General features: G+C 67.2%; 46 protein-coding genes, 2 tRNA genes and 1 pseudogene (1 of these 49 running past the window's edge). 13 read left to right on the forward strand and 36 right to left on the reverse strand.

Going from position 1 to position 57671, the window contains the following annotated elements:
- Window positions 1-14 precede the first annotated feature (14 nt).
- The 3 genes from D2E22_RS09165 to D2E22_RS09175 all read right to left on the reverse strand — a co-directional run bounded on the left by D2E22_RS09165 (window position 15) and on the right by D2E22_RS09175 (window position 2159).
- Complete coding sequence (locus D2E22_RS09165) at window positions 15-563, reverse strand: low molecular weight protein-tyrosine-phosphatase (RefSeq protein ID WP_126032807.1); 549 nt, start codon at window positions 561-563, stop codon at window positions 15-17.
- A 25-nt stretch (window positions 564-588) separates the two neighbouring features.
- Window positions 589-1278 carry a dihydrofolate reductase gene (locus tag D2E22_RS09170; RefSeq protein WP_126032808.1) on the reverse strand — a complete coding sequence of 230 codons (690 nt, stop codon included), beginning with the start codon at window positions 1276-1278 and terminating at the stop codon, window positions 589-591.
- An 80-nt stretch (window positions 1279-1358) separates the two neighbouring features.
- A complete protein-coding gene (locus D2E22_RS09175; RefSeq protein WP_206431421.1) occupies window positions 1359-2159 on the reverse strand; it encodes a thymidylate synthase in 801 nt (266 codons plus the stop codon).
- A 237-nt stretch (window positions 2160-2396) separates the two neighbouring features.
- On the opposite strand from D2E22_RS09175, the gene D2E22_RS09180 reads away from it, so the two are divergent.
- Entirely contained in the window at window positions 2397-2810 is a 414-nt protein-coding gene (locus tag D2E22_RS09180) for an OsmC family protein (RefSeq protein WP_126032810.1), read from the forward strand.
- A gap of 105 nt (window positions 2811-2915) precedes the next feature.
- Here the strand turns inward: D2E22_RS09180 and D2E22_RS09185 are convergent, their stop codons facing one another.
- The 3 genes from D2E22_RS09185 to D2E22_RS09195 form a co-directional block, all read right to left on the reverse strand.
- The gene (locus tag D2E22_RS09185; protein ID WP_164518496.1) at window positions 2916-3962 is read right to left on the reverse strand and encodes a universal stress protein; all 1047 of its coding nucleotides are present in this window, start codon (window positions 3960-3962) and stop codon (window positions 2916-2918) included.
- 305 nt (window positions 3963-4267) lie between these two features.
- Window positions 4268-5071, reverse strand: a complete 804-nt coding sequence (locus D2E22_RS09190) for a C40 family peptidase (RefSeq protein WP_126032811.1) — start codon at window positions 5069-5071, stop codon at window positions 4268-4270.
- Between the two features lie 198 nt (window positions 5072-5269).
- Window positions 5270-6211, reverse strand: a complete 942-nt coding sequence (locus D2E22_RS09195) for a CHAP domain-containing protein (protein ID WP_126032812.1) — start codon at window positions 6209-6211, stop codon at window positions 5270-5272.
- A gap of 498 nt (window positions 6212-6709) precedes the next feature.
- Between D2E22_RS09195 and serC the strand changes: the two genes are divergently transcribed.
- Complete coding sequence (gene serC / locus D2E22_RS09200; RefSeq protein ID WP_126032813.1) at window positions 6710-7849, forward strand: phosphoserine transaminase; 1140 nt, start codon at window positions 6710-6712, stop codon at window positions 7847-7849.
- A 71-nt stretch (window positions 7850-7920) separates the two neighbouring features.
- Here the strand turns inward: serC and manA are convergent, their stop codons facing one another.
- A complete protein-coding gene (manA, locus tag D2E22_RS09205) occupies window positions 7921-9279 on the reverse strand; it encodes a mannose-6-phosphate isomerase, class I (protein WP_126032814.1) in 1359 nt (452 codons plus the stop codon).
- A 131-nt stretch (window positions 9280-9410) separates the two neighbouring features.
- Between manA and D2E22_RS09210 the strand changes: the two genes are divergently transcribed.
- Window positions 9411-9671, forward strand: coding sequence for a hypothetical protein (locus D2E22_RS09210; RefSeq protein ID WP_126032815.1), 261 nt, complete (start codon window positions 9411-9413; stop codon window positions 9669-9671).
- A gap of 37 nt (window positions 9672-9708) precedes the next feature.
- On the opposite strand, the gene D2E22_RS09215 is transcribed toward D2E22_RS09210, so the two are convergent.
- Window positions 9709-11001: a sensor histidine kinase gene (locus D2E22_RS09215; protein WP_164518497.1), complete on the reverse strand. Its 1293-nt coding sequence runs from the start codon at window positions 10999-11001 to the stop codon at window positions 9709-9711.
- Window positions 11002-11139: 138 nt separating this feature from the next.
- On the opposite strand from D2E22_RS09215, the gene phoU reads away from it, so the two are divergent.
- Window positions 11140-11820 (forward strand): phosphate signaling complex protein PhoU, encoded by a 681-nt coding sequence (gene phoU, locus D2E22_RS09220; protein ID WP_126032816.1) that lies wholly within the window; start codon window positions 11140-11142, stop codon window positions 11818-11820.
- Window positions 11821-11920: 100 nt separating this feature from the next.
- On the opposite strand, the gene D2E22_RS09225 is transcribed toward phoU, so the two are convergent.
- From D2E22_RS09225 to lysS, 14 genes are all read right to left on the reverse strand, one after another.
- Entirely contained in the window at window positions 11921-12916 is a 996-nt protein-coding gene (locus tag D2E22_RS09225) for a zinc-binding dehydrogenase (protein ID WP_126032817.1), read from the reverse strand.
- Window positions 12913-15066 carry an oleate hydratase gene (locus D2E22_RS09230; protein ID WP_126032818.1) on the reverse strand — a complete coding sequence of 718 codons (2154 nt, stop codon included), beginning with the start codon at window positions 15064-15066 and terminating at the stop codon, window positions 12913-12915. The genes D2E22_RS09225 and D2E22_RS09230 overlap by 4 nt, the downstream gene beginning before the upstream one ends.
- A 596-nt stretch (window positions 15067-15662) precedes the next feature.
- Complete coding sequence (locus tag D2E22_RS09235; RefSeq protein WP_126032819.1) at window positions 15663-16403, reverse strand: phosphoglyceromutase; 741 nt, start codon at window positions 16401-16403, stop codon at window positions 15663-15665.
- A 124-nt stretch (window positions 16404-16527) separates the two neighbouring features.
- Complete coding sequence (locus D2E22_RS09240; RefSeq protein ID WP_126032820.1) at window positions 16528-17313, reverse strand: SDR family oxidoreductase; 786 nt, start codon at window positions 17311-17313, stop codon at window positions 16528-16530.
- 37 nt (window positions 17314-17350) lie between these two features.
- Window positions 17351-19237, reverse strand: a complete 1887-nt coding sequence (locus D2E22_RS09245; protein ID WP_126032821.1) for an ATP-binding cassette domain-containing protein — start codon at window positions 19235-19237, stop codon at window positions 17351-17353.
- Between the two features lie 7 nt (window positions 19238-19244).
- Complete coding sequence (locus tag D2E22_RS09250) at window positions 19245-21059, reverse strand: ABC transporter permease (RefSeq protein WP_126032822.1); 1815 nt, start codon at window positions 21057-21059, stop codon at window positions 19245-19247.
- 32 nt (window positions 21060-21091) lie between these two features.
- Window positions 21092-22273: an ABC transporter substrate-binding protein gene (locus D2E22_RS09255; protein ID WP_126032823.1), complete on the reverse strand. Its 1182-nt coding sequence runs from the start codon at window positions 22271-22273 to the stop codon at window positions 21092-21094.
- Window positions 22274-22343: 70 nt separating this feature from the next.
- Window positions 22344-23387, reverse strand: coding sequence for a uroporphyrinogen decarboxylase family protein (locus tag D2E22_RS09260; protein ID WP_126032824.1), 1044 nt, complete (start codon window positions 23385-23387; stop codon window positions 22344-22346).
- 364 nt (window positions 23388-23751) lie between these two features.
- Window positions 23752-25077 (reverse strand): O-acetylhomoserine aminocarboxypropyltransferase/cysteine synthase family protein, encoded by a 1326-nt coding sequence (locus D2E22_RS09265; RefSeq protein WP_126032825.1) that lies wholly within the window; start codon window positions 25075-25077, stop codon window positions 23752-23754.
- Window positions 25078-25097: 20 nt separating this feature from the next.
- The gene (locus D2E22_RS09270) at window positions 25098-26300 is read right to left on the reverse strand and encodes a trans-sulfuration enzyme family protein (protein WP_126032826.1); all 1203 of its coding nucleotides are present in this window, start codon (window positions 26298-26300) and stop codon (window positions 25098-25100) included.
- Window positions 26301-26553: 253 nt separating this feature from the next.
- Window positions 26554-27588, reverse strand: coding sequence for a 1,4-dihydroxy-2-naphthoate octaprenyltransferase (menA, locus tag D2E22_RS09275; protein WP_241218373.1), 1035 nt, complete (start codon window positions 27586-27588; stop codon window positions 26554-26556).
- A 196-nt stretch (window positions 27589-27784) separates the two neighbouring features.
- Window positions 27785-28696: a hypothetical protein gene (locus D2E22_RS09280; protein WP_126032827.1), complete on the reverse strand. Its 912-nt coding sequence runs from the start codon at window positions 28694-28696 to the stop codon at window positions 27785-27787.
- A gap of 150 nt (window positions 28697-28846) precedes the next feature.
- The gene (locus D2E22_RS10900) at window positions 28847-29746 is read right to left on the reverse strand and encodes a hypothetical protein (RefSeq protein ID WP_126032828.1); all 900 of its coding nucleotides are present in this window, start codon (window positions 29744-29746) and stop codon (window positions 28847-28849) included.
- Window positions 29747-30014: 268 nt separating this feature from the next.
- A complete protein-coding gene (gene lysS, locus D2E22_RS09290; RefSeq protein WP_126032850.1) occupies window positions 30015-31616 on the reverse strand; it encodes a lysine--tRNA ligase in 1602 nt (533 codons plus the stop codon).
- Window positions 31617-31987: 371 nt separating this feature from the next.
- On the opposite strand from lysS, the gene D2E22_RS09295 reads away from it, so the two are divergent.
- Window positions 31988-32061 (forward strand) — tRNA-Pro (locus D2E22_RS09295).
- 267 nt (window positions 32062-32328) lie between these two features.
- Here D2E22_RS09295 and D2E22_RS09300 read toward each other — a convergent pair.
- The 4 genes from D2E22_RS09300 to D2E22_RS09315 form a co-directional block, all read right to left on the reverse strand.
- The gene (locus D2E22_RS09300; protein ID WP_126032829.1) at window positions 32329-33228 is read right to left on the reverse strand and encodes an ABC transporter permease; all 900 of its coding nucleotides are present in this window, start codon (window positions 33226-33228) and stop codon (window positions 32329-32331) included.
- A 4-nt stretch (window positions 33229-33232) separates the two neighbouring features.
- Window positions 33233-33973 carry an ABC transporter ATP-binding protein gene (locus D2E22_RS09305; RefSeq protein WP_241218382.1) on the reverse strand — a complete coding sequence of 247 codons (741 nt, stop codon included), beginning with the start codon at window positions 33971-33973 and terminating at the stop codon, window positions 33233-33235.
- A 365-nt stretch (window positions 33974-34338) separates the two neighbouring features.
- Window positions 34339-35106 carry a hypothetical protein gene (locus D2E22_RS09310; protein ID WP_126032831.1) on the reverse strand — a complete coding sequence of 256 codons (768 nt, stop codon included), beginning with the start codon at window positions 35104-35106 and terminating at the stop codon, window positions 34339-34341.
- Complete coding sequence (locus D2E22_RS09315; protein WP_164518498.1) at window positions 35103-36980, reverse strand: PspC domain-containing protein; 1878 nt, start codon at window positions 36978-36980, stop codon at window positions 35103-35105. The genes D2E22_RS09310 and D2E22_RS09315 overlap by 4 nt, the downstream gene beginning before the upstream one ends.
- Before the next feature lie 114 nt (window positions 36981-37094).
- On the opposite strand from D2E22_RS09315, the gene D2E22_RS09320 reads away from it, so the two are divergent.
- The 5 genes from D2E22_RS09320 to D2E22_RS09340 all read left to right on the forward strand — a co-directional run bounded on the left by D2E22_RS09320 (window position 37095) and on the right by D2E22_RS09340 (window position 43865).
- On the forward strand, window positions 37095-38498 hold the full coding sequence (locus tag D2E22_RS09320) for an ATP-binding protein (protein WP_241218377.1): 1404 nt from the start codon (window positions 37095-37097) through the stop codon (window positions 38496-38498).
- A complete protein-coding gene (locus tag D2E22_RS09325) occupies window positions 38495-39187 on the forward strand; it encodes a LuxR C-terminal-related transcriptional regulator (protein WP_126032834.1) in 693 nt (230 codons plus the stop codon). Before D2E22_RS09320 ends, D2E22_RS09325 begins: the two co-directional genes overlap by 4 nt.
- A 136-nt stretch (window positions 39188-39323) precedes the next feature.
- Complete coding sequence (locus D2E22_RS09330; protein ID WP_126032851.1) at window positions 39324-41447, forward strand: DUF4037 domain-containing protein; 2124 nt, start codon at window positions 39324-39326, stop codon at window positions 41445-41447.
- Window positions 41448-41497: 50 nt separating this feature from the next.
- On the forward strand, window positions 41498-42187 hold the full coding sequence (locus tag D2E22_RS09335; RefSeq protein ID WP_126032835.1) for a DUF4125 family protein: 690 nt from the start codon (window positions 41498-41500) through the stop codon (window positions 42185-42187).
- A 61-nt stretch (window positions 42188-42248) separates the two neighbouring features.
- Window positions 42249-43865 (forward strand): alpha/beta hydrolase family protein, encoded by a 1617-nt coding sequence (locus D2E22_RS09340; RefSeq protein WP_241218381.1) that lies wholly within the window; start codon window positions 42249-42251, stop codon window positions 43863-43865.
- A 92-nt stretch (window positions 43866-43957) separates the two neighbouring features.
- Here the strand turns inward: D2E22_RS09340 and D2E22_RS09345 are convergent.
- Window positions 43958-44042, reverse strand: a tRNA-Ser gene (locus D2E22_RS09345).
- A gap of 86 nt (window positions 44043-44128) precedes the next feature.
- Window positions 44129-45412 carry a serine--tRNA ligase gene (gene serS / locus D2E22_RS09350; RefSeq protein WP_126032836.1) on the reverse strand — a complete coding sequence of 428 codons (1284 nt, stop codon included), beginning with the start codon at window positions 45410-45412 and terminating at the stop codon, window positions 44129-44131.
- 181 nt (window positions 45413-45593) lie between these two features.
- Between serS and D2E22_RS09355 the strand changes: the two genes are divergently transcribed.
- Together D2E22_RS09355 and pgm are read left to right on the forward strand one after the other, a co-directional pair.
- Window positions 45594-46736: a diacylglycerol/lipid kinase family protein gene (locus D2E22_RS09355; protein WP_126032837.1), complete on the forward strand. Its 1143-nt coding sequence runs from the start codon at window positions 45594-45596 to the stop codon at window positions 46734-46736.
- Window positions 46737-47001: 265 nt separating this feature from the next.
- Entirely contained in the window at window positions 47002-48678 is a 1677-nt protein-coding gene (gene pgm, locus D2E22_RS09360) for a phosphoglucomutase (alpha-D-glucose-1,6-bisphosphate-dependent) (protein ID WP_126032838.1), read from the forward strand.
- Window positions 48679-48798: 120 nt separating this feature from the next.
- Here pgm and rpiA read toward each other — a convergent pair whose 3' ends face one another.
- The 4 genes from rpiA to D2E22_RS09380 all read right to left on the reverse strand — a co-directional run bounded on the left by rpiA (window position 48799) and on the right by D2E22_RS09380 (window position 51613).
- Window positions 48799-49500 carry a ribose-5-phosphate isomerase RpiA gene (gene rpiA, locus D2E22_RS09365; protein WP_126032839.1) on the reverse strand — a complete coding sequence of 234 codons (702 nt, stop codon included), beginning with the start codon at window positions 49498-49500 and terminating at the stop codon, window positions 48799-48801.
- A 77-nt stretch (window positions 49501-49577) separates the two neighbouring features.
- Window positions 49578-50693 (reverse strand): ribonuclease H family protein, encoded by a 1116-nt coding sequence (locus tag D2E22_RS09370; protein ID WP_126032840.1) that lies wholly within the window; start codon window positions 50691-50693, stop codon window positions 49578-49580.
- A 118-nt stretch (window positions 50694-50811) separates the two neighbouring features.
- On the reverse strand, window positions 50812-50901 hold the full coding sequence (locus tag D2E22_RS09375) for a 30S ribosomal protein bS22 (RefSeq protein ID WP_004268639.1): 90 nt from the start codon (window positions 50899-50901) through the stop codon (window positions 50812-50814).
- An 88-nt stretch (window positions 50902-50989) separates the two neighbouring features.
- A complete protein-coding gene (locus tag D2E22_RS09380; RefSeq protein WP_164518499.1) occupies window positions 50990-51613 on the reverse strand; it encodes a hypothetical protein in 624 nt (207 codons plus the stop codon).
- Window positions 51614-52134: 521 nt separating this feature from the next.
- Between D2E22_RS09380 and radA the strand changes: the two genes are divergently transcribed.
- Window positions 52135-53547 (forward strand): DNA repair protein RadA, encoded by a 1413-nt coding sequence (gene radA / locus D2E22_RS09385; protein WP_126032841.1) that lies wholly within the window; start codon window positions 52135-52137, stop codon window positions 53545-53547.
- A 3-nt stretch (window positions 53548-53550) separates the two neighbouring features.
- Here the strand turns inward: radA and D2E22_RS09390 are convergent, their stop codons facing one another.
- The 4 genes and pseudogenes from D2E22_RS09390 to infB form a co-directional block, all read right to left on the reverse strand.
- Window positions 53551-54798 carry a riboflavin kinase gene (locus tag D2E22_RS09390; protein WP_126032842.1) on the reverse strand — a complete coding sequence of 416 codons (1248 nt, stop codon included), beginning with the start codon at window positions 54796-54798 and terminating at the stop codon, window positions 53551-53553.
- A gap of 52 nt (window positions 54799-54850) precedes the next feature.
- On the reverse strand, window positions 54851-55846 hold the full coding sequence (gene truB / locus D2E22_RS09395; protein ID WP_241218383.1) for a tRNA pseudouridine(55) synthase TruB: 996 nt from the start codon (window positions 55844-55846) through the stop codon (window positions 54851-54853).
- A gap of 246 nt (window positions 55847-56092) precedes the next feature.
- A pseudogene (gene rbfA, locus D2E22_RS09400) lies at window positions 56093-56522 on the reverse strand (30S ribosome-binding factor RbfA); the annotation flags it as partial.
- Between the two features lie 143 nt (window positions 56523-56665).
- Window positions 56666-57671, reverse strand: partial view of a translation initiation factor IF-2 gene (gene infB, locus D2E22_RS09405; protein ID WP_126032844.1) — the final stretch only. The gene runs 1769 nt beyond the window's last position; the window shows 1006 of its 2775 coding nt (coding positions 1770-2775); its start codon lies beyond the right edge, outside the window; the stop codon is at window positions 56666-56668.

Genomic DNA, 57671 nt, shown 5'->3' on the forward strand with positions numbered 1-57671 from the left:
CGACGGCCTCCCGCTCAGCGCTGCTCGTTGTCGACCTGCTGCTCGACGTAGTCGGCGATATGCGGGGCGACCTCCTCGATCTGGTCGATCGCCGTCTCGAATTCGCGCATGCCGCCATACCACGGATCGACGAGGTCGATCTCACCTTCATGCCCCGGCTGCGGATCGGGCAACGACGGGTCGAAGCTGCGGTACATATGCACCTCGCTGCGCTTGCTCAGCGGCAGCATATGCATCAGCGCGTTCATATGGGAGGCGGTCATCGGCAGGAACAGGTCGGTGTCGTCGATCTCCTGCCGCGTGATGCGATGCGCGAAATGCCGCGCGGGAATCTCATAGCCACGTTCCTTGAGCACCTTGACGGCGCGGCGGTCGATCGGGTTGCCGTACTCCTCATCGCTGACGCCGCTCGACTCGACGCGGACACGGTCGGCGAGCCCGCGCTTGGCGAACTCATGCCGAAGGATGATCTCCCCCATCGGCGAACGGCAGATATTGCCGGTGCACACGGTCATGACGGTGTATGGCTTCGTCTCTGTCCTCTTCACGTTCCTGTCCCTCATATGGGCCGTCATACGGCCACGGTTGTTATTCGGTCGGCGTCCCCTCGGCGCGCCGGTTCTCGAGCGTCACGTAACGGTATCCCCGAATGTCGCCGTCGGCGTGTTCCGGACGCATCCACTCGCTGCGTTCGACGACCTCCCAATCGTCGGAGTGCAGCACCTTGTCCAGATCGGGGGCGTAGGTGTCCGCGTCCACGTCGGCGTCGATCTGCGTCAGATAGATCTTCGAGGCGATCGGCAGCATCTGTTCGAAGAGCTGCGCGCCGCCGATGACCCAGATCTCGCTGCGGTCGAGGCCGTCGTCGGGGATCGCCTCCTGGCGGGCCAGGTCGAGCGCCTCCTCAACGTCGCACACGACGGTCGCACCCGGCGCCCGGAATCCGCGGTCATGCGTGAGCACGATGTTGTCGCGGTTCGGCAGCGGACGGAACTTCGGGTTGAGCGCCTCCCAGGTCCTGCGTCCCATGATGACGGGATGTGAGACGGTGAGCGCCTTGAAACGGCGAAGATCCTCGGGAAGGTGCCACGGCATCGTCCCCTCGAATCCGATGGCGCCCGAACGACCGTCCTTGTCGTTCGCCTGCGCCCAGATCAGGTTGATCGAGAAGGTCTTGGCGTAGTCGTCACCCCAGTCGTCCTCGAGCTCAGCCTCAGCAAGCCCGGCAAAACCGGGCACGGGTTCGTGATAGCCACTGCGGCTACTGTCATGCTCCATTTCGTCTCCTTGAACGTAAGTAACCGGGTCACCAGTCTATGCAATCCCGGCGACGCCCGGCCCCACGGCGGCGGCGCGGCTCAGACGGCGATCGGCGCCTTGATCGTCGGATGGTACCGGTAGTCGACGATTGTGAAGTCGTCGTAACCGTAGTCGAACAGCGAATCGGCCTTGCGGATCTCAAGACGCGGGTACGGATACGGTTCGCGCGACAGCTGCTCGAGCACCTGATCCACATGGTTGTCGTAGATGTGGCAGTCGCCGCCGGTCCAGACGAACTCGCCCGGCTCGAGTCCCGCCTGCTGCGCCATCATCATCGTCAGCAGCGAATAGCTCGCGATGTTGAACGGCACGCCGAGGAACATGTCGCACGAACGCTGGTACAGCTGGCAGCTGAGACGGCCGTCGGCGACGTAGAACTGGAACAGCGCATGGCACGGAGGCAGCGCCATATGCTCAACCTCGGCCGGGTTCCAAGCGCTGACGACCATGCGCCGCGAGTCCGGATCGTTGCGGATCAGATCGAGCACGTTCGAGATCTGGTCGATCGTGCGGTTCGGATCCTCGGGCGTCGGCGCCGGCCAGCTGCGCCACTGCACGCCGTAGACCGGTCCGAGGTCGCCGTTCTCGTCGGCCCACTCGTCCCAGATGTGCACGTTGTGTTCCTGCAGCCAGCGCACGTTGCCCGACCCCTTGAGGAACCACAGCAGCTCGTAGGCGATGCCCTTGAAGAACACGCGCTTCGTCGTCAGCAGCGGGAAGCCCTTCGCCAGGTCGAAGCGCATCTGCTGGCCGAACAACGAGATCGTGCCGGTGCCGGTGCGGTCGTTCTTGAGGTTGCCCTCCATCAGGATCTTGCGCAGCAGATCCTCGTACGGCATCGGGATGTCGGTGTGCGGACGCGACGGCACGTCCTGCTCGCGGATTCGCTGAAGGTCTTGCTGAGTCAATGGCATGATTGTTCATCGTAATCGCTGGAGATGACTAGTCGCATATACCATCGTTGCGAGACCAAAACGGGATGCGGAATGCGTCGGCGTGGCGACACGGCGGGGCATGGACGCGCATAGAATATGCCTTGACAGGACCAGCGGCGACCGCCGCGGAAAAGAGGACATATGAGCAAGCGACTGTGGGTCGAGAAGAACAAGGACGGCTCGTGGGACGCGTTCAGTGACGACGGCGCCCACATCAAGTTCGGCAAGGACCGCGGCCAGTTCACGCCGGGCGACCTGATGAAGATCGCGCTCGCCGGCTGCGCGGCGCTCTCGAGCAACTTCGCGATCGAAAGCGCGCTCGGCGAGGGGCACGGCGCGAAGATCGTCGTCGACGGCGCCTACGACGCCGACAACGACTCCTACATCAACTTCAACGAGCAGGTCGTCATCGACGCGACCGACGCCTCGCTGAGCGACGAGGACGTCGAGAAGCTCAAGAAGCGCGTCAAGGCGCACATCGAAAAGGGCTGCACCGTCATGCACACCTACGAGCAGGAGACGCCGGTGCGCATGGACATCGAAGTGCGCCGCTGAGCGCGCTCCCGCCATCCACCGCAGCGCCCATGCGGCGCATGAAGGGCGGCCGTCCGCACCTCGCCGGTGCGGACGGCCGCCCTTCGTCCGTGGCTGGAGAATCCGTCAGTCGTCCTGCTTGTCGCCTTGGTAGTCGGCGGCATTCGGATCGATCTTGATCTCGATCTCGCGCTCGACGTCCTCGTCGGCGCGGTCGACCGGCACCTCGGTGACGAGCTCGTCGAGCGTGATGGTGACGGTGGGCTCGCCTTCCTTCTCGGTGCGCTGCTCCTCGGCCTCGACGAACTTGCGCGGCACGACGAGCACCGGGGACACCGAATGCTGCAGCAGGCCCTGGCTCGTCGAGTTGAACAGCAGGCCGGTGAAGCCGCCGCGGCCGCACGAGCCGACGACGACGACGTCGTGGTCGCGGCTCGCCTTCGTCAGCGTCTCGACGGCGTTGCCGGCGACGATGTTCTCACGGACGTTGAGCTCCGGATACTTTGCGAGGATCGGCTTGAGCCGCGCGCCGAGCTCGTCCTCGAACCTGCCCCGCACCTCGTCGTCGTCCAGATTCGTGTTCGACGGCACGACGGTGATCACATCGAGCTGCGCGCCCCACGCATGCGCGAACTGCGCGGCGAGCTCAAGCGCGCGGATGCCCCACTTCGTGTCGTCGGAGCCGACCGCGACCTTCGTGATGACGTTGTTGAGGTGCATCAGGTTGCCCTTGTCGTCGGTGTACGGCACGACGACGATCGGGCAGTACGCGTAGGCCGGCAGGCTCGAGCTCGTCGTGCCGAGCAGGCGTTCGGCGAGGCCGCCCTTGCCGCGGTTGCCGATGACGATGAGGTTGTAGTTGCGCGACAGCTCGACGAAGACCGACGACGGGTCGCCGGTCACGATGAGCGTCTGCGCGTCGACGCCCTGTTCGTCAGCGATCGCCTTCGCCTTCGACAGAATTTCCTGCGCGTCATTGTGCGCGGCGTTGTCATCCCCCATCGCCGTGTACGTCGCGTCGAAGGAGACGGCGGCGTAGCTCGGCAGCGAATACGCGCACACGATCTGCAGGCTCAACCCGACGTGTTTCGCGTAGTTGGCGGCCCACCACGTCGCCTTGTAGCTTGCATGCGATCCATCGACGCCCACCAGAATCGTATTGTCGTTCACCATCAGAGACCTCCTTGCCCAGCACAACCTTCTCTTCGGTTGGTTTCCACGTTCAAGAATACCGTGGTTTTCCTTCGGCTCCTACCTTATCAGCGGAAAAGCCGCCCCACGTTACGCCGACAGCGCCTCTGAGCCGCTTCCTCTGCGTCCCGCTCCGTCACACAATCCGATCGACGAACCGGCCCGTTTCCGGTACGAACCGTCGACCAAGAGGACGCACCCGCCCGCGAATACCCCTCCGCTCACAAAAAGCGAGGGTGCGCGGTCGAACCGCGCACCCTCGAGAAAAGCGAAATGTGGGATTGGGATCACAGCACGCGACGGATGGAGTATCCGCCCGAGAAGACGGCGAGGCTCGTGATCTGCGTGCCCTGCGTCGGATTGAGCGCATTGACGACCATGCCGTTGCCGACATAGATTGCGGCGTGCATGCCGTTGGCGATGATGTCGCCCGGCTGAGCCTGTGCGAGGCTCGGCACGGCGACGCCGACGGTGGCCTGCTGGCCCGACGTGCGCGGCAGCGAGATGCCGAACTGGCCGAACACCCACTGCACGAAGCCGGAGCAATCCCAGCCGGACGGCGACGTGCCGCCCGCGACGTACGGCGCGCCGACGAACTTCGATGCGAAGTCGGCGATGGCCTGACCGTTCTTGCTCGTCGGCACGGGCACGCTCGGCGTCTGGGTCTCGGCCTGAGCGGCCGGGGTCTCCTCGACGACCGGTTCACGCTCCTGGCTGCGGCTCGCTGCGGCGGCGGCCTCCTGCTGCTCACGCGCAGCGGCCTCGGCCTGCTGACGCGCGGCCTCCTCCTCCGCCTGCTTGCGCGCTTCTTCCTCTTCCTTGGCCTTCTGTTCGGCATCCTTCTCCGCGGTCGACTTGGTCTGAGGAACATTCATGCTCTCCAGGCCACCCCAGTTGGAGTCCTCGTCGACGTTCGTGGAGGTGGCTTCGGCGAAGAAGTTGGTCTTCGCCGTGTTCACTTTGGGGAATGAGCGTGTCGAGACGACGTAATTCGAACTCGACGCTGCATCATCTGCGACAGCCGCAGGCGCACCCACAAGCAGGGATGCGGCGAGTGCTGCAGCGGTAGTAATCGAAATAGAACGTTTCATCTTTTTCATCGTCCTCTACGCTAGCATATGCTCGATGCGCCGCTCAGGGACCGACTTATCGAAACACATTGCCGCCACTTGCGACACGCCGATTGCAATCGCTATCTCAATCTCAGGTATTATAGAGGCTTTTTCTTCCACCGGCTTGCGTCGGCCATGCGATCGACATCGAGCCGTCGCGACGACGGGACGGCGGCGTCAGTAGTGGATATAGGTGAAGGTCTTCGCCTGTTCGGCAGTGAACTCGCGCTGCGAGATGACGCCGAGTCCTTCGACGTTGGATTCGGAGATGCGGATCGACCCGTCCGGATTGACGGCCTCGACGATCGCGACGTGGCCGTAGTAGCTGTGCGCGCCCTCCTGGCCGGGCGCGAACACGAGCACGTCGCCGACGTCGCGCGCCTGATTGTCGACCCAATAGCCGAGCGCCTGCGCCGAGGCGCCCCAGCTGCGCGCGTCGCCGAAGTGGGATCCGGTGCTCAGGCCGAGCTGGTGGCGGCGTTCGTACGACCACCATGTGCACTGTCCCCACGGGTAGGCGTTGCCGGTGTCGCCGGTCGCATGGTTCGCGTCGAAGCCGGCCGGAAGCTGTCCCTCGTCCTTGTCGACGAGCTTCGAGACCTTGTCGTTGTACGCCTTCGCGGTCGTCAGCGCCGCCGCGTCCTTGACGGTGTTCGTCTCGCCGAGGTTCCAGCTGCCGGTGACGGCAGTCGATTCCTGACCGTCGATCGCCTCACGCACATCCGAACGGGAGGCGCCGGCATCGGTGACGCGCGCGATGTCGAGCGTCTGCGTCGTCTCCGCGCCGTCGGCGAGCGGCGCCAGCAGATCCTCGTCCGTCTTCATGAACGCCATCGACGTGGCCGCGGTTCCGACGAGCGCCGCAAGCGACGCCGAAGCGAGGATCGTGTTGCGGCGTTGCGCGGCACGCGCGGACTCACGGATCGAGCGGCGCGTCAGCGGCGCCACCTCGTTGAGTTTGCGGGCGAGCGCCGGATCAAGGCCGGCCACTTCGCCGTCAGCGGCTTTGCTGGCGTAGACCGATTCGGCGGAATGCGCACCGTGCTTCGTGGTAAACAGGGACTTCGTCAGGGCTATAGCGCCTGGACCCTTGCGGGTCGCGTGGGCAGCATGCCTCATACGTAAATCACTCCTTATTCAACGTTGCTCAACTGCGTGCACGGCGTGCGTGCGTTCGACTCACAAAAGAACAGGGTACATCATCAAAACGCCAAATCGCGTCGTATCCGCGTTTCCGCGACCGGGCCCGACTGCCGGCGCACTCCGCCAAAACCAAAACAGCAGTAGCGATTCCGCGTTCTCCGGCGATGAACGGCGAGCTGTCAAATCTTCACATTTCGAAGCGCGTGCGCCGCATGTCCCCGTCCATACGTCATCACCGACCCCTTCCGTCGGCAAGGTCGACGGACGCACCCGCAAAACGACCCTTCCGCGCCTCATCCCATCGGCCGAGCCAACGGAACCACCCGCAACGGCCCGATCCGTCGATCGCCTCGACGAACCTGTCCGCGGGCGCAAGCATGATGCACGACCCCGACGGTTCCGCCCCACCCCGAACGTCCGCGACCACGTCCATCCATGCCGCGTTTTTCCTTTGCTTTAGCTACGCTGGAAGGCATGGACACAATCACGATTCCGCAGTCAATGCTTCCCGAGGACGCCCGCTTCGGCTCCGGCCCGAGCAAGATCCGCCCCGAGCAGATCGAAGCCCTCGACTGCGCCGCGCTCACCGTGCTCGGCACCTCCCACCGCCAGGCCCCCGTCAAGGACATCGTCGGCTCGATCCGTGAAGGCCTCGTATCCTTCTTCTCGATTCCCGACGGCTACGAGGTCGTGCTCGGCAACGGCGGTGCGAGCGCGTTCTGGGACATCATCTGCGCATCGTTGATCACACGCCAGGCCGCCTGCAGCGTCTACGGCTCGTTCAGCGGCAAGATGGCCGCATCGGCGGCATCGGCGCCGTTCCTCGAACCGCCGGTCCTGTTCGAGAGCGAACCGGGCACCTACTGCGTGCCCGAACGAACCGAATACGTGGACACTTACTGCTGGGCGCAGAACGAGACGTCGACCGGCGTGCAGGCGCCCGTCTACCGCATTGACGGCTCGCGCGAGCAGGGCGCGCTCATCTGCATCGACGCGACGAGCGGCGCCGGCGCGATCCCGGTGGACATCGCGCAGACCGACGCCTATTACTTCTCCCCGCAGAAGGCCTTCGGATCCGAAGGAGGCCTGTGGGTGGCCGTGCTCTCCCCCGCCGCGATCGAGCGCGCCGAGGGCGTGCGCCGCAGCGCGAGCCTCGAGGGCGCACGCCGCTGGATCCCGCCGTTCCTGTCGCTGACGTCGGCGATCGCCAACTCGCGCAAGAACCAGACGCTCAACACGCCGGCGCTCGCGACGCTCGTGCTGCTCAACGAGCAGGTGCGCTGGCTCAACGAGAACGGCGGCCTGCCGTGGGCGTCGGCGCGCTGCCGCCGTTCGTCGGACATCGTCTACCACTGGGCCGAGCACTCCTCCTACGCGAGCCCCTTCGTCACCGATCCGGCCGCGCGCTCGCAGGCGGTCGTCACCGTCGACCTCGACGAGTCGGTTCCGTCGGCGAACGTCATCGCCGCGCTGCGCGACAACGGCATCGTCGACGTCTCCGGATACCGCAAGCTCGGCCGCAACCAGCTGCGCATCGGCGTCTTCCCGTCGGTCGAGCCCTCCGACGTCGAGGCGCTCGTGCACTGCATCGACTACGTCGTCGAACGCCTCTAGTCCCACCCCAAGATCGCGGATGCCCCACGAAACGCCGATGTTTCGTGGGGCATCCGCGATCTTGGGGTGGCTCAGAACGGCGTCGACGCCATCAGATACGAGCCCGAGCCCCCGCCGACGCGCGCCCACCCGTCGGCCGCCGGGATGAACACGGCCTCGCCCTGACGCAAGGTGCGTGAACCGGTCTCGGTCGTGCATACGATCTCGCCCTGCGTGCACAGCAGCACGCGCGGACCGGCGTGCGGTACGACGCCGCGGCCGCGCACCTGCTGCACGAGCGCGTCGTAGCGCACGGCGAGGCGGTCGACGATCGGCCATGGTTCGGCGGCGTCCACGTGGCCGTAGGCGAGCACATACTCGCTGACGCCGGGCTTGTAGAACACGACGTCGCGCATGAGCAGCGCGCCGAGTCTCGAATCGGATGGATTGACGGGACTCGACGGACGGCAGTCGACGCATTGCAGCAGATTGGCGATGTCCTTGTGCTTGACCGTCATGCCGGCGCGCAGCACGTTGTCCGAATTCGTCATGATCTCGGCGCCGGTGCCGTATATATAGGCATGCGGGACGCCGGTCGGCAGGAACACCGATTCGCCCTCCTCTAGCCGTACCGGGTTCATCATCAGCAACGCGAGCACGCTAGTGTCCCCGGGGAATGCGCGTGCGGCGCGCAGCGCGAAGTCGAAGGCCATCGCGTTGCGCGCATGCGGCGCCTGCGCGGCCGCCTGCAGCAGATCGTCGACGAGTTCCCGCGGATCGCTCGACGCGGCCGTGACCGCCGTATGGAACGCGCGGAAGACGCGTTTGCGTGATTCCGGCCACACCGTCGCGGCGACCGGCATCATCATGTCGGCCTGCGCGAAGGAATCGTCGCCGCGCCGTCCGCCGGAGGCGAAGGCCTGCGCCATCCGCTGCGCGACCGGCGAACGCAGCAGCTGCAGATTGCGCAGCGCGAAGCCGTGCGACGCGAAACCCACCGAGGCGAGGAACGGCTCGAGCGCGACGACCATCTCGCTTTTCGCGTTCATGTCCTTGAACGAACGCTCCGGCGCATCCATGGCGATGCCCTGCCGGTTCTCCATGTTGAAGCCCGCGCGCGCCTGGAAGTCGACCGGATGCACCTGCAACGACAGCGGTTCGTCGGCGGCGATCGTCTTGAACAGGAACGGCAGCTCGGGACCGAACTCGGCGACGCCGCGCGCGCCCACCATCGCGTCCGGATCGCGGGCGATCATGTCGGTGAGCGCGATCGAACGCGTCACGCCGTCCCCGTCCGGCACGTCGATCGTCGACGGCGACTGCGCGTGCCCGCTGAACCACATCTCGGCGAGCGGCCCCTGCGCGTCGGAGCCGCCCAGATGGAACATCCGCTGCAGGCTGCCGTGCGATCCCCACGCGTAGCGTTTGGGCACCGGATGGATCGTGTACACGCGCGCGTTCCTTTCTGCCGTCCGTCCGAACGCCCCCATTGTACGCGATGGCCCTTGGCGCCGGCATGCACGTCTGGATCAGCCCGGAGGATGACGGCGCCCTGTCCCCGCCTGTATTAAGGTTGAGGTTTATGAAGTTTGCCCCGATCATCGATCCGCACGCCCGGCGTCCCATGCCGAAACCGGTGCAGGTGGACCTTCGCAAGGCATTCATCTTCGGCATCGCCTTGTGGACGGTCGCGCTCATCATATGCGTCTGCTGCTGGTATTTCACCCATGTCCGCTGGTTCCAGATGGCCATGTTCATCTGCGCGCTCGGCGTGCTCATCGGCTTCGCGCTGCTCGTCTGGGAGCATTTCGATCGCTCCGACTACCGCCGGCTCGGCCAGTGACGTATGACGCATCGCCCGCCGGCACCGCCGCCGACGGCTATTCCTGTTTCGCCATCGGCAGCACGAGGGTGAAGGTGCTGCCCTGCCCGGGACGGCTCCACACCTGCACGCTGCCGTGATGCGTGAGCGCGACATGCTTGACGATCGCGAGCCCGAGTCCGGCGCCGTCGGCCGTCCGCGCGTTCTGTCCGCGTCCGCGGTAGAAACGTTCGAAGATCCGCTGCTGTTCGTCCTCGGGGATGCCGATTCCCCGATCGATGACGCGGATGACGGCGTCGCGTCCGTCGCGGCTCGCGCGCACGTCGACGCTGACGGTCGCGCCGCCCGGCGAATACCGGAGCGCGTTGTCGAGCAGCTTGCCGATCGCGGCGCGGATCTGCGCGCTCTCGCCGTGCACGACGAGCGTGTCGTCGCCGCGCACGGTGATGCGCTGCCCATGTTCGGCGGCGAGGGGCCGCGCGACGTCGACGGCCGCCTCCACCTCGGCGAGCACGTGCAGCACGTTGTCGACCGTCGGCGTGACCTGTTCCTGCGCCTTGATGAGCAGCAGCAGGTCGCCGATCATATGGTCGATGTAGCCGATCGTGCGGCGCACGCTGCGCGCGTCGCGCGCGATCTGCCGTTCGTCGAGCCCTCCCCGTTCGAGAGTCTCCGCCAGATGCTTGAGTTCGTCGCTCGGCTGCACGAGGCGTTGCGAGACGTTCGCGATGAAGTCGTCGCGCACCTGCGCGAAGCGCACCGATTCGCTGACATCGTCGAGCAGCACGACGACGAGCCCCTCCGAGATCCTGCCGACGGTGACGTTGAGCCAGTTCGGCCTGCTCACCGTCCTGATACGCGGCAGTCCGTCGTCGTCATCGGCGTCGGCGGCATAATCGATATCGGCGAAGCGGCGCGGCGTGCGCGTCATCAGCTCGAGCGTGCGCCGGCCGCCATGAGCGCGCACTTCGCGGACCGCCTCGGCGATCGGCACCGACACGATCGCGTCGTCGTCGACGACGCCGAGACGGTAGGCGTCGGGGTTCGCGCGCACGACCTCGTCTTCGTCATCGACGACGACGGCCGCGGCCGGGATCATCGTCAGCAGCGCGGCCGTCGAATCCTGCAGATCGTCGTCCCCGTCGCCGTCGTCGTCCCCGTCGCGTTTGCGGCGTCTGCCACGCCAGCGCGACAGGACGTCGTCGATGCGTTCCGTGAGCGGCATGCCGTCGGTCGCACGCGTGAACAGCGGCGCGAGCGCGTCGGCGAGCAGTATCCCCAATCCGACGAGCGCGCCGAGAGCGAACAGCGCGAAGGCCGCGGCGATGATGGCGGACGTTTCGATATGCATACCGCCATTGTGGCACACCGCGACGCCGTATCGGGAGCCGATGTGGACGAGCGGTTGGTTTCTCCGGGCGTGTCCTCTACACTGGTGACACGGCAGGCCGCCGCAGGAAGGCGCGGCCGATGAATGAAAGGCGGGAAGATGCGCGTTATCTTCAACGAGGGGCTCAAGGCCGTCGCGGACGACCTCGATCATATGGTGCGCAACGTGCGCGACGCAATCCACGGCGCGGGGGCGGCGCTGCTCAGCCAGGATCTCGACGCCGCGCAGAAGGTCATCGACGACGACGCCGAGACCGATGCGCTGTCCGCGTCGATCGTCGACCAGTGCGTCGAGCTGCTCGCCCGGCAGAATCCGGTCGCCACCGACCTGCGCGTCGTCGTGTCGACGATGCGTCTGGCGATCACCTTCGAGCGCATGGGCGACCTGGCCCGGCACATCGCCGAGGCCGCGCGCCGCACCTACCCGGATTCGCCGCTGCCGGCGAACGCCGTCGACCTGTTCCGGCAGATGCAGGACTTCCTCGACATGACCGCCGACCGTCTCGTGACGATGCTCGCCGACCGCGACACGGACACGGCCGACGAGATCATCCGCGACGACGACCGTCTGGACGATCTGCACCGCAAGACGCTCATGCTCGCGCAGTCGGACGATTTCCCGGGCACGAACCAGCAGCTCATCAACGTCGTCCTCATCGGGCGTTTCATGGAGCGCCTCGGCGACCATTCGGTCTCGGCCGCGCGCCGCGTCGTGTTCATCGTCTCCGGTTTCGATCCCGCGAAGGAGCCGGCGCGCGACGAAGGCACCGACATCGACTGACGTCGGCGCGGCGCCGCTGCGCCGACCGTGGACGGACGATACAAGTTATCCCCGGCATCCGTTGTGGATGCCGGGGATAACTTGTAGGTGGCCGGACGGGTCAGCGGTCCATGTCCACGACGAGCTTGCCGGTGGCCCGGTGTTCAGCGAGCGAGCGCAATCCCTCGACGAGATCGGCGAACGGCAGCACGCCGGTGATGAGCGGGTCGAGCTCTCCCTGGGAGACCATCGACAGCACGTCCGACGCCATCGTGCCGAGATCGCGCTGCTCGACTGGGTTGCCGGAGGCGTGCGCGCCGCCGAGGTTGACGGCGTCGACGCTCAGTGCGCGCGCGAACATCCGGCCGCCCGGGATCGGCGGCACATCGACGATCGTGACAAGCTGGCCGTTGTAGGCGAGCCTGTCCAGATCGCGTTGCGCCTCCCGGCCGCTGACCGTATCGACGATGAGGTCGGCGCCCAGACCGCCGGTGAGTTCGCTCACGCGCGCGTCGACGTCCTCGGTGCGGTAGTCGATGATGGCGTCGGGGCGCACATGCTCGCGCACGAATTCGACGTTGCGCGTCGAGCACGTCGTGAGCACGGCGACGCCGTGCATCTTCGCGAGCTGCGCGGCGATGCCGCCGACCGCGCCGGAGCCGCCGTGGACGAGCGCGGTGCGCACGAGGTTGAGGTTCGGCTTGCGGTTGATCGTCTGGTAGGCGGTGAGCGCGCCGCACAACAGGCCGGCGGCGGTCGCGTACGGCACGTCGTCCGGGATGAGCGCGAGCTCGTATGCCGGTGCGCTCACGTATTCGGCGAAGCAGCCGTCGTGGCGCAGGTCTCCGTGCCCGGCGACGCGCATGCCGACCTTCCATGTGCCCTCGACGCCTTCGCCGATGCCGACGATCTCTCCGGCCATGTCGAGTCCGAGGACATGCGGATAGGTCCAGGCCGGGTTGCCGCCTTCGGCGAGCTTGTAATCGACCGGGTTGAGGCCGGCCGCGTGCACCTTCACGAGCACATGGCCGGGCCCGGCGACCGGATCGGGGACGTCGGCGAGCCTGATCGCATCGATGCCGCGCGCCTGCGCGTCGGGGATCACATACGCCTTCACTTGGCGACCTTTCCGCTCGTCTCGGAGCCGCCCTCCGGAGCGGTGAACCGCTCCTCGGTCTCCGGCTCATCGGAGCCGGATGGCTGCGGGTCGACGCTTTCCTGCGCCGGCGTGATCGCGGCGGCGGCCTCTTCGGCGGCCTTGTCCGGGAAGGCGGCCTTCTCGGCTTCCTTCGCCTCGTTCATCAGACGCTCCTCGTCCATCTCGCTGAACGAGGCGTCGAAGCGCATGCCCGGCTTCATGTTCACCGGACGCTGGGGATCGGCGAGGGCTCCGAAGGTCTTGAGCATCTCGTAGATGTAGGTGCCCTTCGTGCGGTTGAGCGCGACCTCGATCGCCTTGCGTTCGATGCCGTTGCGCCCGAAGGTCGTCAGCGGCTCGCCGTCGCGCAGCTTGACGGCCGCGTTGAGCATGTCGCGCACGTCGTATTCGCTGTTCCACACCTCCGGGACGCCGCGGTCGACGTCGCACAGCGTGTAGACGGCCTCCATGCCGGTGCGCATCGAGTATTCGGTCGTGAAGATCGTGTCGCGCGGCTCCTCGGCGAACTGGCCGATGAACGCGAAGTTGACGGCGCCGTCGGGCACGACGTCCGGACGGTCGCCGAGCTCGCGCGGCATGAAGAACGCATCCACGTACGGCATCATGACCGGGATCGTGTTGCAGTGCTCCGAGGCGAGCTCATGGATGCGGTCGGTCGGCACGCCCATATGGTAGAGCCACTCCTCGCAGATCTCCTCGCCGGTGCAGTCCTGCATCTTCTTGCGGATGTAGTTGCCGGGGTTGTCCGGCAGCAGCGCGTCGATCCAGACGCTGATCTGGTCCTTCGGCTGGTCTCGGAACTGCTGCTGGCGGTTGATCGTCCAGCTCATCAGCCAGTTGGAGTCCTCCACGCTGACGATGCCGCCGGTCACCGTATGGCCTCCGAACGGGGAGCGTCCGGTGATCTTCTCGATGTACGGGATGATCTCGTCGTCGAGCGTCGTCGCGGTCGCGCTCATCCACTTCGTCAGGTTCGGATCGTAGATGAACTTCTCCGGATGCCCGAAGCTCGGGTCGACGGCGGCGATGCGGTTCCACGTGTCCCAGCCGTTGCCCGGCTTGAGCGACGGGTCGAAGCCGGCCGGCGTGTTCTGGTTGCCCTCGGTCGTCGACTCGACGAGGCCGCCGTTCGTGATGAAGACGAAATCATCCTCGGTGAGCTCCATCGTCTTCGTCTCGTTATGCTTGAGGTCGGTGACGACGAGCGTCTTGGCGACCTTCTTGTTCGGCGTCGAATACGGGTTGCGCGGGAAGGCGCCGTTCTCGGCCTGCGCGCGGGCGATTTCGTCCATCGCGACGTTCGTGAACTCGCGCTTCGGTCCCATCTCGGTCTCGCTGACCTCGAAGGTCACGTCGTCGACCGAGGTCTGCATGTGGAACTGCACATCATGCGCCTTGAGGTAGTTCATCAGCGGCAGCACCATCGACTCGTACTGGTTGTAGCGGGTGAAGCGCAGCGCCGAGAAGTCCGGAAGGCCGCCGATGTGATGGATGAAACGGTGGATGTAGCGGCGCATCTCGAGCGCCGACTGCCAGTTCTCGAACGCGAACATCGTGCGCCAGTACAGCCAGAAGTTCGAATTGAGCACCTCGTCGTCGAAGTAGTCAGTGATCTTCTTGTTCGCCAGCTCGTCCTCGGTGGCCAGATACAGCTTGAGGATCTCCATGACGGCCTTGTCGGACAGGCCGAATTTCTTGTCCGTGTGCGCGTCCTGGCCGCGGCCCTTCGTCGCTCGGCACTTCGAGAAGTTCGGGTCCTCCTTGTTGAGCCAGTAGTAGTAGTCGAGCATCGAGACGTGCTCGTCCTCGATGCTCGGCACGTCGCGGTAGACGTCCCACATGACCTCGAAATGGTTGTCCATCTCGCGGCCGCCGCGCATGACGTAGCCCTCGCCCTTGATGAAGGCGCCGTCGAGCGCGCCGCCGGGCAGGGCGTCCTTGTCGAACACATGGATGTTCTTCCCCGGCATCTGCGCGTCGCGCACCAGATAGAACGCGGCCGTCAGCGCCGCCAGGCCGGTGCCGATGATGTAGGCGCTCTTCTTCTCGACGCCTTCCGGCTTCCTCGGATGCGCGAACGCCTCGAAATTGCCTGCGGAGTAGTACATGGTGCCTCCTTCTTCACGGCCTCGATCCCGCGAAGACGTGTCCACGCCGACTTTCGGCGCTCCGCTTACCATCGTCGGCCCATCCGAGTCCGGCGCGCGCGGAGGTTCACTGACAGCGTCCGACATGGACGTTTCGCAGCCGCATGGGTTATGGAAGACCGTGACGCCGCGCACAGATGACGGACCGCCGCGCTCGTCCCGTCCACGTCCGGGTTGGCGCGAAGCTCGTCGAACCGCAGTGACCCATCCCTTCCGGTCGTGACGCCGCATCGCTCGATAGTTCAGGCACGGAACGCGGTTATGCGGCCGCATCCGCGACGTTCGGCTGCACGGACATCTCCACTCGGGCGCGATCCGCACAACATCGGTCAATCCACGCGACGATCGTCACAGAACCAACCAGAACACCCCAATAAAGCGACACCGCACGCCATCCGCCGCGGCATGCGCGCGCATGAACCGATTCCGCGATCGAACTATCGAGTTATGCGGCCATCCGCCCCGTGTCCGCTCCGCGCACGTTCTGAAAAACGACGATGTGGCCGCCCCATCCGCAGGGGATGGAACGGCCACATCGGACGCAATGGAGGCTCAGATCACTTCTGGCCCTGGGCCGCGACGGCGGCGGCGCCGGCGGCGGCGGCCTCGGGATCGAGGTACTCGCCGCCCTTCTTGATCGGCTTGAAGTTCTCGTCGAGCTCATAGACGAGCGGAATCGCGGTCGGGATGTTGACCTTGGCGATCTCCTCCTCGGTCAGGCCGTCGAGCATCTTGACGATCGCGCGCAGCGAGTTGCCGTGGGCCGCGATGAGCACGGTCTTGCCGCTCTTGAGCTCCGGGATGATCTCGGCGTCCCAGTACGGCTCGACGCGGGCCACAACGTCGGCGAGGCACTCGGCTTCCGGAACCGGATCGCCGGCGTAGCGCGGGTCGCCGTTCTGCGCATACTGATCGTTCGGGTCGATCTCGGGCGGCGGGGTGCCGTAGGAGCGACGCCACAGCATGAACTTCTCGTCGCCGTACTCCTCGCGGATCTCGGTCTTGTTCTTGCCCTGCAGCGCGCCGTAGTGACGCTCGTTGAGACGCCAGTCACGCTTGACCGGGATCCACAGGCGGTCGGCCTCGTCGAGCGCGATGTTCGCCGTGTTGATCGCGCGGCGCAGCAGCGACGTGAAGACGATGTCCGGAAGGACACCCTTCTCCTTCATGAGCTCACCGCCATGCTTGGCTTCCTCGCGGCCCTTTTCGGTCAGCGGGACGTCAACCCAGCCAGTGAACTGATTTGTCTTGTTCCATTCGCTCTGACCATGTCGGAGCAGTACCAGTGTGTATGTCATACGTTTCAGTCTAGCGTTGCGTACTGCCAAATCATCCGCGGCGCGCGCCGTGCCGCCGGTGCTGCGGATACCTCCAACGAATCGGGGGGATCGCCGTCCATGCCGCACGACCCACCGCCGGTGCTCATACGTTGAATTTCGCGCAGATCTCCTGACGCGGACGCAGGTCGATGTTCGTGATCTGCACGTCCGGGCCGGATTCGGCGATCCAGACGATCGCGTCGGCCACGGTCCGCGGCCGAATGCAACGACCGGGTTCGAACGGCACGTCGAGCGCGCGATCGATGCCTGCGAGCATCTTCGTGGCGATCTGCCCCGGGTAGATCGTCGTCACACGCACGCCGGCGCCCGATTCCTCGAGACGCAGCGTGTCCGCATATCCCCGCAGCGCATGCTTCGACGACGCATAGACGGCGTGGTCGGGCACCGCCCGCTCCCCCGCGCCCGAATTGACGAAGACGACGCTCCCATGCCCCGCGCGCAACGCCGGCAGCAGCGCGCCGGTCAACACGGCCGGCGCGATGACGTTCGTCCGCAGCACACGCCGCCAGACGGACGCATCGGCGTCGGCCGCCGGCCCGACATGCGCCGTCGCGGCGGCATGCACGAGCAGGTCGAGCCGTGCAAGCGGGAAACGCGTGAGCAGTTCGGCATGTATCCAACCGGCGAGCGCATCCACGTCGGCTAGATCGACATGCAGCGCATCGACGCCGTCAAGGTCCGACAATCGCCGTGCGTCCTTGTTCGTGCGTGTGATCGCAATGACGCGCCATCCGTGTTCCGCAAGCCGCTGCACGGTGCGGCTGCCGACACCGCCGGCGGCGCCGGTCACGATGGCGACGCGCGCTTCAGATGCATCAGCCGCGGCGCCCGTCGGTGCGGCGGTCGTCGCAATGGTCGGTTCGGTCATGACTCATCCTTTCTTCATGTATGCCAACGCGGCGGCGTCAGTGGGCGCCGCCGAGATACGCCTCCTGCACCCGCGGGTCGTGCAGCAGCGATTCGGCCGGGCCGTGCAGGCGGATGCGCCCGTTCTGCAGCACGTATCCGTAGTCGGCGATCGACAGCGCCAGCTCCGCCTGCTGTTCGACCATGAGCACGGAGACGCCGAAGTCGGTGCGCAGTGCGGCGATCTGCTCGAGCACGTCCTCAACGAGCTTGGGTGAAAGGCCCATGGTCGGCTCGTCCATGCAGATGAGCCTGGGACGGCTCATGAGCGCGCGGGCGAAGGCCAGCATCTGCTGTTCGCCGCCGGACATCGTGCCGGCCTGCTGCCGTCTGCGCTCGGCAAGACGCGGGAAACGCGTATACATCCGTTCCAGATCCTGTGCGACGCCGTCGCGATCATGGCGCGTATAGGCGCCGGACAGCAGGTTCTCCTCGACCGTCATCTTCGGGAACACGCGGCGCGCCTCCGGCACCGCCGCGATGCCGCCGATGACGCGGTCGCGCGTCGATGCGCGGGTGATGTCGCGCCCACGATAGTCGATGACGCCGCTCTTCGGACGGTTGATGCCGAGGATCGTCTTCATCGTCGTGGATTTGCCGGATGCATTGCCGCCGAGCAACGAGACGATCGCGCGCTGCGGAATCTCGATCGACACGTCCTCAAGAGCATGCGCCTGCCCGTAGTAGACGTTGATGCCGTCGAGCCTGAGCAGCGGCTCACGGTGGAGCGTCTCGGACGGCGATGGCATCTCGGGCGACTTGCTGCGCTCGACTTGCGCGACCTCCTCCCGTTCGATTGCGTTCTGCTTGCCAAGCACCCCTCGCTGCCCGCGGCTGCGTGTGACATGGAGCTCGCGCCTCTTGCCGAGGTACGCCTCGACGACCTGCGGCGCCTGACGTACGTGGTCGGGCTCGCCCTGAGCGATGATCCGGCCGCCGTCCATCGCGATGACGCGGTCGGAAAGCGCCGTCACCAGTTCGATCTTGTGCTCGACGAGCAGAATCGTGTGCCCCTGCGCCTTGAGGTACTGCAGCTGTTCGAGCACTTCCGCGGTCTCCGACTGGTTCATGCCGGCGGTCGGTTCGTCGAGGAGCAGCAGCTTCGGCTCGCTGATATGGGCGCGGGCGATCTCGGTGCGGCGGCGGTTCGCATACGACAGCGTGTAGGCGAAGTCGCCGCGCCGTGTGCCGAGGCGTTCTCGGAAACGGTCGACCTCAATGGCGACGCGGTCGTCCACCGCCGCCCGCTCGTCCCGCGTCTTCGGCCCATGCACGAGCGCGAGCGCCGTCTCCGACAGCAGGTTCACCCAGCGCAGCAACGGATATCTTTGCAACTGCTTGAACGGCCGCTGCTCGACGAGTTTCTTGTGGTAGCCGAGGGCGATGTTCTCGTCCACGGTGAGCGCGCCGAATACACGGCCGTTCTGGAACGTGCGGGCGACGCCCTGTTCGGAGACGTCGGCGGCGGAGGCGCCCGCCAAAGACCGTTCGTCGACGTCGATGATGCCACCGTCCGGCGAGAGGAATCCGGAGATGAGGTTGATTGTGGTGGATTTTCCCGAGCCGTTGGGGCCGATGATCGAGACGACCTCGCCCTGATGCAGGTCGAACGAGATGCCGTCGACCGCTTTGAGGCCCTTGAACGATTTCGTCAGGTTGCGTACGCTCAGCACGACGGGTTCTTCGAGCACCGCCTCGCGATGGTGCCGCGCGTAGGCGACCGGGTCGCCCCCGAACGGCTCGAGCACCGCGGAGTACGGGTCGACGTCGTCGACGGGTCCGCGCACACGGCCCGCGGGGAAGCCCCGTACGGCCTCATCGAGGACATCGGACGGCTTATCTGAGGGATGCCGGGCGGCATCCGTTGTGGCGTGGTGGTCGGCCATGGGCTGGTCACCCCTTCCTTGCGAACAGGCCCTGCGGGCGGAACATGATGATGACGACGAGCAGTGCGCCATAGGCCAGGATGCGCGCCTCCGGGACGACGCGCAGCAATTCCGGCGCGCCGATGAGAATGACCGATCCGAGCACGGCCCCGAGCGGGGAATTCATGCCGCCGAGCACGATGATCGTCAGGATGAGCAACGACATGTTCGAATTGAAAATCGTCGGATCGATGTACGTGTACTGGTGTGCGAGCAGCGAGCCCGCAATGCCGGCGAGGAACGCGGCGACGGCGTATGCGAGCGCCTTGTATGCGCCGGTGCGGATGCTCAGAGCCTCGCTCGCCTCCTGATCGGAGCCGATGGCCTCGAACACGTGGCCGAGGTGCGCCTTCTGGATGCGCATGACGACGACGAGCGCGAGGATGAGGACGATGACGTCGAGCAGATAGATCTCCTGCTGCGTATGGAGCGCGGCGCCGAATATGCTCGGGAACGGGATGCCGGTGATGCCGAGCGAACCGTTCGTCAGCGGTTCCGCCACGCGCACAATCGCAACCATGACCGCCCCGACGCCGATCGTGGCGATTGCGACGTAGTGTCCGGAGAGCTTCCATGACGGGAACGTGAGCACGCTCGCGCACACGGCCGCGATGACGCCGGCGGACAGGAGCGCCAGCAGGAACGGCCAGTGCGCCTTCGTCGTCAGCAGCGCCGATGCGTACGCGCCTACGGCGACCGGCCCGGCGAGACCCAGGATCGTCTGGCCCGCCGATCCGGAGATGAGCGTCAGGCCGACGGCGGCGATCGCATAGATCGCGACCTGCGTGCCTATGCCGGACAGATAGTCGTTGAACAGGAACGGCGTGGCGAGCGCGGCGGCGGCTAGGATGAGGTCGCCCCACCATGGCAGGCGGATCGGACGGCCTCCGGCGAGGAACGTGCCCGTCATCGGCTCGCTTTTCACATCGGTCTTCGGCCCGAGCAGCCCCTGGGGCCGCACGATGAGGATGATGAGCAGCGCGCCGAAGGTGATGAGGTCATGCGCGCCGTCGCCGAACCAGAACACGCCGACCGCCTCGATGACGCCCAGGGCGATGCCGCCGACGACCGCGCCGGGAATGGAGCCGAGACCGCCGATCGCGGCGGCGACGAACGCCGTCAGTCCGATCGTGCCGCCGTTCATCGGATTGATGTTCGCGTTGAACAATCCGATGAAGATGCCGGCGATGCCGGAGAGCACCGCGCCGATGACGAACGCGAGGTTGCGGATGCGTTTGACGGGGATGCCCATCTGCAGGGCCGCCTGGGGGTCCTGCGCGGTCGCACGGATCGCGCGTCCCGCCTTGCCATAGGCGAGAAACGCCCAGAGCGCGAGCATCGCGACGACGGCGAACACGACCATGACGACGTCGGACGTGCCGAACCGCACGCCGAACGCCTGCAGGTTGCTCGTGGCGAGCAGCTTGGGGAACGGCCTTGTACGCGCGCCGAAGATGAGCTGTAACCCGTTGTCGAGAATCTGTCCGACGCCGATCGTGGCGAGCAGCGCGGCTATCGGCTTGCGTCCCTCAAGCGGCGCGATGATGCCGGCGTTGATGAGCCAGCCGAGGGCGGCGGTCGCCGCGACGACGGCCAGGACGACCGGGACGAGCGGCCAGCCGAGCACGGAGCCGCAGTACCAGGCGAGCATCATGCCGACGGCGACGAGCGAGCCCTGCGAGAAGTTGACGACGTTGGTCACGCCGAAGATGAGCGAGACGCCGACGGCGACGAGCGCGTACGCGCCACCATGGATCAGTCCCGAGAACAGCGTATCTATCACGGTAGGTTCCTCACCTCATGTTGCGGAGAAGGTCAGTTCTCGTACGGAACGAACCGGCCGTCCTTGACAACGAGCAGGATCGGTTCGATGCCGGGGGCACGCCGCGTTTCCTGATCGAAGGAGAACGTCGTGTCGTTGCCCTGGTAGAGCGGGAAGTCGGTGACGGTCTGCAACGCTTTCTGGATGCCTTCGCGGGTGGGTTCGGTCGCGTTGGCGGCATAGGCGAGATCCTTGACTGCCTGATAGGCGGTCACCTCGAAATTGCCGGGGTTGTTGCCGTACCTCTCCTTGAACGCCTTGACGAACGCCTGCGCGCCCTTGTTCTTCGTGCCCTCGGCGCTGAACGAGCCGGTGATCACCGCGCCCTCCGCATTGTCTCCGGCCAGGTCGAGGAACTCGGCGGTCTCCTGGCCGCCGAAGAACGGACCGGTGTATCCGAGTTTGTCGCGCAGCGTATTGACCACCAATGCACCGTCGGGACCATAGCCGATGTTGACGATGAGATCGGGGTCGGCGTCACGCGCCGGGATGAGGATCGGCGAAAGATCGGTCGAATCGGGCAGGTACGACGACTCGTACACGATCTGGGTGCCGTTCTTGGCGGCCTGCTCCTTGAAGTACCCGTAAGCCTGCTTGCCCCAGTCGTTCTCGATGTAGACGACGGAGACCCTCTTGGCCTGCTGTGCTGCCGCATCCGCGTATACGCGCTCGTAGGCGTCGGTGCCGATCGCCGGGCTCCAGACGTGGTCGCCGGTCTGCGTGAACGTCGGCGACGAGTTGTTGAAGCCGTAATGCACGAGGCCGGCCTGCTGGAATGTCGGTGAGGCCGCGGCCGACGCCGGCGACGCGTAATCGCCGACGACGGCGATTACGGACGGATCGGAGGCGAGCTTCGGCGCGACGGATGCGTCCTGCTTCGGATCGGATTGCGTGTCGTAGTATTTCAGCCCGAGCGTTTTGCCGCCCACGCCGCCGGCGGCGTTGACCTCGTCGACGGCGAGGTCAAGGCCCTGCTGGAACAGCCGTCCGTATTCGGCGTACTGCCCGGTCTTCGGGTAGAGGACGCCGATGTTGACGGTGTTGTCCTCCGCTTCGGCGACGTCGTCCCCGCCGAGCCCGCATGCCGCAGTGCCGGCGGTCAGCGCTCCGACGAGCGATGCGGCGAGTACGGTCCGGACGCCTTTCTTCCAATGTGTCTTCCAATGTGCGCTCATATGATGTTCCCTTTACTGTTTCTCTGTCTCCGTGATGGATCCGCTTCTGTTCTTCTTCGGATGAGGCCCGTCAGGCCGCGCGGTACTCGGCGAGCACGGCGAGCGCATCGTCGTTCGCCGGCGTGATGACCGTGCAGCTCGGTGCGAGCAGGAACGGCGCGTTGCCGCGCAGCGCGAGCGTCTCCTCGAGTTCCGCACGCACCTGTCGGATCGATCCCGCCGGCTCGAATTCCACGGAGTTCGCGCCGGCGACCGGCACCGCCCGCAGGTCGAGGTCGGCTTTGGGGTTGCCGTCGGCGTACTGGTCCCACTGGATGACGTCCACGCCTAGATCGTCGAACCATTCCGGGTTCGACTCGGCACGGCAGGTGTGCAGCAGCACGACGGCGTCCGGGTTCGCCTCACGCACCGCATCGATGACGATGCGGTCGTACGGCTCGGAGAATTCGCGGTACTGTTCGCGGTCGAAGTACCCTTCGCTTACCGTGCCGGTCACCGCGTAGAAGATGCCGTCGAGCCCTGCGCCGCCCTGTTCGGTCGGGGTGACGAGGATGCGCGCGTAGTCGGCCAGCGTGCGCGCGATGTTGCCGAGCGCGCGTTTGGCTGCATCCGGCTGGTCGAGGATTGCGGCCTGCACCGTGGTCTTGGAGTGCGCGTGCGTGTCGTTCGGGTAGAGCGGCAGGTCGGCGAGCTGGAGCAGCACCGACAGCGGCGAGAAGATCGTCTGGATGACTCCGCGATCCGGCAGCGCCTCCCGGATCAGGCGGGCAGCTTCGACGGCTTCTTCGAACGCGTCGTTATGCGCGGGATCGAGCCGTTCGATCGAGGCCACGTCGCCCGGTTCATTGATGACGGCGCGTACGGTCTTGGGAATGACGAAGTCGCCGTAGTCGTTACGGTCGTAGACGGCGCCCCAGGCTTCGGAGTAGTACACCGCGCGCGGATTGATCTTCACCCAGTCCCAGTCCCACCGCTTGATGAAGGCGACGTACGCATCCGCGAATTCGGCGGCGCCGTACTCGTGCCCCACAAGATGCTCCCAGGCGGCGGTGAGGTGTCCGGCACCGGGCTTGCCCTGTGCGATGTCATGGAACTGCTGCTTGCGGTCGGTCATGATGATTCCCTTTTTCTCTGTGATGATGATTGCATTGAAATGGAAGCGCCGGCCACGGCAACCCCAAGCGGATGCATGTGGGAGCGGCTGCTTGTCACAGATCCTAACGCGGATTTTCCATGAAAACACGGGGTTCATTACTCACTCTCGTTATGGCTCTCTATCAACCATCGCCATGACGGGACAATTGAACTAGATATCAGTTTTATTTATATATCTATGCACATGGTCCCCACACGGATGCGATCGGACCCCGTTCCATGACGATGCCCCGCCTCCTCTTGCCGAGGAGGCGGGGCATCGGGGCGACCACCCGTCTTGCATGGACGCGGCAGTCGGAAGCCATGGATTCATGGCCCGGGGTTCACGGTTCGCCGTAGGCGCGCTGAATCGCCTGATCGAGGTCGGCGATCAGGTCGTCCACATCCTCCAATCCTATGGATAGACGGATCAGATTGTCGGTGACGCCCGCCGCCGCGCGGAAATCCGCCGGCACCTCGCGATGCGTGATGCGGGCGGGATCCACGATGAGCGACCGAGAGTCGCCGATGTTGGGGATGTAGGTGAAGACACGCACGGCATCCAGCACCCGCTCGATATGCGCGCGGTCCCCGTCGAGCTCGAAGGAGAGTACGCCGCCCACGCCGTCCGGGAACAATCGCCGCACGAGCTGCGCCTGATAGACGTCCACACCGTCAGGAGCCGCAAGCGCAAGGCCGGAATACCGCACGTCGCGCACATGCCGCACCGTGCGCAGATGCCGCGCGACCGCCGCCGCGGATCGCGTCTGCTGACGTATGCGCACGGGCAACGTCTCCAGGCCGAGCAGCTGCAGGTAGGCGTTGAACGGGCTTTCCACCGCGCCGAACGTACGGACGTACTTGATGCGGAGCCGGCGGATATATGCGTCGGCTCCGAATCTGCTCGCGAAGCTGTGCCATACCCCGGAGCGATCGTCGCTCACCACGACCTCCGTCCGGGTGAACTGCGGGAACCGGGGGCTCGCCCAGTCGAATCGCCCGGCATCGACGACCACGCCGCCGAGCGTGTTGCCGTGCCCGCTGATCCCCTTCGTCGTGGAGTGCACGACGACGTCGGCGCCCCAGCGGATGGGACGGAACAGGTACGGCGTCGGCACGGTGTTGTCGATGATGAGCGGCACCCCGTGACGGTGCGCGAGTTCGGCGAGACCGGCGACGTCGGTGACCTCGGTCGACGGGTTGGCCACCGACTCCGCGAACACCGCACGTGTATCCGGGCCGATGAGCGACTCGACCTCGGCGAGGTCGTTGATGCACTCCACGAAGTCGGTGTGCACGCCGAACTGCGGGAAGAAGCTGGCCATCGCGTCCACCGACGCGCCGTACAGCGTCTTCGGCGCGATGATCCTGCCTCCGCCCTCCGCCGCGCACAGCAGCGCGAATGAAACCGCGGCCATGCCGGAGGCGACCGCGACCGCGCTCCGGCCGCCTTCGAGAGCGGCAAGCCGGCGCTCGAGCACGTCGACGGTCGGATTGGCGACGCGCGAATACGAGAATCCGTCCTCGGCTCCGGCGGAGAGCGCATCGCCGCGCGCGGCGCTCTCCATGTCGAACGCCGCGCTCATGTAGATCGGCGGCACTCCCGCATGCGCGTGCTCGCCTGCGGCATATCCGGCGTGCACGGCGTTCGTCTCAAAACCACTACACATGATCCACCCCACCTCGCCCGTCAGATGGCGGCCGATACGCGCACATCGCCGGCGGTCCGCCGACGGGCGCGTTCCCGGGCGAAGTCGAAGGCCTGATCGAGGTCGTCTACGAGGTCACGCACATCCTCGATGCCGATAGACAGGCGGATGAGCTCGTCGCTGATGCCGACGTTGAGCCGCTCCTCGCGCGAGAGTTCGAAATGCGTCATCCGCGCCGGCAGTTCGGCGAGGCTTTCCACCGCGCCGAGGCTGACGGCCAGGCGGAATATGCGCAGATGGTCGAGTATGTCGGCGGGGTCAAGGCCGGGCGCCACCTCGAAGCTGAGCACGCCACCGCAGCCGCGCAGGCCTTTGGCGGCGACGGGCTCGCCGTGGATGCCCGGATAGTGTACGTCGCCCACGTATGGATGGGCGAGCAGGTGGCGCGCGATGACGAGAGCGTTCTCCTGCTGGCGCTCAAGGCGCAGCGCGAGCGTCTGCATGCCGCGGCGCACGGCGTCGCACCCTTCGGGCGCGAGCACGCCGCCGAGCCTGTTCTGCGCGTAGTACACGCGCTCGCCGAGCACGTCGTCGCGCACGACGGCGAGCCCCGCGATGACGTCCGAGTGCCCGGCGAGATACTTCGTCGCGGAGTGGATGACGATATCGGCGCCCAGATCAAGGGGCTGCTGCAGGTAGGGGGTGACGAACGTGTTGTCGACGATGACGATGGCGCCGTATCGGTGCGCGATACGTGCGATCGCCGCGATGTCGTTGACATGCAGCAGCGGATTGGTGAGGGTCTCGACGTACACCGCTTTCGCGGGCGGCGTCGAGTCGTCGCCGCGCATGGCGTACTCGAGCGCCTTCTCGTCCTGGGTGTCGACGGGCGTGCCGAGCAGCCCCCAACGCCGGAAATGCTCATTGAACAACGAATACGTGCCGCCGTAGATGTTGGAGCCGACGACGACGCGGTCGCCCGGTGCGAAGATAGACAGCACCGCGTGGATGGCGGCGAGGCCCGACGCGAACGCGAACCCGCGCGTGCCGTGTTCGAGCTGCGCTATCTGGCGTTCGAGGAATTCGCGTGTCGGGTTGCCGCTGCGCGCGTAGTCCCACCGAGGCATCGATGCGACCGTCTCGAAAGCGTATGTGGATGAGTTGTAGATGGGCGGATTCACCGCGCCGGTCGCGTTGTCGTCGATGGGCAGACCGTGCACGAGTTTCGTGTCCAATTGCGTCATATGCACCTCCTCGGTTGCCGAAGCGTCCACGATCCGACTGACCGAGGACGCATGACACAACCTACCGGCGGCGCGAGCGCGACATGCGTTTGGGGATATACCCGTTGGTTATGGGATGCTCAAGATCGGCGCCCCGGTCAACGGATCGCGTTGGCCGCAATCCGGCGCCTCACCCTGTTCGCCATGCCCGCATCGGACCATAGCGGGGCGCAGGCCGGGCCGGGGAGCCCGGGGATCCGCATATGTCCGCATCTCAGATCATCAACGCGAATCCGTTGAACGTCAGCGCCGTCGCAAGCGCGAGCAGCCCGAGCGAGCGCATCGCGCGCATGTAGTTGCGTTTGGCGATGTCAAGCGACGCGAACCATCCGGTGAGCAGCGCGCACACGGCGCCGAGGATGCCGAGGAACGCGTGCAGCACCGACGGATGCGCCAGCTGCTCCCCCAGCATGCTCGTCGCCGTCCACGCCGCGGCCGCGCCGAGCATGACGAGCGCGATGGACGCGATCGTGCACACGGTGCCGCATGTGCGCCCCATGCGCACGGCCCATGTGCGCTTGCCGGCCGCACGGTCCGTCTCCAGATCGCGCAGGTTGTTGACGCACAGCACGCTCACGGCGACGAGGCCGATGGCGGCCGCGCCGACCCATGCGGCCGCGTCGAGTGCGCCCGCGATCGCGTAGGTCGTGCCGAGCGTGGCCACGAGTCCGAAGAAGACGAAGACGGCGATCTCGCCGAATCCCATGTACCCGTAAGGATGGCGCCCGCCCACGTAATACCAGCCGGCGGCGAGGCACAGGACGCCGACGATGGCGAACCACCAGCAGCCGGTGATGACGATGACGGCGACGCCGCATACGCAGGCGAGCGCCGCGTTGACGAGCGCCGCGGCGAGCACGTGCTTCGGCGGGATGCCGGATGCGACGAGGCGCGCGGGTGGCACCTCCATGCGATCGGCCGGCGCATCAAGGTCGTCGTCGAGCCGCGCGGCGATCGCACGGGCGGCGCGGTGCGCGTCGGTGCCGCGGATGCCGTCCGAATAGTCGTTGACGAAGTTCGCGGCGATCTGCAGCAGCATCGCGACGAGCAGGCACAGCACGGCGACGGCGACGACGCGCACGGTGTCGGGCACGCAGGACGCGCCGCCGTGGAGGATCGCGCATCGCGGCGAGTGCGCAGGGCGGTCGCGTACGACGCCGACCCCTGCGGCCGTGCCGATCCACACGGGGGCGACGCTCAGCGCGAGCGTGCGCAGACGCATGCCGCTGATGTACTGGTCGATGGTCACTGGTTTCTCCGTTCCACGCTCGTCAACTGGATCGGCGGCGCCGCATAGGCGCACGGCGCCGCCGACGTCCCACACTACGCGCGCCGTGGTATGGAGGGGACGTCGGCGCGCCGCTATCGCGAAGACCCCCGCATTCGGCGGAGGTCTTCAAGGATGGGATGCGGCGCCGATGCGGCGCCGTCATGTCATCGTTCGCTCAGGCGTTGCCGCCCGGCATGGTCGGCGGCACGGACGGGGCGGCATGCTGGCCGCGCGGCGCGGCGAACTGACCGGTCGGGGCGCCCGGAGCCGTCGGCGCGGACGGAGCCGAGGCCTGCGGCTGGTTCGGCACGCCGAACTGCCAGTTGCTGTTGTCGGTCGTGCCGACCGGCTGCGTCGGCGGCACACCGGCCTGCCAGCCGTTGTTCACGTAGGCGTTCGCCGGCGCCGGATAGGCGGTCGGGATCGGCGCGGACGGGCGGGCGGTGCCGTTGCGCAGCTTCGTCTGCTGCGATTCGAGCCACATCGCGATGATCGTGCCGGCGAGCATGAAGATGACGGCGAAGAGCATCAGGTAGAAGCCGACGTGGAAGGATGCGGCGCCCTGCGTATTGAGGGAGCCCCATGCGATCTGATCGATGAAGTACACGGCGTAGACGATGGCGAGCGTCAGCGGGACGGCTTTGTCGGCGATGAACGCCAGACCCGCGATCACAACGGCGAGCACGAGGAAGATCCAACCGATGTTCACCCCGAACGACCCCTTGGCGATGAGCGCGACCGTCGAGCTTTGCCGGCTGATCGTGATCCCGCCGTAGGGGCTCGAGTATCCCTTGATCGAGAAGAACGGCACGAACACGGCGATGACGCCGAGCAGCGCGCCGAAGAACGTGATGAAATCGGCGTAGATGATGTGCAGCTTGCCGAGCTGGATGCGCTTGGACAGCGTGGCTGCGACGTCGGCGTTCTGCTGGCGCGGCGCGCCCTGCGCAGGCATGTACGGGACGCCCTGGGGCTGCCCGTACTGCGGTTGCGGCGCGGCGAAGGGAGCCTGCGGCGCGGGCCGCTGCGGCATCGGCGCGCCCTGCGGGGGCATCGGTGCGCCCGGCTGCTGCTGATTCGGGTCCATAGTCCTCTTCTTCCTGTCGATTGACGATTACGGTGTTCACTTTACATGCCACGCCCCATTTTTCGCTGACCGCACCATCGCGGCCGCGGACTGCCGGCAACGAAAAACCGGCCCCGTAGGGACCGGTTTTTCGTCATCGTCGCATCGACGTCACTGCTGCTGCGACGACTGCGGCGACTGCGGCGCCGGGGACTGCTGCGCCGGCATGCCCTCGTAGGTCGTCTGCTGTTCGACGACGACGTCATCGACGCCGGCCGGCGAGGAGGGGTCGGACACCTGATAGACGTCGGTCTGCGACACCTCGGTGACCGACGGCGCAGATGGAGCCGGCGGCATGGCGGAAACGGGAGCCTGCGGCGACGGCGCAGAAGGCGCCGGGGGCATCGGCTGCGCGTACGGCGCAAGCGGCGTGCCGGGCTGCGTCGTCGGGGCGGCGTCCGCCGGGGCCATCGGCGGAACGGACGGCGGCGCCGCGGCGGCCGCGGCCTGCGGGCCCTGCGCCTTCTTGAGCTGCATCATGCTGTAGAACTCGACGCCCGTCGCGATGAGGATGACGAACACGGTGACGGTCCACAGCCAGTATCCCGCGCCGTAGCTCACCTTGATCTGCACCAGGCCGGAATACGACGCCGCCTCCCCGACGGCACGTCCGGCGTTGATCGTCTCGAACAGCCACAGCAGGAAATGCAGGACGGCCACGACGAACGCCGCGAGCGCCTGACGGATGACGGCGAGCACGGCCGCGACGACGGCGAGCACGATGACGATCCAGCCGTCGCCCTTGATGAAACTGCCGGATTCATTCGTGCCGACGAGGACACTGACCGTCTGCGAGATGAATCCACCGACCGAGACGGTCGCATACGGCAGGAACATCGCGATGATGGCGATGAAGGCGGCGACGACAGTCGTGACCGCGGCGGACGAAACGCTGAAACCGCCGACCTTGACCTTCGGGTCGCTGAATTCGCGCAGCTTATGCTGCATGTCTGATGCAGGCTGCGGCGCCGACGGCATCGGCGGCACCTGCGGTTGTTCGTTGAAGCTCATGTCCGTTCCTCTTCCTTTCCAAAAGACACGCACTGATCCCCATCGGCGAACGCCGCCGATGGAGGTCCGTCCACCGTATCAGGAAACGCTCGCGATGCACAAAACGGACGTCGCCAATCATGGACGCCTCCGATCCGCCGTTGCGCGCATATGGACGCACGGAACCGCGAGAAGAAGGGACCGGCGGCCGCATATATGACGGCGCGGCCGCGCGGCCGGAATGCAACCGACCGCGCGACCGCGCCGTCATAGGGGGGAGAATCGATGCTCAGCTGTTGAGCGGCTTGACGAGCGGGAACGTGATCGTCTCGCGGATCGTTGCCCCGGTGAGCGCGATGAGTAGACGGTCGATGCCCATGCCCATGCCGCCTGCCGGCGGCATGCCGACGCCGAGCGCCTCGAGGAAGTCCTCGTCGATGTCGCAGGCCTCCTCGTCGCCGGCGAGCGCGTCCTTGGCCTGCGCGACGAAGCGTTCGCGCTGCACGATCGGGTCGTTGAGCTCGGAGTAGCCGGTCGCCAGCTCGAAGCCGCGCACGTAGAGGTCCCATTTCTCGACGACGCCCGGCTTGGAGCGGTGCGCCTTGACGAGCGGCGACGTCTCGACCGGGAAGTCGCGCACGAAGGTCGGCTCGTAGAGCTTGTCCTCGTAGAAGTGCTCCCACAGGTGCTCGACGAGCTTGCCGTGGTTCTCGACCTCGTCGCGTTCGACGCCGAGCCTGTCGGCGATCGCGCCGAGTTCGGCGACGCTCGTGGCGGGCGTGATCCGCTGGCCGAGCGCCTCGGACAGCGAGTCGTACATGCTCATCTGCTTCCATTCGCCGCCGAAGTCGTATTCGGTGCCGTCGAGCAGCGTGACCTTCGTCGAGCCGAAGACGTCGATCGCGGTCTTCTGGATGAGCTCCTTGACGAGCTTGGCGATCGTGTCGTAGTTGCCGTAGGCCTCGTACGCCTCGACCATCGTGAACTCCGGCGCGTGCGTCGCGTCGACGCCTTCGTTGCGGAAGTCGCGGTTGATCTCGAAGACGCGGTCGATGCCGCCGACGAGGCAGCGCTTGAGGAACAGCTCCGGCGCGATTCGCAGATAGAGGTCGAGGTCGAAGGCGTTCATGTGCGTCGTGAACGGGCGCGCGGCGGCCCCGCCGTGGATCGTCTGCAGCATCGGGGTCTCGACCTCGAGGAAGTCGTGCTCCTCGAAGGTGCGGCGCAGCGATGCGACGGCCTTCGAGCGGTTGCGCACCATGTTGCGGATCTTCTCGTCGGCGATCATGCCGATGTACGGCTTGCGCGTGCGCGTGTCCTCGTTGAGTTCCTTGTGCAGCGTCGGCAGCGGCTGCAGCGCCTTCGACGCGATCGCCCATTCGTCGGCGAAGATCGACAGTTCGCCGGTCTTCGACGCGATGACGCGGCCCTTGACGAACAGATGGTCGCCGAGGTCGACAAGCTGCTTGAAGAGCTTGAGCGAGTCGGCGCCGATCTGCTTCTTCGAGAGCATCGCCTGGATCGTCGTGCCGCCCCCGGCCGCGAGCTGCACGAAGCACAGGCCGCCGGCGTTGCGGATGAACAGGACGCGGCCGGCGACGCCGACGACGTCGTCCGTTTCCGCGCCGGCCTCGAGCTTGCCGTCCCACTTCGCGCGCACCGCTTCGATCGTGCCCGTCACGTCGAGCGAGACCGGATACGGGTTGAGGCCGTCCTTGAGCATCAGCGCGCGCTTGGCGACGCGCATCTGCACCTGTTCGGGGTGCGCGAGCGGCCCGAATTCCTTGTTCGACGGATCGACGGCCTCGTCGAGCGTCGCGCCTTCGTCGATGCGGCGCGCGATCGTCTCGTCCTGCCTGAGCAGCAGCTCGGCGCGTTCGACGGTGCTCATCGACGGCGCCGCGGCCTCCTCGTCCTCGACGACGACGGTCTCGTCGGCCTGCGTCTGGGCAAGCGCCTCGTGTTCGTTGTTCGCGTTCTGTTCGGTCATGTCCTCGTTCTCGTCCTTTTGTTCTTCGCCGCGCGCATACGCGCACCGTGCGCGCTTGGATGTCGGGGGTTCGAATCTCTCATCGCCCACGGCGCACGGATGCTCACGACGCGCATGCGTGCGCCGGTGTGGCTCGGTATAGCGCACCAGTGTAACCACCCGCCGCTACACGCGCGCCTCCCGCTTTCCCCACCGCACAACCGGCACGACACGCCGAAGTTGCAATTCCCTCACGAGTGCGTAAACTATCACCTGTTGCCAGAAAGCAACATCGGGCTGTGGCGCAGCTTGGTAGCGCGCTTCGTTCGGGACGAAGAGGCCGCGAGTTCAAATCTCGCCAGCCCGACCCTTCTGAAAAGCCTCACCTTCGGGTGGGGCTTTTTGCGTATCCGCGTGTATGCGGCGATGACCGCAACTACATGCGTCCCGATCCGTCGACCAGACCGATGAACCCACCCGCGAACCGGCCCGTCTTCGTCCCGATCCGTCGACGCCCCGACGGAACCACCCGCAAACCAGCCCGATTCCGACCCGAAACGTCGGTGGGGCCGACGGAACCGCCCGCCGGCCCCACCGACTCCGCTTCAGCGGCAGCGTCTCATCGTCCGCTGCCCTACCGCGTCCGCGCGCGCTGCTCCTGAGCGGCCGCGCGCCTGACCTCATCGGACTTCTCGTTCGGATGTACGTCCTTGCGCAGCTGCACGAGGTCCTTGAAGCTGAGCTTCTTCGCCGGTTCCGGCACGAAGTAGCGGTCGTAGGAGATGAAGCAGCGCCTGTAGATCAGCGCGATGATGATCGAATCCGCGACGAGCGTCAGCGCCGCGACCGCAGCGAGGATGACGAACTGGTACTTCGCCGCGCTCACCGGGCTCTTGCCGGCGATGATCTGGCCGGACATCATGCCCGGGATCGTCACGATGCCGCTCGACGCGAGCATTGCGATCGACGGCAGCAGCCCGAGGCGGATCGACGAGATCATCGACGGCTTCGCGGCCTCCCATTTCGTGGCGCCGAGCGCGAGCATCGTGTTCACCTCCGCGTACCGTTCGCGCATCGATTCGAAGAAACGGCTCAGGCCGAGCGCGAGCGCGCTGACGGTGTTGCCCAGCAGCATGCCGGTGAGCGGTATGACGAGCTGCGGCGCATACCACGGCTTCGGCCGCACGATGAGCTCCGCGACGATCGCGAGCATGAGCAGCATCGTCACGACGAGCGACAGCAGCACGATGCCGACGAGTCCCTTCGGCGCCCCCGTCGCGCGCCCCATCGTGATCTGCACGGCCGCGAGCAGCATCAGCGTGATGAGCCCGATGACGAGCCACACGTTGTTCTGCCGGATCACGTATTCGAGGATGAAGCCCATCGCGAGCAGCTGCACAAGCGAACGCGCCGTCGCCCAGATCAGCGATTTGGCGACGCCGGTCCTCATCAGCGCCGAGATGCCTGCCGCGACGAGCACCATGACGACGGACGCGACGAGCCCCCATATGCTGATATCGAAATACGATTCCATCAGCTCACTCCTCTGTTCCGTCGCCCTGCGCGCCGTCCGCCGAAGCGTCGACGGCGTCCGCGCGCTGCGCCGCGGCGACTTGGGCGGCCGTCGGCAGCGGCACCTCGCGCAGTCCGCCGTCCTTGAGCACCATCATGCGCGTCGCGCGTCCGTCCGGTGCGCGATGCCGTATGCGCACGACGGCGGCGCCCTGCCGTGCCGCGAGCTTGAGCAGGTCGGCGACCCTGTCCGCGTTCTCCTCGTCGAGTCCGGCGTCGACCTCGTCGGCGAGCAGCACGCGCGGCTTCGTCAGCAATGTGCGCGCGAGGCTGACACGGGCCGCCTGCCCGCCGGACAGGTCGCGCGGCGCGCGGTCGAGGTCGATGTCCTGGCAGCCCATGCGGTCGAGAGTCACGCGGATGTGCGCGTCGGAGAGCATGTCCTTCGCCTCGCGCGCGCGTGCGCCCTGCCGGACCTTGAATGTCCACGGCAGCCGGATCGCGTCGGCGACCGTCTCGCCGATGAGCGTCGACGTCTGCGGCAGATAGGCGACGGCGAGGCGCCACCGTTGCGGCGTGAAACTTTCCGAATCCTTGCCGTCGATCGCGAACGAGCCGGTCGTGTGCACGTTGAGGCGCGCGAAGGCGGTGAGCAACGTCGATTTGCCCGATCCCGAAGGTCCGGTCAGATCGACGACCTCACCGCCGTCGACATGGAATTCGAGCCCCCGGAACACCGTGGTCTCACCGCCGCCGCGCTTGGGCATGACCGCCGTCACGTCACGCGCCGTGAACAGGTGCCCCGCACCGTCCGTGCCCGCCACCGCCGTTGCGGTCGCTTTCGTCGTCTCGTCCACGTCCTCGCCTTCCGTCATCCGCCGCTGGTCTGCGCGTGTCACCTCGGCCGCCCGCCCTCGTTCTGCTGTCACTGTAGCGCGCGGAACGCCGCCCTTCGCCGTTTTCCGCGCATGGCGCGCGGCGCCGGCGAGGAGCGGCGTTCCGTGTGAGTCCGCCGCGGCTTTGGGTGATGGGTAACTGGAAAAGCGAAGTGCCGCGGCGCCGTATGTCGGGCGATGGGTTCCGATGGCCTCCTTTCGTCGGGTGGTTTCGTGATGGTACGGATATGGTCGGCTCAGCGGCCGTCGCGGCGGCGGTTGCGTACGTGGGAGACAAGGCCCCAGACGATCGCGATGACGCTGAGCAGCACTCCCAGTCCCATGAGCGTCCAGTTGACGATCCCACGCCAGTCGACGTGGTCGAGCAGGCCGCTGTTCATCGTCGCGCCGACGAGGATCGTCAGCGCGCCGATGATCGTGACGACGACGCCGAACGCGATCGTGCCGGCGCTCGCTCCCTCCGGACGCACGACCCTGGGTTCCCCGGTCGGCTGCGGCGCGCTGTACATCGGCACGGCGCCGGCCGGGGGCGGCGGCGTCGTCGGCGCGGAGGGCGCCGCATCCGGCGTGTCGACCTCCGGCGCCGTGTCCTCGGCGATGACGGCCGCGTCGAAGGTCCCGTCGGGCGCCGGCGTATCGGCTGCGGGCGCCGACGCGTCCGACGACCACGACCATCCGGTCGACATCGGCCGCGTCGCATCATCGGCGTCCTGCTGCGGCATGACGCTCGTCGGCTCGGGCTCGTCGACGTCCGTCCGTTCGAACACGACGGTCGTCTCGTCGCTCACCGTCTGCACGGGCGTCTCGCGCGTGTCCCCGTCGTCGGGCGCCGGGGCGCCGTCGGCTTCGAAGTCGGCGAAGCGTTCGCTCAGCGGCATGTCCATCTCCATCGTGGCGTCGTCGGCCTGCGCCGGCGTGGCCTGCCGCGCGATGACCTCGGTGTCGTCGTCGTGCATGGTGTGGTCTGCGTTGTTCATGTCGGTGTCCGTTTCCTGTCCGCTCACCGCTGCGAGGCGTAGCGCACGGCGACGCCGCCCGAGATGAGCACGTTCGGTTCGATGATGAGTTCGGCTTCCTTCGGCGCCTTGTCCGCGCTCGCCGCGCACGGCCAGTAGCGGTCGGACTCGATGAGCTTCTTCATCTGCTCGTTCGCATCCGCGGCGAGGTCGACCTTGCCGTCCTGCACGCTGACGCCGGTGCACAGGTCGGCCATCCTGCGCGATGTGAAGTACATGTCGTCTGTGTCGACCCAGGCCGTCGTGTCGTCGTCGATGTCCTCATCCCTGTCGTCGGGATCGCCGACCTCGACTTCGATGCCGGGCAGCTTCACGTGGGTGAAGCCGACGACTTTCTCGTCGTCCCAACCGACGATGTCGAACTGCCCGAAGGCGCTGTCGTTCGCGGAGAACGTGTACGGGCCGCCGACCGCATCGGTCGGGTAGGCGCCTTGGATCCTCCACGAGCACCCGTCGGGGATCGTCACGACGACGCGCGCGTTCGTCACCGTCATCGGGATGCGGCCCGTCGGGCACGTGCTCGTCCCCGGATGCCCGTCGTTGAGCCATACCGTATGCTTCTTCGTGCTGGACAGATCGACGCTCAGCTGGTTATAGCGGTAGCTGTTGCCGGTGACGGCGATGCCACGCTCGAGCTTCTCCCAATCATCGGCCGACGAAGTCAGCTCGACGTTGCCGGCGGCGAGGCTGATCGGCGTATAGTCGCGGCCGACGCCGTTCCTGTAGACGTTGACGGCCGCCCAGGCGCCGCCGACCGCCATCGCGCAGACGGCGAGGAACATCGCGGTCCAGGCGAAGGGATGCAGGCCGCCGGTGCGCCGTCCGGCGCAGCCGAGCACGATGATGATCACGCCGAGCGCGACGCAGACGGCGCCGACGTAGAGCACCGCCGGCTGCATCGTGCTGACGAGCGACGTGCCGTTCACGGCGAAGGAGCATACGCCCATCGAGATGATGAGCAGCCCGAACACGAGCAGCACGAGCATCGGGCCGGCCGGCTTGCGGCGCGCGGTCCTCACCGGCGCCGGGCGGGACGGCGGCGCAGCGGGCTGAGGCGCGACGGGCTGAGGCGGCACGAACCGCGGGGCGTCCGCGTATGCCGGCGCGGCGGACGACGTTGCAGGCCGCGGCCCGGCGGAAGGCGTCTCGGGCGTCATGTCGACGGGGGCGCCGCCGCTCATATACATGTCGGGGCGAAAGGGATGGTCGGACGGCGGAGCGCCTGCGCCGGAGGGGGCGGGGCCGGGCGCCGCGTACGCGGCGGCGCTCGCCGCGGGCTGCTGCGGCGTCGCGGCGCCGTACGGCATGCTCGCCGGCGCCGCGGCCGGCGGATTGCCCGGCTGGGAGGCGCCACGCGCGGCGAAGCGACGGCGGCCGTTGTCCACGAGCAGGAAGAACGCGAGCGCGGCGAACAGGAAGGCGCCGACGTTGACGCTCCACGACCCCCACCACAGGAATCCGAAGCCGCTGAACCCGCCGATGAGGATGCACAGGATGACGCCGATGAAGCCCCAGTCCCAGTGGCCGTCGATCGCCTCCTCGAGCAGGATCCGGTGGTCGAACTCGTCGGGCAGCAGCAGCCAGCAGATGCCGTAGAGCACGGCCCCGAAGCCGCCGAGGAAGAAGGCGACGACCATCAGGACGCGCACGAGCGTCACGTTCCAGCCGAGTTCGCGGGCGATCGCGCCGCACACGCCGGCGATGACGCGGTTGTTCGTGCGTTCGACGCGGCTTTCGCGGATCCAGCGGAAGAAGCTCGATTCGGGTCGCGGCGCGGCCGGCTGGGGTTGGGCAGTGTACTGCGGTTGACCCTGCTGGCCGGCCTGCCCCTGCGGCTGCGGGTCGTACTGTGTGTTGCTCATGCCTCCATTACAGCAAACCGAAGGCGCGCAGGCCCTCCGGGGACACCCTGAATCATCCCTGATTCTTCGGGCCGGGACCCGGTTTTCTCCCTGAACGGCGGCACAATGGTAGGCATGCAGAACGTTTCCCCGACATGGGTCAGGCCGGCTCCCCCGGCGGACATGGCCGAAGCCGCCGCGAGGCCGTTGCTGCCGGCGCGCCTTCCGCTGATGCGTCCGCGCAGGGGGCGCTGGATCGCCGGCGTGGCGCGCGGCGTCGGCATGCATCTGGGCGTGCGTGTGCTGTGGGTGCGGCTCGCCTTCGTCGCGTTATGCGCGCTGTACGGCGTGGGGCTCGGCGCCTATGTGGCGCTGTGGCTGCTCATTGCGGCGGGCGACCCCGAAGCCGAGGCGCGCCGTCTTGCCGCGGCGGCGCATGTCGCCGACGCGCCGCTCGCGAAAGGCAACGCGGACCCCGGCGCCGCGGCCGCGCGCGCCGGGGCGGCCGACTACACCGGGCTTGGCCCGGGGACGCCGGCGATCAGCGGCGAAAGCCTCAGGCAGCTCTTCGACGAGGCGTCGAAGCCGGCGTTGTTCGCGTCGCTCGGCGTGCTGCTCATCGCATGCACGATCGTCATCAACATGGCGGCTTCGCGCGCCGGCGCATTCCTGCCCGCCGCGCTCGCCGTCATCGGCCTCGGCGTGGCGTGGATGCGCTACAACGCGCCGCGCGGCCAGATCACGACGACGGCGATCGGTGTCGCGCTCGAATTCGTCGCCTACGTCGTCTTCCTCGTGCAGCCGCTGTTCGTACATCAGGAGGTCACGCTCACACGCAGCCTCGTCAGCGGCCTGCTGCTCGTGTTCGCCGTCATCGGCGCGCTCACGCCGTGGATCATGGCATTGATGCGCGGTTTCACGAACGAACGCGCGCTCAAGGAACGCGAGGAGGAGCGCGCCGACATGACGGCGCATCTGCATGACGGCGTCCTGCAGACGCTCGCGCTGATCCAGCTGCATGCGAACGAGCCGCAGACGGTGTTCACGCTCGCGCGCTCGCAGGAGCGCGAACTGCGCGGCTGGCTCTATCAGGAGCGCACCACCTCGGACCGGTCGGTCAAGGCCGGGCTCACGCAGATCGCCGCGCAGATCGAGGACAGCCACGGCAGGCCGATCGACGTCGTCACCGTCGGCGACGCGAGGCCGAGCGCGCAGACGGACGCGCTGCTCGACGCCGCCGCGCAGGCGATGGTCAACGCGGTCACGCACGGCGGCGAGCCCGTCTCCGTGTACTGCGAGGCGTCGGACACGCTCGTCGAGGTGTTCGTGCGCGACCACGGCGACGGCTTTAGGATGGAGGACGTGCCGCCCGAGCGGCTCGGCATCCGCGAGTCGATCATCGGACGCATCAGACGGCGCGGCGGCAGCGTGGAGATCGTCTCGAGGCCCGGATGGGGCACCGAGGTGCGCATGCACATGCCGATCGCGTCGCAGGACGGCGCGCGCACGGCGCCGGACGACGCAAAGGAGAGGCCATGAGCGAACAGGACGGGACGCGGCGCAAGCCGGTGCGCATCGCCGTCGTCGACGACCACGAGATGTTCAGGGCGGGCGTCATCGCGACGCTCGCGCCGACCTTCGACGTCGTCGGCCAGGCGGCGGATGTCGAGTCGTCGGTGATGATGATCGCGGACACGAAGCCGGACGTCGTGCTGCTCGACGTGCATGTGCCGGGAGGCGAGGGCGGAGGCGGCGCCGAGATACTGGCGAAGTCGCTGCCATTGTCGCCCGATTCGGCATTCCTTGCGCTGTCGGTCTCCGATTCGGCGCAGGACGTCGGCGCCGTCATCCGCGCCGGCGCGCGCGGCTATGTGACGAAGACGATCACCGGCAACGAGCTGATCCATTCGATCGAACAGGTCGCCGACGGCTACGCGGTCTTCTCCCCCAAGCTCGCCGGCTTCGTGCTCTCGGCCTTCCAGGGCGCGCCGCCGGCTGCGGACGACGCGGCCCGTCAGGTGCACGACAGCGAACTCGACCGGCTCTCGACGCGCGAGCAGGAGGTCATGCGCCTCATCGCGCGCGGCTACACGTACAAGGAGGTCGCCGCCGAGCTGTTCATCTCGGTGAAGACCGTCGAGACGCATGTCAGCTCGGTGCTGCGCAAACTGCAGCTGTCGAACCGCAACGAGCTGACGCTGTGGGCCGCCGACCGCCACATCGTCTGATCCACACGGCGCGCGGTTCGAACATCCGTTTGCACACGGCGATCGCGACGGCGGCGTGTGCCGGCGCCGATGCCCTACGATGGTGCTCAGCGAGACGGCGGCGCATCAGGCGGCGCCCGGACGAAAGGCGGAGGCGATGACGCACGACGAGGACGACCTGCTGGCGAAGCTGACGCGGTTCAGCGAAGGCGTCGCGCCGCCCACGGCGGCGGCAGACGCCGCAACGGAAGGCGCGGCACCGAACGACGGCGACGACGCCGGATTCGACGTCGACGCGTTCCTGCACGGCCTCGACGCCATCCTCGACCGGCACGAGGCGGCCACGAAGGCCGAGCCGTATCTGCTCGACGCGATGGAGGAGGCCGAGAACACCGGCGATCTGGGCGGCCTGCTCACCGTGCTCAACGAGACGATGGGCTTCTACCGTTCGCAGTCGCGCCACAAGGACAACCAGTGGATCATCCAGCGGGCGATCGAACTCGCGCTGCGCCTCGGGCTCGAAGGCACCGAGGCGTGGGCGACGACGCTCATCAACGCGGCCACGTCGCAACGGGCCGCCGGCAACCACGAACAGGCCGAGGATCTCTACCATCAGGCACTCGACTGCGCGAAACGCGTCTACGGCGCCGACGACCGGCGGCTCGCGGCGCTGCACAACAACCTGTCGATGCTCTACGGCGAGACGGGACGGGGCGCCGAGTCCGTCGCCGAACTGCGCGAGGCGCTCGCGATCCTCGAACACGGCAGCCCCGATCCGGACACCGACGTGGACGTCGCCTCCACCTGCGCGAACCTCGCGCTCGCGCTGCTCACGCAAGCTTCCGCGCATGACGGCAACAGCGACGCCGTAACCGATGAGGAAACGGGTGCAGCGGCGTGCGACGAAGCCGCGACGCTGTCCGCGCGATCGTTGGCGATCTACCGCGCCGCCAGGGCCGAGGGCAGCGCGCACTACGCGTCGGCGCTCGCGGCGGCGGCGCAGACGGCGTTCGCACGCGGCGACTTCGAGGACGCCGTCGACCGTTACGAACGTGCGCTCGCGATCATCCGCGCATGCTACGGCGAACACACCGACTACTACCGCATCACCGAAGCCAATCTCAACGAGGCGCGCGAGGCATTGCGCGCGGCCGGCGGCGCGCAGGAGAAGGAACCACGGGACGGCGACGCCGCGGCCACAAGCCCGACCCCGGACTCCGATGCGCGCCAGACGTCCGGGCCGTCCGCCGCCGTGTGCGCTTCGCCGCGCCGCAGCGGCCTTCAGCTCGCCCGCGACTTCTGGCTCGCCTGCGGCAAGCCGATGCTCGAGGAACGCTATCCGGAGTATACGGGCCGCATCGCGGCCGGTCTGGTCGGTCCGGGCTCGGAATGCTTCGGCTTCGACGACGCGCTCTCCGAGGACCACGACTTCGGCGCGCGGTTCTGCCTGTGGCTCACCGACGACGACTATGCGCGCATCGGCGAGCGGCTGCAGCACGACTACGAGGGGCTGCCGCGCGGGTTCGGCGGCGTCACGCGCTCCGTCACGACGCCGAGGGCGGCCGGCGGGGGCCGACGCGACGGCGTGTTCCCGATCAGCGGCTTCTTCACGTCGCTCACCGGATACCCGGGCGCGCCGGGCGCCGACGAGCCGCATCTGTGGATGACGCTCGACGAGGCCACATTGGCGAACGCTACGAACGGCCGCGTCTTCGCCGACCCGCTCGGCGCCTTCTCGAAGGCCCGCCAATCGTTCCGGATGATGCCGGACGATGTGCGGCTCGCATGGATCTCACGGCGCCTGGGCATGATCGCGCAGGCCGGCCAGTACAACGTGCCGCGCATGCTCTCTCGAGGCGACGGCGCGGCCGCATGGCTGAGCATCGACGAGTTCACGATGGCCGTCTCCTCGCTTGTGTTCCTGCTCAACGGCCCGGTGACGGTCGGCTATGCGCCGTACTACAAATGGCGGTTCGCCGGGCTGCGCGCGTTGAGCCGCCGCGCCGGCATGCGGCTGACCGGCGTATGCGACGAGCTGGAGACGCTGCTGCGCCGCTCGTCGGCCGCCTGCTTCGCCGGCGCGGGCTTCGGCGAAGGCGGCGCCGGCGCCGCGCCGCATATCGACGAGGTCCAACGCATCATCGAAACGGTCTGCGCGCAGATCGCCGACGAACTGCGGCGGCAGGGACTGACCGACTCGGACGCCGACTTCCTCGAATGGCAGCGCCCGTATGTGGAGGCGCACATCCACGACCCCTCACCTTGCCTGCACAGCCTGTGACGGCACGGCCATGCACCGACGACCACAACCCTATCGGGAACGGAGCCACGATGACGCAAAAGCACGATGCGACGCAGGACGACGAACGGGCCTCGCTCGTCGAACAGGTCGTACGGCGCGAATGGGACATGTTCCAGCGCACGACGAACGAGGGCGGCCGCGCCGCCTGCCAGGGCAACTGGCCGATGTTCGCGTTGATGCGCACGAGCCAGTTCATGCCGTGGCCGACCGCGCTCATCGGCTCGTACCTGCAGGACCTGACCGACGCCGCGCGCCAGGGCCGCAACCTCGTCGAGGAGAAGTACGCCCGCATGATGGCGTCGACCGATCCGGAACGCTACCGACGCGACATCGCCCCGCACATCCCCGCGTTGGACGACGCGCGCGTCGCGCGTCAGGAGCGGATCGTGGCGCGTCAGCTCGACTGGGCGCGCGACTTCACGGCGCGCTTCCCGCACATCGGCGCGAACATGCGCGTGCTGACGAGCGATCAGGACACCCCCGAGCACACGTCGTACGAGACCTATCTGCGCGGCGAACTGGGCACCTACTCGCCGCGCACGTTGGCGTTGTACGAGGAGTTCGTCGCACGTACGCAGGAGCACGGCGGCAACATCGCCCAGCAGACGGTGGCGTGGACGATGCGCTTGGCGGGCGCCGGTTCCCTCGACGACGCCGAACGCGCGCAGGCCGAGCCGTCATGCGACCGCGGACAGGACGCCCCCGCTGCGCGGCCGTGACCGGCGCGGCTTTGAGCTTTGCGCCGAAGAATCGGCAAGGCTGGCGATACAGTGAGGTACCGTGCAGCATTTCTGGAAGCAATTCGCATGGACGCTCGTCGTATCGGCGCTCACACTCGCGTTGTTCCTCGGCGTAGGGGCGTTGATGATGCCGTCCTGGCGCATCGAACCGCTCAGCGCGCATCTGACCGTCTCGACGGGCGACACCGCGATCGCCGCACGCGACATCACGACGCCCCAGGAAGGCACCTACAAGGTCAAGGAGTCGAAGATCCGGCTCGCGATCAGCGGCGGGCAGACCGTCGACGCGATCGTGCGCGAGCCGATCGGCGCGCCGCAGGGACGCCCCGCCTGCTCCTTCGTGCACGGCGCCGGCACCGGCAACGCCTCGGAGGTCTACGCGGACATCGCGAGCGCAATGGCGTCGGCCGGCATCACGACGCTCGTGCAGGACAAACGCCTCGACAACTACACGTCGCTGTCGCGCGACTACATGTCGAACGCCGAGGATTACCTCGCCGGCCTCGACGCGCTGCGCGACTGGCCGGGCGTGGACCGTACGAAGGCCGGCATCTACGCGGAATCCGAGGGGACCTGGATCGCGACGCTGATGGCGGACAGGGACAAGGACATCGCGTTCGCGATCCTGACCTCGGCGCCGGTGTTCTCGCCGCGCCAGCAGATGGCGATGGCGGCGACGCAGTATCTCAACATCGTCGGCGCTCCGAGCGGCGTCATCAACATCATCCCCAAGCTCATCAGCCTCGATTTCTCCCCCTTCGGCCTCGCCTACGCCGACTTCGACGCGGCCGCCTACCGGCACAACCTGACGATGCCGTTGCTCGTCAACTACGGCACGCGCGACCCGTCGATGCCCTGCGAGCAGGGCGCGCAGAAGCTCATCCACGACGCCCATGACGTCGGCAACGAGAACGTGACGGTGCGTTACTATCCGACGAACCACCAGATGCGCACCGGCTCGTCGCTGTCCGTACCCGGACTGCAGCTCGAACAGCACTACACGCACAACCTCGAGGACTGGGTGAACGCGGTCGCCGCCGGCGCGACGGCGGCCGACTGGACGACGCCGCCGATCGCCGGCGCGCAGCCGTTCCAGGAGTTCGCGGTCCCGGCCAACGTCAAGCCGGGATGCGTCCATTCGCTGCTCGAGGTGCTCATCGTCGACGCGCTCGTCGTCCTGCTGTGGCTCATCGTCGTCATCGGCTGCTGCGTCGCGTTCGCGCGCAGACGGCACTGCGACGCCGAATCGCCGGGACGCAAGGGGCGCACGCTCGTGCACCGGTACACGGTGCAGTCGAAGGCGCTCATCATCGGCAACATCGTCCTCACGCCGGCGCTCACCTGCGGCTTCCTCGCCTACTTCGTCTTCGTCGCGCGCGCCGCGCTCAGGCTCGAGGACCATGCGGCGGCGCTCGAAGCCGGATGGATCGCGCTGCGCATCGGATCGTTCATCGCGATCATGATGCTGTGCTGGTTGTGGGTCCGCCTCTACTTCTTCTACGGCCCCGGCGAGCTCGACCCGCGGGGCGTCGACCGTGACGGCCCGCGCAAGGAGTACCGCATGGCGCGCGGCCACAGCTGGATCATCGGCATGCTCTCCGCATGCGTGCTGCTGGCGCTGACGCTCGCCGACTTCTTCGGCATGATCGGCTCATGATGCCCCGTGGCGCCCCACCGGCGCCGCGCCACGGGGCATGGAAAACGCAAAAGGGTTCCGGGATGAGCTCCCGGAACCCTTTTGCAATCAGGCGGATAGGGCGAGATTCGAACTCGCGGACGCTTGCGCGTCAACGGTTTTCAAGACCGTCTCCTTAGACCGCTCGGACACCTATCCAATGCGCATGGCGCACGGACGACCAGTATAGCATGCGTCACACCCGACGCCGTCCGCCGTCCATACGCCACGTCACGGACGTGCGGTCACGCCTCCCACGCCGTCGGCTCGATGACCTCCTTGCCGCCCATGTAGGGACGCATCGCCTTCGGCACGACGATCGAGCCGTCCTTGAGCTGGTGGTTCTCCATGATCGCGACGAGCCAGCGCGTCGTCGCGAGCGTGCCGTTGAGCGTGGCGACCGGCTCGGTGCCGTTCTCGACGCGTTCGCGGATGTTGAGACGGCGCGCCTGGTACTGCGTGCAGTTCGACGTCGACGTGAGCTCGCGGTAGCGTCCCTGCGTCGGCACCCACGCCTCGCAGTCGAACTTGCGCGCGGCCGACGAGCCGAGGTCGCCGGTGGCCGTGTCGATGACGCGGTACGGCACCTCGACCTTGCCGAGCATCTCCTCCTCCATCGCGAGCAGCTGCCTGTGCTGCTCGTAGGAGTCCTCGGGCTTGCAATAGACGAACATCTCGACCTTGTCGAACTGGTGGACGCGGATGATGCCGGAGGTGTCCTTGCCGGCGGCGCCCGCCTCGCGGCGGTAGCACGAGCTCCAGCCGCAGTAGCGCAGCGGGCCGTGGCTCAGGTCGAGGATCTCGTCCTCGTGCATGCCCGCGAGCGCGACCTCGGAGGTGCCGACGAGGTAGTCCTCGTCGGGTTCGCGCAGACGGTAGATCTCGTCGGCGTGCGAGTTGAGGAAGCCGGTGCCGCGCATCACTTCGGGACGCACGAGCGTCGGCGTGATCGCGAGCACGAAGTCGTGCTCCTGCGCCTGGTCGACGGCCATCGTCAGCATCGCGATCTGCATGCGCGCGATGTCGCCGCGCAGGAAGTAGAAGCGCGATCCGGAGACCTTGACGCCGCGCTTCATGTCGATGCCGGCGACGCCCTCGCCGAGCGCGAGGTGGTCCTTCGGCTCGAAGCCCTCCGCCGCGAAGTCGCGGATCCGGCCGACCTTCTTGACGACGACGTAGTCGTCCTCGCCGCCTTCCGGCGCCTCCGGCTCGACGATGTTCGACAGCTGCCACATCGCCGTGGTGTACTGTTCGTTCGCCGTGTCCGCGTCCGCCTTGTACGCGGAGACCTGCTCGGAGAGCTCCTTCGTCTGCGCGATGAGCGCGGCCTTCTCGTCGGCGGCCGCCTTCGCGACCTGCTTGCCGATCTCCTTCTGCCTGGCGCGCGCCTCCTCGTACTTCTTGAGCGAGGTGCGGCGCACCTCGTCGCTTCTGAGGACCTCGTCGACGAGTTCGACCGACTCGCCGCGCTTGCGCTGGGATTCCTTGACGACTTCAGGGTGTTCACGGATGAATTGAATATCGAGCATGGCTTAAGCGTAATGCGCGAAGCCGACAGCTGACCGTTGTTTTCCCGCCATTTCCGCGACGCATACGATCCCCGCGCCGCCGCCGCGCACATCGCTTGCTAATATGGGAGACCGGTAGCTGGCGCGGACGCCGCCATGGGTGCGGCGCCGGCGGGCGGGCGAAGAGAAGCGAGGGCGAGCCATGAACCAACAGACACTGATCATTCTCGCGGTGATGATCGCGCTCATTGCGCTCATCATCGCGATCATCGCCGCCATCCGCATCACGATGCACCGCCGGCGTGTGCAGCGTCTCGAGCAGCGCCGCGACGATCAGGTCCATTACGCGTTCATCATCAACCCGTCCAAGCCGACCGCCGCGACGACGCGCGCGCGCATCGAGCAGTACTGCGCGCGCAAAGGGCTGACCGAAATCATGTTCATCGACACGCAGCTCGACAAGGACGGCCGCGTCTGCACGATGGAGGCGCTCGAGCGCGGCGCCGACGTCGTCATCGCCGTCGGCGGCGACGGCACGGTGCGCACGGTCGCCTCCGCGCTCGGCGGCACCGGCCACGCGATGGGCATCATCCCGATCGGCACCGGCAATCTGTTCGCGCGCAACATGGGCATCCCGATCGACGACGTCGAGGCCGCGCTGACGATCGCGGTCTCCCACGGCTCGCACCGCGTCGACGTCGGCCGCCTGCGGATCCTCGACGACCCGGGCGAGGACCATGCGCACGCGTTCCTGATCATCGCCGGCGTCGGCTTCGACGCCGTGATGATCGACGACACCGACCCCAAGCTCAAGAAGAACATCAGCTGGCTCGCCTACTTCATCTCCGGCGCGAAGCATCTGTTCGCGCCGAAGTACCATGCTTCAATCACGATCGAGGGCGCCGACGGCAACGCATACACGCAGCAGGATACCGAGTTCCGCACGTTCATGGCCGGCAACTGCGGCCAGATCCCGGTGTTCTCGCTGATGCCGGACGCATCGTTCAACGACGGGCTGCTCGATTTCGAGATGATCGACACCAACGGCGGCCTGATCGGCTGGGCGAACCTCTTCGGCGACGTCGTGCACCAGACGATCACCGGCAAGGCCTCGCAGAGCCCGTTGTCGACGCATTCGCACATCGACCAGATGCAGGGCGTGCAGGCCGAGGTCATGCTCGACAAGCCGGTGCCGGCGCAGGTCGACGGCGACATGCTGCCCGAGACGCGGCACATCCTGTTCTCCGTCGACCGTGAGGCGCTCCTCGTGCGGGTGCCGCTCGACGACGGCATCAGCGCGACGACGCAGATCGCGCCAATCAAAGCGCCGCTCGCCAAGGACTGAGCGCATACTGCCGGACTCGCGCCGCACGCCCCGGCCCTTGCGCGACGGAACGGACGGGGCGTGCGGCGCATCGACTGCGAACGATGGACATCCGATGCGCCGCGCATCCCTCCCCGCCCCTCTTTTCCGCGCATGACGTCGACGACGCCGCTTTTGCAATCGATGTCATCTCTGCGCCACCAGCTAAACTGGAACCGCGTCTGCACGGCGGCCACGCCCTGCAGCATGGAGCAGTAACTGTTGTCCCCATCAGAATGAAGGAAGTATGGTTGCACCTAACGCGGGCATGCCCGCCACTGAAGCAGATCTGATCAACGTCGACGAGGTCATCGGCAAGTACTATGACGTCGTCCCCGATCCGTCGGTCCCCGAGGAGCGCGTCATCTTCGGCACCTCCGGCCACCGCGGCTCCTCGCTGAAGACCTCGTTCAACGAGGCGCACATCGTCGCGATCACGCAGGCGATCGCCGAGTACCGCAAGGCCGCCGGCGTCACCGGTCCGCTCTACATCGGCCGCGACACGCACGCGCTGAGCCTGCCGGCCTGGAAGACCGCGATCGAGGTGCTCGTCGCGAACGACGTGCGCGTGCGCATCGACTCGCGCGACGACTTCACGCCGACCCCGGTCGTCTCCCAGGCGATCCTGACGCACAACCGCGCGGCAGACGGCACGCAGCGCTTCGAGGGCGCCGACCTCGCCGACGGCATCGTCGTGACGCCGTCGCACAACCCGCCGACCGACGGCGGCTTCAAGTACGATCCGGTCACCGGCGGCCCGGCGCCGTCCGACGTGACGAACGCGATCGCAAACCGCGCGAACGAGCTGCTCGGCGACTTCAGGAACGTCAAGCGCGTGCCCTTCGAGCAGGCGATCAAGTCGGACCTCGTCGAACGCTTCGACTTCCGCGAGCACTACGTCGACGACCTCAAGAACGTCATCGACTTCGACGTCATCCGCAACTCCGGCGTGCGCCTCGGCATCGACCCGCTCGGCGGCGCCTCGGTCAACTACTGGCCGCTCATCAACGAGAAGTACGGCCTCGACATCGGCGTCATCCGCCCCGACGTCGACCCGACGTGGCGCTTCATGACGATCGACCACGACGGCAAGATCCGCATGGACCCGTCGTCGCAGTACGCGATGAAGGGCCTCGTCGACGAGCTCAACGCCGGCGCCTGGGACAAGTACGACCTCGTCGGCGGCACCGATCCGGATGCCGACCGCCACGGCATCGTCTGCCCGAACTGGGGCGTCATGAACCCGAACCACTACCTCGCCGTGTGCGTCGAGTACCTGTTCGGCGGCAACCGTCCCGACTGGCCGGCGGGCACCGGCGTCGGCAAGACGCTCGTCTCCTCGTCGCTCATCGACCGCGTCGCCGCGTCGATCGACGCGCGCGTCGTCGAGGTCCCGGTCGGCTTCAAGTGGTTCGTCGATCCGTTGTTCACCGGCGAGATCGCGTTCGGCGGCGAGGAGAGCTCCGGCATGAGCTTCCTGCGCTTCAACGGCCGCGTCTGGACGACCGACAAGGACGGCCTGATCCCCGACCTGCTCGCGGCCGAGATCACCGGCAAGACCGGCAAGAACCCGGCGCAGCTCCATCAGGAGCAGGTCGAGCGCTTCGGCGAAAGCTGGTACAGCCGCATCGACACGCCGACGACGCTCGAGCAGAAGCAGAAGTTCGCCAAGCTCGACGCGAAGGACGTCACGGCCACGACGCTCGGCGGCGAGGACATCACCGCGATCCTGACGAAGGCCCCGGGCAACGACGCGCCGATCGGCGGCATCAAGGTCGTCACCGAGGACAACTGGTTCGCGGCGCGCCCCTCCGGCACCGAGAACATCTACAAGGTGTACGCGGAGTCCTTCGTCTCCCCCGAGACGCTCGACGCCGTCCTCGACGAGGCCACGCAGGTCGTCGACAAGGCGCTCGGCGAGTGAGCGCCGCGCGGGCGCCGACGGACGCCCGCGCTCATCGGCTGACGCATAGGGAGGCCCCCGCAACCCGGCCGGGTTGCGGGGGCCTCCCTATGCGTCAGACCGACGCCGCGACGGGGGCGCTCACGCCTTGTTCGGGTTGACGAGCGTGCGCGGGCCGTTCGGGTCACCGACGATGACCTCGTTGACCATGTCGAGGAACAGGCCGTCCTCGACGACGCCGACCATGTTGATGAGGTCCTCGTGCAGAGCCGCCGGGTCTTCGATGCGCTCGAGGTGCAGGTCGACGACGTAGTTGTTCTCATCGGTGCGCACCGGCTTGCCGTCGGCGTCGAGACGCAGCGTCGGCTTGTAGCCGCGCTCCTTCATGCGCTCGATGACGTGCATCGCGCCGAAGGGGATGACCTCGACCGGCAGCGGGAACTGGCCGATGACGTCGACGAGCTTCGAGGCATCGACGATCCAGACGATGCGGTCCGAGTTGATCGCGACGATCTTCTCCCACAGCAGCGCCGCGCCGCCGCCCTTGATGCCGTTGAAGTCCTTGTCCACCTCGTCGGCGCCGTCGATGCACAGGTCGATGTGGTCGACCTCGTCGATGTTGACGATCTTGATGCCGTAGCCTTCCGCTTGCTCCTGCGTGCGGCGAGACGTCGTCACGCCGGTGAACTCAAGGCCCTCCTCCTGCTTGCGGCGGCCGAGTTCGTCGACGAGGAAGCGGACCGTGGAACCGGTGCCGAGTCCGACGATCATGCCGCTCTTGACGAGCTTCGCCGCCTCGATGCCGGCTTCCTTCTTCATTGCATCCTGCTGTGCCTTATCCATGGCGCTCCTTTTGTTTCGTCCATCCGGGAATCGCGTCCCGGCTGCCTTCCAAGTGTAGTGGAATCGAACGAACACCGTCATCGCGGACGGTGGACGAGGAACGGCGCGCCATCGAGCGTGATCGTGCCGTCGCCGTCAACGGTTCCCTCGACCTCGATGTAGCCGCGTATCGCGCGCGGGCGGCCGTCGTATTGGGGGCTCGACGATGGCGGCGGCGTGAACGTGACCGTCCCGTGCACATGCAGTCCGCTGTGCCGCAGCAGCGGCTCGTCCGACGTCGTGTACGCCCCGCTTTCCGGGGACGACGACGTGGGCCGGGCGGACGGTGCAGACTGTGCGGGCGGCGCGGGCTGGACGCGCTGGTCGGCGTCGTGCGTCGTCGATTCCTCGGTCGGTGCAACGTCGTCATGCACGTCAGGCGCATCGCATGCGCCGTCGGCGTCATGCGCGGCGTGCCGGGCGTCGGCGTCGCGGGCGGCCGCCGGCGACGTATCGACGTCCGCCTTGCGCACGGCGCTCTCATCGGCGTCGACGATGCCGTCGGCATCCACGGCCTTCGGACCATCCGGATCCCCTTCGCCGCCGATGCAGCGCGCGCGCCGGTAGTCGGTCTGGGAGAGTTCGCCGTCGAGCAGCATCCGCGCGTCGAGCGGCATGTCGAGGCCGCGCGCGTACGACGACGCGAGCAGCGACTGCCATCCCTCCTTCGGCAGGTAGCCGTCGCGCACCGATGCACGGCAGTCGCCGGCGTAGGTGCGCGCGAGCTCGTCGACCTTCTCGTTGCCGGCGTTGCCGGCGTGTCCCTTGACCCAGACAAAGCGGACGGGTCCCTCACGGCGCCGGATCTCGTCGTCGATCGCGCGGATGAGCTCCGCGTTCTTCACCGGCTCCTTCTTCGAGTTCCGCCAGCCGTTCTTCTTCCAGCCGTGCACCCATTTCGTCGAGCAGTTGATCGCGTACTGCGAATCGGTTTCGATGACGAGCTCCTCGTCGCCGCGGTGCGTGCGCAGCGCCTCGAGCACGGCGCACAGCTCGCCGATCTGGTTCGTGCCGTTCGTCGCGCCGCCGGCGTCGCAGTCGCCGGTGTGGTCATGGCCGCGCGTCTCATGCGTCGGATGGTCCGCCCACGCCCAGCCCATCGGGCCGTTGGGGTTGCCGAGCGCGGAGCCGTCTGTGGAAACTGTGATCGTCATGGCTTCCAATGTACGCGCAAGCGCGGCCCGGCGCCATATGAAAAAGCGGTCCCGCGGCACGCACGAGAACCGTGCATGGCCGCGGGACCGCGTTTTGACGCTCTATCGCGTGATAAGACTACTTGCGCTGGTGGCGAGTCTTACGCAGCAGTTTGCGGTGCTTCTTCTTGCTCATCCGCTTGCGGCGCTTCTTGATGACCGAGCCCATCGTCAGCCTCCGTTCCTTACTTGAAAGTTTGCAACTTGCCTAACGTTACACCGTTCAGCCGACTTTCGCGAGTCGGCGTGCGCAGCGCTCACAGCGGGAACAGCTTGAACACGGTCTCGACGGAGGACTTCGGCCCGCTGAGGCGCACGCACACGGTGTCGTTGCGCCACACGGCGGTCGCCTGCGCGTCGTCGCCCCCGCTCGCGTTCACGACGTAGGCGCCGGCGTTAGCGCCGTTGACCTTGACGTTGCCGGCGGCGATCTCGTCGCCTTCGAGCAGCTTGGTGAGCGCGTTGTACTGCGTGACCGCCTCCTGTTCGCTCGCCCACTGTCCGACGACGACCTGCACGTCCTTGGCCTCGTCGCCGGTCGAATACGTGAGCCGGTACTCCTCGAGCGGCGACGAGGAGTCCCATTCGTCGGTGGCCTGCGCGTCGGTGCGCGCGAAGTCCGAGACATGCTCGGGCATCGCCTTGAGCAGTTCCGACGCGTTCGCCGGCAGCGCCTTCGCGTCGATCGTCGGTTTCGCCGAGGCGACCGCCGTCGGCACGTCCATCGGCTCCGGCACATGGCGCACCGCCCATCCCGGCCATGCGAAGGCGCTGAGGATCGCGAGCATGACGACGGCGGCGACCGAGAACACGACGATGCGCGCCTTGCGCGCCGTCGACGAGGTCTGCGTCTGCTGCTGCTTGCCGGAATTGACTGCCATGTGGCCCATCTTGGCACATCCTTCTGACCGTGTCCGCCACGCGCGCAGCCGTCGGCCGCCGCGGCCGGTCGCATCGAACGCGACCGTCATGCCCTGCCGCATGGCTCCGATGCCCGCGGACGCATAACTCGAGAATTCACCCGAATCGTCGAGCTATGCGACCGCGCTCCCCGGTTCCCTCCTCGTTGCGTGATGCGAATGAGCTGTGTTGTGCGATTCCGCATGATGACGATTGCTTCGATGGTCGTCGTGTGCATATATGTGCGCTTTCGTCATGGGTCGCCGATCCGTCACCGAGCGCGGGGCGCATCACCCGATAATCGTCTCAAACAATCGAGTTATGCACGGCGGGCGCGGCGGCAACCGCGCGCGTGCGCGAAGCCGGTGACGCCGTCGTTCTTCGGCTTCTCCTCGCCCCCGTGCCCTTGCGCGCGTGCGCGAAGCCAGATTCTAGCCGGCAACACGTCGGCGGCAGACCCGCGCCCTTGCGCGCGTGCGCGAAGGCCGCTAGGTTGCTGCATATGGCGAAAAGCAATGTGAGCTACGTATGCACCGAGTGCGGGTGGACCGGCGCGAAATGGTTCGGCCGCTGCCCCGAATGCGGCCAGTGGGGCACGATCGAGGAGTTCCACGAGGCGCGTCCCGCCGCATCCTCGCAGCGCACGGCCGCGCCCGGCCGCACGTCGCGCACGGCGCCGACGGCGGTCGCGCTGAGCGCCGCGCAGCCGATCACCGACGTCGACACGGCTTCCGTCACCCGCGTGCCCACCGGTTTCGGCGAATTCGACCGCGTGCTCGGCGGCGGCATCGTCCCCGGCTCGGTCGTGCTCATCGCCGGCGAGCCCGGCATCGGCAAATCCACGCTGCTGCTGGAGACGGCGGGCAACATCGCGCGCCACACGCCGTCGGGCAACGTCCTGTACATCTCCGGCGAGGAATCGCAGGCGCAGGTGCGGCTGCGCGCCTCGCGCATCGACGCCGTCGAGGCGAACCTGCTGCTCGCCTCGACGACCGACCTCGCCACCGTGCTCGGCCTCATCGACCAGCACAGGCCGGCGCTCGCGATCGTCGATTCGGCGCAGACGATCGTCTCCCAGGACGTCGACGGAATCTCCGGCGGCTCCACGCAGGTGCGCGAGGTCGCGAGCGCGCTCATCGACACGGCGAAGTCGCTCGACGTGCCGGTGCTGCTCGTCGGCCATGTCACGAAGGACGGTTCGATCGCAGGCCCGCGCACGCTCGAGCATCTCGTCGACGTCGTCTGCCAGTTCGAGGGCGATCCGCAGACGGCGCTGCGGCTGCTGCGCGCCGTGAAGAACCGTTTCGGCCCGACCGACGAGGTCGGCTGCTTCGACATGAGCGGCGTCGGCATCGAGGAGGTCGTCGATCCGGCCGGGCTGTTCCTGTCGTCGAACGAGACGCCCGTCGACGGCACCTGCGTCACGTTCACGCTCGACGGCCACCGTTCGCTGCCGGTGGAGGTGCAGGCGCTCGTGACGGATTCGGTGCTGCCCACGCCCCGGCGCGCCGTCAACGGCGTCGACGTGAACCGCATCGCGATGCTCGTCGCCGTCCTCTACCGCCATGGCGGCCTGTCGCTGCTGAGCCGCGACCTGTACATCTCGACGATCGCCGGCGGCGTCGCGAAGGAGCCGAGCTGCGACCTGGCGATCGTCGCGGCGCTCGCGAGCGCGGCGACGTCCACGCCGATCGCGCGTTCGACGTGCGCGGTCGGCGAGATCTCGCTGACCGGTCAGGTGCGTCCGGTGCCGCGTCTCGAATACCGGCTGCGTGAGGCGGCGCGTCTTGGGTTCACGACGGCGCTTGTGCCGCCGATGCGCACGCCGCCGTCGGTTCCGGGGCTGCGCATCGTCGAGGTGTGTTCGCTGCGTGACGCGCTCGACTCGCTCAAACTGACGAAACGCGGCAAGTGACGGCTACTCGCCGACGATCCTCAGCGTTTCGTCGGCGTTGCGTTTGAGTTCGTCGGCGAGTTCCTGCGCCGAGTCGAACCTGATCTGCGGACGCAGGAAGCGCGCGAATTCGACGCGCACACGGTGCCCGTAGAGCTCGAGCCAGTCGTCGGTGACGGCGTACGCCTCGAGGACGCGCTCGTCGTGGCCGCTGTCCTCGCTGAAGGTCGGCTTGCTGCCGATCGAGATCGCCGCCGGCCATCGGTACGGCAAATGCGGCGCGAGACGGTTTTCGGCGCCGCCGGAGGTGTACGGCTGCGCGATCGACGCGACACCGCCGTCGGCGAGGTCGCCGAAGGGGCGCTGCGACTGCACGTACGCCTCATCGCTGCCCAGGTCGATGAGCCAGCCCGCGTATACGCCGTCGACGGGCAGGTATCCGTCGATCGGCGCGACGAGGTTCGCAGTCGGGAACCCGATCGTGCGTCCGCGTTCCTCGCCGTGCGTCACCGTGCCTTCGACGCCGTGCATATGGCCGAGGATGCGGTTCGCGTCTGCGATGCGTCCCTGGCTGAGCAGCCATCGCACGTTCGTCGAGCTCAGTTCGCGCACCTCGCGCGCGTTGACGCGTTTGCTCCAGGCGCGCCGTTCGGCCTTGTCCATCCCCGCGAGGGGGTCGACGGGCTCCCCCGCCTGCAGCGGCGCCTGCGCCTTGAAGGCCGCGGGCACGCGCACATGGCCGCCGTTGTCATCGACGACGTCGAGTTCGAACACGCCGGTCGCCTGCGCGAGCGTCCCGATCTTCTTCACGTCGCCTTCGAGGCCGGCGCCCATGCGCGCGTCACGACCGAGCACGAGCGTGCGCATGCCGAGCCTGCCGACGAGCTGTCCGAGGAAGAAGCGGAACGATTTCGCGGCGAACGCGAGATCGTAGCGGACGATGAGCACGTAGTCGACGCCGAGGCCGTCCATCATCCGCAGCCGTTCGTCGACGCCGCTGATCGCCTGCGCGTCGTGCACGCCGTCGGGCACGCCGATGCCGGCGTGCGTCTTCGCGTATTCGTGCACGAAGGCGGGACGCGGATCGAACATGATGACGACGGCGAAGCTGCCGGTCGCCTTCGCGAGTTCGACGGTGCGCCGGATGACGGCCTGATGTCCGCGGTGCACGCCGTCGAATACGCCGACGGTGACGACCGATTTCTTCGATGTGCTCAACGTCGGCCATGCGACGGTGCCGCCCTCGTCCGGTTCGAGCCGAATGATGTTCATGTCTGCTGTCCTCCTGTTGCCAAATCCGTGTGCCCGGCCCGCGCGCCGCGTCTCACCGTGCCGCCGGGAACACGGCGGTCGGCCTGATGGCGTCCGCGTTCGCCTGTTCGACGATCGCGACGACGTCGCCGTCCTCCTCGACGATCGCCGCGCTTGCGGCGCCGACCCGTCCTTTGATCCATCGCCCGTAGCGCAGGTCGCGTGCCTCGTCCCGGCTCACCGCGAGCGTCGGCATCGCCTCGCGCACGGCGTCGGCCATCGTGATGAGATGCGCCGCCATGCCGTCGGCGGACACGTCGAGCACTGCGCGGGCGTGCGTCACCTCTTCGCCGTCGCGATTCGTGAACTCGCGAGTCTCGGTGTGCGCGGCCACGACGTGCGGGTCGTCGACGGTGAAGGCGCCGACCGCGATCCTGCGCAGCCGTGTCAGATGCGCGCCGCAGCCGAAGGCCGCGCCGAGGTCGCGTGCGAGCGCGCGGATATAGGTGCCGGCCGAGCACGTCACCGTCACGTCGACGTCGAGCACGGCGCCGCCGTTCGCGGCCGCGGCCTGCCGGCCCTCCCCCACGTCGAAGCGCAGGATCGTCACCGGCCGCGCCTGGAGCTCGACCTGTTCACCGGCCCGCGCGAGGTCGTAGGCGCGCCGCCCGTGCACCTTGATCGCCGAGTAGGCGTTCGGCACCTGCTCGATCGTGCCGTGGAACTCTCGTGAAACAACGTCGCAGATCATCTCGGGGCTCGGCAGCGAGGACGCGCGCGGCGCCTCGACGATCTCCCCGTCGGCGTCGTCGGTCGTCGTGCGCTGGCCGAAGCGGATCGTCGCCGCGTAGGTCTTCGTATGGTCGACGATGACGTTGAGCAGCCGCGTCGCGTTGCCGACACCGACGACGAGCACGCCGGTGGCCATCGGGTCGAGCGTGCCGGCGTGGCCGACACGGCGCATGTGCACGGCCGCACGCACGGCGCCGACGACGTCGTGGCTCGTCACGCCCTGCGGCTTGTCGACGATGAACAGTCCGTTGAGCGGCTGCGCGCCGCCGTCCTTCACCGCCACCGGCTCAGTCCCGTGTCTCGTCGACCGTCGTCTCCGGCCGCGTGCACGCCGCCATCCGGGACGTGTCGGACGGCACGTCGTCCTCGTCGTCGTCGAAGTCCTCGAGCTCCTCGACCTCGACGACGTCACCGGCGTATTCGTTGTAGTCGTCCTTGTCCAGATGCTCGAGGTCGTCAAGTTCGCGCTCGGTCTCGGCGGCGTCCGCGCCGGAACGGTCGGCGAGGTCCTCCTGTTCGAAGTCGTCGTGCCGGTACGGGTCGGCGTCGCCGGCGTACTGCGCGCTCGCGCGCAGCTTCGCAAGCTCCTCGTCGCGCTTGCGCGCGGTGACGAGGATGTCCTCGATCTCATGCGCTTCGCCGGGCACCTCGTCGAAGACGAACTCGAGCTGCGGCGTGAGCCTCAGCCCGGCCTTCGCGCCGACGAGCGAACGCAGCCGTCCCCTCGCCTGGTTGAGCGCGGTGCGTGCGCGCTTGCGCTCGCCGTCGTCGTTGCCGGTGTGCGACAGCGTCGTCCAGTAGACTTTCGCGATCTGCAGGTCGTTGGTCACATGGACGTCGGTGATCGTCACGTTCTTGAGTCGCTTGTCGTGCAGCGTCGACTCCATGTTCGACGCGATGACGCGCTGGATGAGCGCCGCGATGCGTGCGGCGCGCGGATTGGTTGACTGCATGGGTTCTTCTTTCCTTGACTGCCTGTCTGGTCTCGGCTCACGCTAGAGTCCAGCGTACCCGAATGTCTCCTGCAACGGGAAACGCCCATAGCCAAGGGGCCATGGGCGTTTCCCGTCACCGCTTGCCGCCGGGGGCGGCGATGCTACTTGCGTTCGATCTCGCGCATCTCGAAGGTCTCGATGATGTCGCCGATCTCGATGTCATTGAACGATCCGAGGTTGATGCCCGCCTCGTATCCTTCGGTGACCGACTTGACGTCGTCCTTGAAGCGGCGCAGCGACGAGATCTCGAGGTCGTTGACGGTCGCGACGCCGTCGCGCAGGATGCGCGCCTTCGTGCCGCGCTTGACTTCGCCGTCGAGGACCATGACGCCGGCGATGTTGCCGAACTTCGACGAGCGGAAGATCTCGCGGATCTCCGAGTGCGAGGTCGTGACCTCCTCGTACTCCGGCTTGAGCATGCCCTTGAGCGAGGCCTCGATGTCCTCGATCGCCTTGTAGATGACCGAGTAGTACTTGATCTCGACGCCTTCGCGCTCGGCGAGGTCCGCGACCTGACGGTTCGGACGCACGTTGAAGCCGATGATGACGGCCTTGTCGACGCTCGCGAGGTTGACGTCGTTCTGCGTGATCGCGCCCACGCCGCGGTGGATGACCTGGATGCCGACCTCGTCGGAGACCTCGATCTTCATCAGCGAGTCCTCAAGCGCCTCGACCGAGCCGGACGAGTCGCCCTTGATGACGATGTTGAGCATGTCGATCTCGGATTCGGCGAGCTTCTTCTTGAAGTCCTCGAGCGAGACGACCTTGCGTCGCTTCGCGAGCTGCGCGGCACGTTCGGTGGCCTGGCGCTTCTCGGCGATCTGGCGCGCGGCGCGGTCGTCGGGCGCGACGAGGAACAGGTCGCCCGCGGTCGGCACCGACGTCAGGCCGAGCACCTGGACCGGCGTGGACGGGCCTGCGGCCTCCATGTTCTTGCCGTTCTCGTCGAGCATCGCGCGGACGCGTCCATAGGACGTGCCGGCCACGATGGAATCGCCGATGTGCAGCGTGCCGGCCTGCACGAGCACGGTAGCGACGGCGCCGCGGCCCTTGTCGAGCCTCGCCTCGACGGTCGCGCCGCGTGCGTCCATGTCCGGGTTGGCGCGC

Source organism: Bifidobacterium castoris (assembly GCF_003952025.1).
GTDB classification, from domain to species: domain Bacteria; phylum Actinomycetota; class Actinomycetes; order Actinomycetales; family Bifidobacteriaceae; genus Bifidobacterium; species Bifidobacterium castoris.

What these genes read in the sequence shown, in the direction of transcription:
- D2E22_RS09165 (WP_126032807.1), bottom strand. Translation starts at nt 563, where the DNA reads ATGAGGGACAGGAACGTGAAGAGGACAGAGACGAAGCCATACACCGTC.
- D2E22_RS09170 (WP_126032808.1), bottom strand. Translation starts at nt 1,278, where the DNA reads ATGGAGCATGACAGTAGCCGCAGTGGCTATCACGAACCCGTGCCCGGT.
- D2E22_RS09175 (WP_206431421.1), bottom strand. Translation starts at nt 2,159, where the DNA reads ATGCCGTACGAGGATCTGCTGCGCAAGATCCTGATGGAGGGCAACCTC.
- D2E22_RS09180 (WP_126032810.1), top strand. Translation starts at nt 2,397, where the DNA reads ATGAGCAAGCGACTGTGGGTCGAGAAGAACAAGGACGGCTCGTGGGAC.
- D2E22_RS09185 (WP_164518496.1), bottom strand. Translation starts at nt 3,962, where the DNA reads ATGGTGAACGACAATACGATTCTGGTGGGCGTCGATGGATCGCATGCA.
- D2E22_RS09190 (WP_126032811.1), bottom strand. Translation starts at nt 5,071, where the DNA reads ATGAAACGTTCTATTTCGATTACTACCGCTGCAGCACTCGCCGCATCC.
- D2E22_RS09195 (WP_126032812.1), bottom strand. Translation starts at nt 6,211, where the DNA reads ATGAGGCATGCTGCCCACGCGACCCGCAAGGGTCCAGGCGCTATAGCC.
- serC (WP_126032813.1), top strand. Translation starts at nt 6,710, where the DNA reads ATGGACACAATCACGATTCCGCAGTCAATGCTTCCCGAGGACGCCCGC.
- D2E22_RS09210 (WP_126032815.1), top strand. Translation starts at nt 9,411, where the DNA reads ATGAAGTTTGCCCCGATCATCGATCCGCACGCCCGGCGTCCCATGCCG.
- D2E22_RS09215 (WP_164518497.1), bottom strand. Translation starts at nt 11,001, where the DNA reads ATGCATATCGAAACGTCCGCCATCATCGCCGCGGCCTTCGCGCTGTTC.
- phoU (WP_126032816.1), top strand. Translation starts at nt 11,140, where the DNA reads ATGCGCGTTATCTTCAACGAGGGGCTCAAGGCCGTCGCGGACGACCTC.
- D2E22_RS09230 (WP_126032818.1), bottom strand. Translation starts at nt 15,066, where the DNA reads ATGTACTACTCCGCAGGCAATTTCGAGGCGTTCGCGCATCCGAGGAAG.
- D2E22_RS09235 (WP_126032819.1), bottom strand. Translation starts at nt 16,403, where the DNA reads ATGACATACACACTGGTACTGCTCCGACATGGTCAGAGCGAATGGAAC.
- D2E22_RS09240 (WP_126032820.1), bottom strand. Translation starts at nt 17,313, where the DNA reads ATGACCGAACCGACCATTGCGACGACCGCCGCACCGACGGGCGCCGCG.
- D2E22_RS09245 (WP_126032821.1), bottom strand. Translation starts at nt 19,237, where the DNA reads ATGGCCGACCACCACGCCACAACGGATGCCGCCCGGCATCCCTCAGAT.
- D2E22_RS09255 (WP_126032823.1), bottom strand. Translation starts at nt 22,273, where the DNA reads ATGAGCGCACATTGGAAGACACATTGGAAGAAAGGCGTCCGGACCGTA.
- D2E22_RS09260 (WP_126032824.1), bottom strand. Translation starts at nt 23,387, where the DNA reads ATGACCGACCGCAAGCAGCAGTTCCATGACATCGCACAGGGCAAGCCC.
- D2E22_RS09265 (WP_126032825.1), bottom strand. Translation starts at nt 25,077, where the DNA reads ATGTGTAGTGGTTTTGAGACGAACGCCGTGCACGCCGGATATGCCGCA.
- D2E22_RS09270 (WP_126032826.1), bottom strand. Translation starts at nt 26,300, where the DNA reads ATGACGCAATTGGACACGAAACTCGTGCACGGTCTGCCCATCGACGAC.
- D2E22_RS09280 (WP_126032827.1), bottom strand. Translation starts at nt 28,696, where the DNA reads ATGGACCCGAATCAGCAGCAGCCGGGCGCACCGATGCCCCCGCAGGGC.
- D2E22_RS10900 (WP_126032828.1), bottom strand. Translation starts at nt 29,746, where the DNA reads ATGAGCTTCAACGAACAACCGCAGGTGCCGCCGATGCCGTCGGCGCCG.
- lysS (WP_126032850.1), bottom strand. Translation starts at nt 31,616, where the DNA reads ATGAGCACCGTCGAACGCGCCGAGCTGCTGCTCAGGCAGGACGAGACG.
- D2E22_RS09300 (WP_126032829.1), bottom strand. Translation starts at nt 33,228, where the DNA reads ATGGAATCGTATTTCGATATCAGCATATGGGGGCTCGTCGCGTCCGTC.
- D2E22_RS09305 (WP_241218382.1), bottom strand. Translation starts at nt 33,973, where the DNA reads ATGCCCAAGCGCGGCGGCGGTGAGACCACGGTGTTCCGGGGGCTCGAA.
- D2E22_RS09315 (WP_164518498.1), bottom strand. Translation starts at nt 36,980, where the DNA reads ATGAGCAACACACAGTACGACCCGCAGCCGCAGGGGCAGGCCGGCCAG.
- D2E22_RS09320 (WP_241218377.1), top strand. Translation starts at nt 37,095, where the DNA reads ATGCAGAACGTTTCCCCGACATGGGTCAGGCCGGCTCCCCCGGCGGAC.
- D2E22_RS09325 (WP_126032834.1), top strand. Translation starts at nt 38,495, where the DNA reads ATGAGCGAACAGGACGGGACGCGGCGCAAGCCGGTGCGCATCGCCGTC.
- D2E22_RS09330 (WP_126032851.1), top strand. Translation starts at nt 39,324, where the DNA reads ATGACGCACGACGAGGACGACCTGCTGGCGAAGCTGACGCGGTTCAGC.
- D2E22_RS09335 (WP_126032835.1), top strand. Translation starts at nt 41,498, where the DNA reads ATGACGCAAAAGCACGATGCGACGCAGGACGACGAACGGGCCTCGCTC.
- serS (WP_126032836.1), bottom strand. Translation starts at nt 45,412, where the DNA reads ATGCTCGATATTCAATTCATCCGTGAACACCCTGAAGTCGTCAAGGAA.
- D2E22_RS09355 (WP_126032837.1), top strand. Translation starts at nt 45,594, where the DNA reads ATGAACCAACAGACACTGATCATTCTCGCGGTGATGATCGCGCTCATT.
- pgm (WP_126032838.1), top strand. Translation starts at nt 47,002, where the DNA reads ATGGTTGCACCTAACGCGGGCATGCCCGCCACTGAAGCAGATCTGATC.
- rpiA (WP_126032839.1), bottom strand. Translation starts at nt 49,500, where the DNA reads ATGGATAAGGCACAGCAGGATGCAATGAAGAAGGAAGCCGGCATCGAG.
- D2E22_RS09370 (WP_126032840.1), bottom strand. Translation starts at nt 50,693, where the DNA reads ATGACGATCACAGTTTCCACAGACGGCTCCGCGCTCGGCAACCCCAAC.
- D2E22_RS09375 (WP_004268639.1), bottom strand. Translation starts at nt 50,901, where the DNA reads ATGGGCTCGGTCATCAAGAAGCGCCGCAAGCGGATGAGCAAGAAGAAG.
- D2E22_RS09380 (WP_164518499.1), bottom strand. Translation starts at nt 51,613, where the DNA reads ATGGCAGTCAATTCCGGCAAGCAGCAGCAGACGCAGACCTCGTCGACG.
- radA (WP_126032841.1), top strand. Translation starts at nt 52,135, where the DNA reads ATGGCGAAAAGCAATGTGAGCTACGTATGCACCGAGTGCGGGTGGACC.
- D2E22_RS09390 (WP_126032842.1), bottom strand. Translation starts at nt 54,798, where the DNA reads ATGAACATCATTCGGCTCGAACCGGACGAGGGCGGCACCGTCGCATGG.